The organism is Nocardia sp. NPDC049190 (assembly GCF_040648115.1).
Lineage (GTDB): Bacteria > Actinomycetota > Actinomycetes > Mycobacteriales > Mycobacteriaceae > Nocardia.
This window is the reverse complement of the sequence record NZ_JBEZDE010000010.1, coordinates 1-57,671: the sequence shown is the minus strand read 5'-3', so window position 1 is coordinate 57,671 and position 57,671 is coordinate 1. Positions and strand designations below refer to the sequence as shown.

The window sequence follows — 57,671 nt, the reverse complement described above, 5'->3', positions numbered from 1 at the left end:
ACCCTTCTTACCCGAGATACGTGCCCAGTCATCGGGATTCGTGGTGTTGGGCAAGTCCTCGTTCTCGGAGAACTCGTCCACGATCGAATCGTAGAGATGCTGGATGCGCAGACCGGGGTTGCCGGTGTCGAGCACCGCCTTGATCGCGTACTTCTTGGAGCGGTCCACGATGTTCTGGATCATGGCGCCGGAGTTGAAGTCCTTGAAGTACAGGACCTCCTTGTCGCCGTTGGCGTAGGTCACCTCCAAGAAGCGGTTGTCCTCGCTCTCGGCGTACATCCGGTCGACGACCCGTTCGATCATCGCGCGAATGCACACTGCCTTGTCGCCACCGAACTCGGCCAGATCGTCGTCGTGCAACGGCAGATACTCGGTGAGGTACTTGGAGAAGATGTCCTGCGCCGACTCCGCGTCCGGACGCTCGATCTTGATCTTCACATCGAGACGTCCTGGCCGCAGGATGGCCGGGTCGATCATGTCCTCGCGGTTGGACGCGCCGATCACGATGACGTTCTCCAAGCCCTCGACGCCATCGATCTCCGAGAGCAACTGCGGAACCACCGTGGTCTCCACATCCGACGAGACACCCGAACCACGGGTGCGGAAAATCGAGTCCATCTCGTCGAAGAACACGATCACCGGAGTGCCCTCGGACGCCTTCTCACGGGCCCGCTGGAAGATGATCCGGATGTGGCGCTCGGTCTCGCCCACGAACTTGTTCAGCAACTCGGGGCCCTTGATATTGAGGAAGTAGGACTTCGCTTCCTTGGCATCCTCACCCCGCGCTTCGGCGATCTTCTTGGCCAGCGAGTTGGCCACCGCCTTGGCGATGAGCGTCTTGCCACAGCCGGGGGGACCGTAGAGCAGCACACCCTTCGGCGGACGCAGCGCGTACTCGCGGAACAGATCCTTGTGCAGGAAAGGAAGCTCCACCGCGTCGCGAATCTGCTCGATCTGCCTACCGAGACCACCGATATCGCCGTAGTCGACGTCCGGCACCTCTTCCAGCACGAGATCTTCGACCTCGGCCTTGGGGATACGCTCGAACGCGAAGCCGGCCTTGGTGTCCACCAGGAGCGAGTCGCCGGGACGCAGCTTGCGGATCGGGGAATCGGGGTCGTCCAGATCATCGACCTCGGCGACCTTCGCGAGCGGACCCGCGAGCCATACCACACGTTCCTCGTCGGCATGGCCGACGACCAGGGCGCGGCGGCCGTCATCGAGAATCTCCCGCAAGGTGCCGATCTCGCCGACCGCGTCGTAGTATCCGGCCTCGACGACCGTGAGCGCTTCGTTCAGCCGTACGGTCTGTCCGTATTCGAGAGTGGAGGTCTCGATATTCGGCGAACACGTCAACCTCATCTTGCGACCCGACGTGAACACGTCGACCGTCTGATCGTCGTATACACCGATCAGAATGCCGTATCCACTCGGCGGCTGACCGAGCCGATCGACCTCCTCACGGAGCGCTACCAGTTGCTGGCGAGCCTCCTTGAGTGTGTCCATCAGCTTGGTATTGCGAATGGTCAGCGAATCGATGCGGGCTTCCAATTCCCGTGAGCGATCCGGCGAATCGGCCAGTTGCCTTCGGAGTGCAGCCGCCTCGGCGCGTACTGCCTCGAGCTCTCTCCAGGCCGCCGAATCCGAATTCTCGATGGGGCTCATGTGCTGCTCCTCCCAGTCCCGGTCTATCAACGCTACCGGTCGCGACCCATTCGCGCTTTCCGACATGGTTTCTTCGTGATCACATCTGGGCTGCGATCGGCGGCCGAGCAACCATGTTAGCCTCCCCTAACCCCCTGCGGCGAGTACCCTCGCCGACCAAGCCGAAAGGTTGCTGACGATGCTCCTTCCCGCCAGAACTCTCCGCGTTTCCGTGGCCGCCGTCACAGCGGCAGCAGCCGTGACCGTCGGACTGGCGGCCTGTGGCTCCGACGACTCCGCCGCGACGTCTCCCTCCGGCACGGCCGCTGCGTCGAGTACCCCCGCGCACGGCGACCATGCGGCGGGCACGCCGACCGCCGAGACGCTGCAGGGGGTGCTGGTCGAACTCGCCGACCCGAAGGTTGCCACCGCCGAGAAGACGAAGCTGATCGTCGACGGCGATAAGCGCGCCGCGAACATCGACCGGATGAACGCGGGACTGCAGAACTACCCACTGACTTTCGCGGTCGCCGACATCACCACCCAAGGCAACACGGCGAATGCCCAGGTGACCATCACCTCCCCGCACGGCGCCCCACCCCCGATTCCGATGTCCTGGGAGAACGTCGACGGTAGCTGGAAGCTCTCGGACGCGAGCGGCTGCCTGATGCTCGGCTTCGCGCAGGCACCCTGCGTCCCGGCCTGACCCACGCGGCCGCTCGGCAGGTGACCGCGGCACGGGAGCCGCAAATCGCCTGGCCCCGCGGCCTCAACCCTTCGACGGCCTACGCTGCGGTTTGGGGGTAACGGTGCCCTCGGCCAGCCTGCGGGCGCTGACGAGGAAGGCGGTGTGGCCTTGCATGCGATGTTCCGGACGCACCGCAAGTCCGACCACATGCCACGGCCGGACCAGCGACTCCCACGAGCGCGGCTCGGTCCAGCATTCCTGCTCGCGCAGCGCCTCCACGACCTTGGACAGTTGCGTGACGGTCGCGACGTAGACGATCAGCACGCCACCGGGCAGCAGCGCCTTCGACACCGCGGGCAGCGCGTCCCAGGGCGCGAGCATGTCCAGAACCGCCCGGTCGACCGGCTCTCCCGCGTAGTCGGCGACATCGCCGACGGTCAGCGACCAGTTAGCCGGACGTTCGCCAAAGAACGTATCCACGTTGCGGACGGCATGCTCGGCGTGGTCGGAGCGAATTTCGTAAGACACCACCTGCCCCTGCGGCCCGACCGCGCGCAGCAGCGAGCACGTGAGGGCACCGGAACCCGCGCCCGCCTCGAGCACCCGCGCACCCGGGAACATATCGCCCTCGTGCACGATCTGCGCGGCGTCCTTCGGATAGATCACCGCCGCGCCACGCGGCATGGACAGCACGTAGTCGATCAGCAGCGGGCGCAACGCCAGATACGGCGTTCCGTTGGTGGATTGCACCACGCTGCCCTCGTCGGCGCCGATCAGTTTGTCGTGTTTGATGCCGCCGCGATGGGTGTGGAACTCCTTGCCCGGCTCCAAGACCACCGTGTACAGGCGCCCTTTGGCATCGGTCAGCTGTACCCGGTCACCGATGGTGAATGGCCCGGTCCGTCTGGCCGTCATGAATCTCCGTTCCGCTGGTTCGAATCCGTGCTGTCGCGCACCGGCGTGTCGGTGCCGCCGGATAGCCTGCCAGGTATGTGCTCGCCCGTATCCACGCACCCTGCCGACAACGCGCCGGCGCCCGCGCCCGACGCCGGGGCAGGGCGGTCGCGGCCCGCGCTGTCGCCTTCGCGAGCAACGGATTTCAAACAGTGCCCGCTGAAATATCGGTTCCGGGCGATCGATCGGATCGCGGAGCCACCGTCGCGGCACGCCGTACGCGGCACGGTGGTACACGCGGTGTTGGAGGACCTCTATGGTCTGCCCTCGACCGACCGCCTGCCCGAGCGGGCCGACGGACTGGTGCCGATTGCCTGGGCGCGAGTGCGGGCCGAACGGCCGGAAGTGGACGAGTTGATCGCCGACGAGCAACTCGAACAGTTCCTCGACGAAGTGCGCGCGCTTGTGCGGCGCTACTACCGGCTGGAGGACCCGACCCGCTTCGACCCGGAGTCGCGAGAGGCCAAGGTGGAAGTCGAGCTCGACGACGGCGTGCTCTTGCGCGGGTTCATCGATCGGATCGACGCGGCGCCGACCGGAGCGCTCCGGGTGGTCGACTACAAGACCGGTCGCGCACCGGGACCGACGCAGGAAACCAGGGCGCTGTTCCAGCTGAAGTTCTATGCACTGGCGCTGCTGCGCACCCGCGGCATCGTGCCGGCCCAGCTACGGCTGGTCTACCTGGCCGACGAGCAGATCCTCACCTATGCCCCCGACGAGGAGGAATTGCTGCGCTTCGAGCGGACGCTCGGGGCGCTGTGGGCGGCCATCCTGGACGCGGGTCGGACCGGCGAGTTCCAGCCCAGTCCGAGCTGGTTGTGTTCTTACTGCGACTACAAGCATCTGTGCCCGGAGTTCGGCGGGACTCCGCCGCCCTACCCGGGCTGGCCGACCGGCGGTGCCGACGAGTCACCGGACGAGACCTTGTCCGACGCAGTATCCGACTGAGCGTCCACGCCTGGTCGCGGCCGCCGTGGGCCGAGTGGACTGCCGTGTGCTCCGATGATCGCGACCGCCGGGATCAGGACCGCCACACCGACCATCTCCCATGATGTCGAACAGGCACGCACCGGGACAAAGCCCCGTCCGCATCACGACCAGACCGTGAACTCGTCGCTCAGCGGAGTCGAAACCCGTGGCCGACAACCGGATTGGTCACGACGGCCGAGGCCGGACACCGTGCCCGGCCGTCAATCCGCGCGACCGTCTGCACCCCGGTGGTTTCGGAGATGTCCATCGCTGCCGCGATCAGCTACGCCGAGGTGTCCTGATGCCGCGTCCCGACGTACCGGCGCTTCGGGGTTCCGGCCTCGGTGACCCGATGCCTCGAATGTTCAGAATGCCCGGCAGGAGCGGATATCGGTGGCCAGGATCGCCTTGGCGCCGAGATCGGCGAGCTGGTCCATCACTTCGTTGCCCGACTTGCGCGGCACCAGCGCACGGACCGCTACCCACCCGGTGTCGGCCAACGGCGCCACGGTCGGCGACTCCAACCCCGGGGTGATCTCGACCGCGGCGTCGAGCAGTTCCTTGGGACAGTCGTAGTCCAGCATCAGGTACTGCTGGGCGAAGACGACGCCCTGGACACGGGCAACCAACTGATTGCGCGCGCGGTCGCGTTGATCGGCGCCACTGCGCTCGATCAGCACACCCTCGGAATCGCACAGCGTCTCGCCGAATGCGACCAGGTTGTGCTGGCGGAGGGTGCGACCCGAACCGACCACATCGGCGATGGCGTCGGCGACGCCGAGCTGGATGGAGATCTCGACCGCGCCGTCCAGACGGATCACCTCGGCCTCGATGCCGCGCCCGCGCAGATCGCTCGACACCAGGTTCGGGTACGAGGTCGCGATCCGCTTGTCGGAGAGGTCCTCGACCTTCCACTCCCGTCCCGCCGGGGCGGCGTAGCGGAAGGTGGAGCGGCCGAAGCCGAGCGCGAGTCGCTCCTGCACGGGTGCGGCGGAATCCAGCGCCAGATCCCGGCCGGTGATGCCGAGATCGAGTTCGCCGGAGCCGACATAGATCGCGATGTCCTTGGGCCGCAGAAAGAAGAACTCGACCTGGTTGGCCGGATCGAGGACGGTCAGATCACGCGAATCGGTGCGTTTGCGGTAGCCGGCCTCGGCAAGGATCGAGACCGCGGATTCGGAGAGGGCGCCTTTGTTGGGGACTGCGACGCGCAGCATGAGGTGGGAGTCCTTTCAGGAGGAGAAACGGGATCAGACGGCCGTCACAGATGTCGGTACACGTCTTCGAGCTTCAGCCCACGACCCACCATCAGCACCTGTACCCAGTACAGCAGCTGGGAGATCTCCTCGGCGAGCGACTCGTCGCTCTCGTGTTCGGCGGCCAGCCACACTTCCCCGGCCTCCTCGAGCACCTTCTTACCCTGGCTATGCACGCCGGCGTCCAGCGCGGCAACGGTTCCGGACCCCGCGGGGCGGTTGACCGCACGATCCTGCAGCTCGGCGAACAGGGTTTCGAAGTTCTTCACGATCAGCCATTGTTTCAGACCCGGGTGCGGACCTGTTGCTCCGGCCCGTCCCGGCCACCACCACGACTGCCCGGTCCCCGGAACCCGCCATCGCAACGATCGGGGCGCTGGAGACCGGGCGGCACCGGGCTAGGCGTCGGCCAGTAGCGCCTCCAGGTCCGCGACCGCCGTGCGAAGCTGGTCCGCGAACGCGTGCATCTGATCGGCGACCGGCTTCGGGGTAGCCAGGTAGAGGTTCCAGCGGTCCGGAAGCAGGACATAGGCGATCCCGATACACCGCGAGCTGGTCGAGCCGAACCCGAAGTATCGAATGTTGACCGACGGCGCCGAGCTGGTGCTCAAGTAGTCGTCGCGCATGATCGTCCAGCCCGGGCTGTCGTAGAGCGGAATCGGGGCCGTGACGCCCAACTCCGCGCCGCGGCGGCGCTGGATCCACTGCAGTTCCCACAGGTGCTGCTCGGGTGCGTCACCCGCCTGGCATTGCTTGGCCCGCTCGACATGCGCGGCAGCCGCGGTCCGCGCGGCGGCGAGTCTCGCCGCCGTGTCCGCGTCCCGGTTCTGCATCGTGTCTACGAAAGCGACCATCTCCGGCGTGACCACCCGCATCGCCTCGGTGCGGCCGTTGCGGTACTGCCTGGTAGCGATGGACTCGTAGGTGGCGCCGGTGAGCCCCTTGCTGCGGCGGTGCGCGAGCTGGTAACTCAGCTGCGCGAACGCGTCCGGCGAGATGCCGAGTTGTTTGGCGCGCCGGGTGCCGAAGTCCGGGAACGACACCGTCTCGGTCGCGTTCGCCACGGCATACTGTGCGAAGGCGGCGCCGGCCGCGGCGATGTCGCCGCGCTGCGCCGCGTCCAGCACGAACTCGATCGGTTCGATCGCGGGCAGGCCCTGGGCCTGCGCCCCGGACCGGACGGCGTGCTCGGACACGGGGGTTTCCAGCAGAGTATCGACGAAAGACAGAATGGTCGTGCCGTCCAGTCCGCAGTGTTCGATATTGATGCCGGCCTGACCGTCGCCGAAGACGATGAACGACACCGCCTTGTCGAACCATCGGTTCGCGCTGTCGCCGTGCAACAGCTGATCGCAGGCGTGCAACTCGTCGCGCGGAGTGAAGTCCTCGAGGCAGATCGCGAACAGCGCGGTCTCGATGGTATCCAGTGCCGCGGCGTTCGCCGGTTCGGCCAGCAATTTCTGTCTGCTGGCCGCCCACTCGGCCCGTGCCTTGGTCGTGAGGTGCCCGACTGCGGTATCGGTACGCGCTGGGCGGGCGCCCGCCTTCAATACCGCGCGCAACCCATCGGCGAGATCCTCCGGTGAGTACGGCGCACCGTCGGGACCGATCACTTCCATCCGGAACATGCTGCCGCGGAAGAACACCACGATGTGCCCGGCCTCCGAATGGCCCGGCCAGTCATCGCTGTAGGGCACCCGCACGGTGTCCTGCGCCACCCCGGGGATGCGGGTCTCGGAGAACAGATACTTGTTCTGCCACATCGACAGCGGCTGCCCGCGCTGGGTCGCCGGCGGGATGGCCTCCCGGTCGAGCGCCAGCTTGTAGGCGAGGGCGGCGGAGATGGTCCCGGCCGCGCGGTCCACCTGTGTCGCCGCGGTGGAGTCGCCCAGCGGGGTGTCGTCGCGGAACAGGAAGAAGAAGTTCGCATTCAACGCGATCCGATCCCGCCTGCCCAGATATCGCGAGGGCCAGAACAGATCCAGCCAGCTGCCCACGCCGGGGGTCGCGTCGTACTCCGCGAGTGCCGCGTGCAGCGTGCGCCCCGGGCCGTCGGCACGCAGCAGGTCCTCGACCGCGGCAGTGGTGGTGGCGAGTTCGTCAGCGGTGAGCAGCGGTGCGCACCACTGCAGGAACCGGCCGCAGCTGTCCTCCAGCGTCGGCAGGGGCACCCTGGGCAGGTGATCGTCGGCGGCGAAGGTGCGTTCGGTCAATGCGGATCCTCGGTGTCGGCGTGATATTTCGGCAACGGCCTGGACAGATACAGGGCGGCATAGAGCCAGCCGGCATCCTCGCGTCCGGTGGTATCGATCCCCCTGGCGGACAGGGTGTTCAGCACCTGGGTCCGTTCGGCGTCGGAGGCGAACCTGCGCTGCTCGTACAGCCCGGGCGCCTGTTCGGTGCGGTAGCCGAGCGCGGCGAGTTCCGCCGCGATCGGAGCGAAGTCGTACATGCGCAACACAAAGTGTGCCATCCAGGGCCGCCTGCGCGGATGCGCGGTGGCCACCCGGGCGAGCGTCTTCTCGGTGACGTAGCCGACGCAACCGGTGGAGACCACCAGGTCTGCGGTGGCCAGCACCGCACGCTGCTCGTCGGTCGGTTCGCCGGACTCCAGGTCGGCGTGCACCACCTCATGGAGCAGACCGGCCTCGTGCGCGTAGTCGAGCGCGGGGCGGGAGGCGTCCATGCCGAGGAAGCGGACGTCGGTCGGGCCGGTGTGCGCGTCCAGACGGGCTCGGTCGCGTCGGATGAGACCGGCGCGGTCGGAGTCAGCGTCGTAATGACCGACCAGCCCGCGCATCGTGGTGTCGAAGCGCAACAGCGCCGCGTTGATGCCGTAAGAACAGCCGATGTCCAGGACCGTCGGGGCGGTCACTCGGGCAGAGGCGCGGTACTGCCTGATCTGCTGTTGGAAGAATGGCTTCGCCAGTTCCGGAATGCGGTAGTCCAGATCGGACATGCGTGCGTAGTACGCGCGTGGATCGGGGCGGTCGTAGATGTCGTCGAAAGACGCTTTCCCAGTTGTGTGCAACGGCACCGGCACGGTCTGTCCTCTCGGGTCGAGCTCGGTCAGTCGAGCCGCTGGGCTCAGTCGAGTAGTCGGTCGCCCCGGACAGCGGCGGCCTCGGCGGCCAGGTGGTCGGGTAGCACGCGACCGAACAATTGCCGGGTTCGTTCCACTGTGCCGACCACCCCCGGCCGATCGGTGTAGGCGAAGATCGCCGAATGACGTTGGCGCGCACCGACAACAGGTGAGACGCGGTGCAACGCAAACCGGCCGCGGAACAATTGCAGGTCGCCTGGACGCAGCGCCAACCGTTTGACGAGACGGTCGCCCGAGCCGGTCAGCACAGCGCGTACGTCGTCGAGATGTTCCCCCTCGGGTGTGCGGATGTTGGGGCAATACTCGAAGACGCCACCGGACTCCGCGGACTGGGTCAGCATGGAAACGGTGAACTCGTTGGTGTCGAAATGCCAGGGATGCGACATTCCCGGCGCGACGACGTTGAGGCACAGTCCGGCGAGAGGATCGGCGAACTCGTGCACCTCGGGCAGATCGAAGCAGTCCGCGACGAAACGCTGAAACCGCTGGTCGGTGTAGAGCTGGTGGATCAGGGCGTCGGCCGGAATACGGTCGCGGGGCACGAAGGCGTTGCCGCGCTCGAGCACGATACGCCCCGGATGATCCTGTGGCAGTTCGGCATCCAGCGGAATGTTATAGACGTTGACCCGCTCGATCACATAGTGCGCATGGGGAGCGATCCGCTCACCCTGTACCCGTAGGGTCTCGGCCAGTTGCGTCCGAATGAATCCGCGGAGCACGGTGCAGCCGCTGTCCTCGAGATCGGCACGCGCACGGCGCACCGCCTCGTGCCGGCCTGGACTTTCCGAATCCGCGAGGGGATATCGACCGGTATCTACGATCTCGTCGAGTACGCCCAACGCTGCCATGGCGTCATTTTGATGCAGCACACGCCGACACGCCCGGGATTCGGAGAGATTGCCGGTGATCACGGTCACACTTACCAGCAGCATTCACTCCCGTTGCGGCACAGTAACTCTCAGTACACCGGGGTCGGGAGTGTCGGGCCGGGAGCGACTCGGCCGCGCACCAGCAGCGCGCTGTCGAGGTAGTCGACAGTCAGACCGACCAGCGAATCCCGGAAAACGCGACCCGGCGCATCCGGCACCGGAATCTCGCACGGAACGACCACCACCGTGCAGCCCGCAGCCTCGGCGGCGCTGGCGCCCGTCGGCGAATCCTCCACCGCCACACAGTGTCGCGGATCCAGACCGAGCAACTCGGCAGCGCGCAGGTAGACATCCGGCTTCGGCTTGCCGTGCGCCACTTCATCCCCACAGACCGACACGTCGAAAAAGTCGCGACCGAGAGTGTCGAGCCCGAACTCGGTGAGTGACCGTTTGGTGTTGGTGACCAGAGCACTGGGCAGACCTGCCGCGCGCACCATGGCAAGCGCGTCCTTCGCACCGGGTCGCCACGGGATGGGTCCGGTCATCAACTCGGCGACCCTCCGGTCCAGGAACATCCTCGCCGCCCGAAGCGCGTCGCCGGTGGGCTCGAGGCCGAGGCCGGTGAAGATGATTCGCAGCGCGTCCGGACCGGACGCGCCGATCAGCGCGTGCCGGAGCGCGTCGGTCATCTCACGGCCGTGTTCACGCGCCAGCTCGCGCAACGCGATATCCCACAGCTTCTCCGAATCGAGTAGCGTGCCGTCCATATCCCAGAGCACTCCGCCCAGTCGCGCTGTCACGTTCGGTGCGTCTCCTCGGTCTCGCCGCTAGGCGCCGGATGCGGCGATCTGCAGCCGGCCATTGTCCCCGACGACCTGGACCCATCGGTTTTCCGAGGTCGTCGAGCCATCTTTCAGGGTATAGGTCAGCGAAACAACCACTCGGTTCGCACCGCTCGGTGTGACCGCGGCCACGCTCACCGAACGAATCGTGCCCCAGAAGTTCACGTACGAGTCGTGGCCGGTCTGCGCCTGGTACGCGGACGACAACTGGGACCAGGCGCCGGACACGTTGCCTGGGAGCATTCCGTAGTAGCCCCGAACGAAGGCGGCGATCTGGTCGGCCGGCGGCGGACCGGTCGGCGTGGGGGTGCCGGTCGTGCTCGGCGCAGGCGTCGTACTGGGCGCCGGCGTGACGCTGGGCGTGGACGTGGCGCTCGACGTGGACGTGGCACTCGGCGTGGACGTGGCGCTCGGCGCAGGGGTGGCGCTTGCCGCAGGAGTCGCGCTCGACGCGGGCGTGGTGCTCGGCGTCGCCGAGATCGGACCAGGCACGGATGTCGACGGCGGCACGGGAGACCGAGGCGCGGGCGGCGCCGCGGGCTCCTGATGGACCGGTGCGACCGCGTCGACCGACGACGGTGGTGGGTTGTCACCGGGCGCCTGCGGAACGGAGACCGACGGCGTCGTGGCTACGGCATCGTCACCACCGCCACGCACCACCATCGCGACGATCCCCGCCATCACCAGTACCGCGACTAGCGCGGCGGCAGCGAGAACGGTCCCGACAGTGCGCTCGGAACCGCCGCCGCCGGGCCGAGTTGTGCCACCGCGCGGCGGGTTCGGGGGCTGGGAAGAAACCGATTGGGGCGCAGCGGAACCGGGCTGTGCGTCGGGCCCGAGCGCGGCGGCTTCCTCCGCCCCGGGCGGGACTGAACCTGGTTGCCGCACCATGGCCGTCGTGCCGTCCGCTCCGGGCAGGGGCAGCGCCGGGACCGAGACCGACGCCAGTCGCGGATCCCGGCCGGCGGCAACGGCTTCCAGCGCCTCCTTGGCCTCACGCATGGTGAGCCTCGCATCGATGGTCGGGGCGAGCAGACGCATCAGCACCGGCGTGAGCGCGCCCGCCGCGGCGGGTGGCTCGATGTGCGCCCTGGCCACTGCGTGTAGCAGAGCGAGCGGGTTGTCCCCCTCACCGAATGGCGGACTGCCCGTCACGGCCGCGTACAACGTCGAGCCGAGAGCGAAGACATCGGAGGCCGGTTCCGGATCCTCGCCGCGCGCCACCTCCGGCGCCAGATAGGCAGGCGTGCCCGCGAGGAACCCGGTGGCGGTGACCGTCACGTCACCGACGGCTCGGGAGATGCCGAAGTCGGTGATCTTCACCCTGCCGTCGTCGCCGACAAGCAGATTGGCCGGCTTCACATCCCGGTGCATGATCCCCGCGTCGTGCGCGGCGGCCAGCGCGGCCGCGACTTGGGCGCCGATCTCGGCGACCTCGGTGGGCGCCAGCGTGCCCGTGCCGGACAGCTTGGTCGCCAGGCTGGGCGCGTCCATGTACTCCATGACCAGCCACGGCTGGCCGTCCTCTTCGGCCACATCGAAGACGGTGATGGCGTTCGGATGGTGCAGCCGCGCGGCGATCCTGCCCTCCCGCATGGCGCGTCGCTTCGCCTCCAGCGCCGCCGATCGGGTCAGCCCGGGACCGAGCAGCAACTGCTTGACCGCGACGGTTCGCTGCAGCCGGACATCGGTGGCCCGCCAGACCACTCCCATGGCGCCGGTACCGATCTGATCCGTGAGCCGGTATCGTCCCGCGATCAATCGATCCGCCGTCATGGTGGTGTGCCTCTCCTGCTTACGCGCCTAGCCGTCCAGCACTCCGCACGTGACCGGAAACCTCCGAAATCGCACGCGCCGAGGTGCTTTGCACCCCGAGAGCAGCGACACGAACGCATCCGCCGACTGCCCCGGATGCAGTTGCAACGCTTCGACAATGGCACACCCACCCGACAGACATCCACCCTCCGATGCGGGCGCCCGTGATCGAGCGTATCGAGGCCGCGAGCCTATCCGCCGAATCGCGCGCCGCGGCGGGCGGATTTCCGCAAATCACGGCATATGTCCAGGTAGCCAAGGCCATGATCGCCGCCGAATCCCGCTACGCCACACGTGAACACCATCACACTGTCCGAACGGTTCGCGGAGCACCGTGGCTGCCTCAGATCCTCGGCGGCCCGATCCGAGTGCGATCGGATGCCACGTTTGCCCGCCGATCGCCTGCGCGGAAGATCGCGGTCGGTCGCGACCCGGCAGTAGCGTGGCACGCGGACCGATCCGGGACCGGTCAGGCGTTGAAGTACTTCGCTTCCGGGTGCAGCAGCACGAACGCGTCGGTGGACTGTTCGGGATGCAGCTGGAGCTCCTCGGACAGCACGACGCCGATGCGTTCGGCCTCGAGCAGGTCGACCAGCTTGGCGCGGTCCTCCAGATCGGGGCAGGCACCGTAGCCGAAGGAGTAGCGGGCGCCGCGGTAGCCGAGTTTGAAATAGTCCTGCACATCCGCAGGATCGGAATCGGCGACCGCGTGACCGTCGAGAACCAGCTCTTCCCGGATCCGACGGTGCCAGTACTCGGCCAGCGCTTCGGTGAGCTGGACGCCGATGCCGTGCACCTCGAGATAGTCGCGGTAGCTGTCGCCCGCGAACAGTTCGTTGGCGAAATCGGCGATCGGCTGGCCCATGGTGACCAGTTGGAACGGCAGCACGTCCACCTGACCGGTCGCTGTGGCGTATGACCGCGACCGGATGAAGTCGGCGATACACAGGAACCGGTCACGCTGCTGGCGCGGGAAAGTGAACCGATAATGTTCCGGCGCAGCGGGATCCGGCTCGGTGAGCACGACGACGTCGTCGCCCTCGGAGATCGCGGGGAAGTAGCCATACACTACCGCGGCATGCTGCAACACACCCTCGGTGCTCAACCGGTCCAGCCAGGCGCGTAACCGCGGCCTGCCCTCGGTCTGCACCAGTTCGTCGTAGCTCGGGCCGCCGCTGCGCTGTCCACGCAGCCCCCACTGGCCGAGGAACAGCGCCCGCTCGTCGAGCAGACCCGAGTACTCGTGCAGCGCCAGCCCTTTCACCACCCGGGCGCCCCAGAACGGCGGTACCGGCACCGGCAGGTCCGCGGCGACATCCGAGCGTTCCGGCACCACGACCGGCACCTCGACCGCCTTGCGCTCCGCGGCGATCCGCTTGGACCGTTCGTGGCGCGCCTTGCGCTCGGCGGCCCGCTCCCGCTCAGCGATGGCCTCCCGACTGTCCGGGTCAGGGCCGCCACCGCGCTTGCGGGTCATGATGTCGTCCATCAACCGCAGGCCCTCGAACGCGTCACGTGCGTAGTGCACGTCGCCTTCGTAGACGTCGGTGAGATCGTTCTCGACGTAGGCACGGGTGAGCGCCGCACCGCCGAGGAGCACGGGGAACTGCTCGGCGACGCCTTTGACGTTGAGCTCCTGCAGATTCTCCTTCATCACGACGGTCGACTTCACCAGGAGACCGGACATGCCGATGACGTCGGCCTTCTTGTCGACCGCGGCGTCGAGGATGGTCGCGATCGGTTGCTTGATACCGAGGTTGACCACTTCGTAGCCGTTGTTGGACAGGATGATGTCGACGAGGTTCTTGCCGATATCGTGCACATCGCCCTTGACGGTGGCCAACACGATGCGACCCTTGCCGCTGTCATCGGTGGTCTCCATATGCGGCTCGAGATAGGCCACGGCGGCCTTCATCACCTCGGCGGACTGCAAGACGAACGGCAGCTGCATCTGGCCGGACCCGAACAGCTCACCGACCGTCTTCATCCCCGACAGCAGGGTCTCGTTGATGATCCGCAGCGGTGGCACCTCGATCATGGCGGCGTCCAGATCGGACTCGATACCGTTGCGCTCACCGTCGACGATCCGCCGTTCCAGCCGCTCGAACAGCGGAAGCGCCGCAAGCTCCTCGGCGCGCGAGGCCTTCGACGACGCGGCGGACACCCCCTCGAACAACGCCATCAGCTTCTGCAGCGGGTCGTAGTCCGCGGCGCGGCGGTCGTACACCAGATCCAGCGCGGTCTGTCGCTGCTCGTCGGGGATCCGGCTGATAGGAAGGATCTTGGAGGCATGCACGATCGCGGAATCCAAACCGGCCTCGACACATTCGTGCATGAACACCGAGTTGAGCACCTGACGCGCCGCCGGATTGAGACCGAAGGAAATGTTCGACAGGCCGAGTGTGGTCTGGACGTCCGGATGCCGGCGCTTGAGTTCGCGAATGGCCTCGATGGTCTCGGCGCCGTCGCGACGTGACTCCTCCTGGCCGGTGCCGAGGGTGAAGGTGAGGGTGTCGATGATGATGTCGCTCGCCCGCAGACCCCAGGTGCCGGTGATGTCGGCGATCAGCCGCTCGGCGATCTCCACCTTCTTCGCCGCGGTCCGCGCCTGACCTTCCTCGTCGATGGTCAGCGCGACCACCGCCGCGCCGTGCTCGGCGACCAGCCGCATGGTCTGCTGGAAACGTGAGTCCGGGCCGTCGCCGTCCTCGTAGTTCACCGAGTTCACCGCGCAGCGGCCGCCCAGGTGTTCCAGACCGGCCCGCAAGACCGGGACCTCGGTGGAGTCGAGCATGATCGGCAGTGTCGAGGCGGTGGCCAGCCTTGCCGCCAGTGCCGCCATGTCCGTGGCGCCGTCGCGGCCGACGTAGTCGACGCACAAGTCGAGCATGTGCGCGCCATCCCGGGTCTGGTCCTTGGCGATGTCCAGGCACTTCTGCCAGTCCTCGGCAAGCATGGCCTCGCGGAAGGCCTTGGAGCCGTTGGCGTTCGTCCGCTCGCCGATCATCAGGACCGAGGCGTCCTGTTCGAACGGCACCGCGGTGTACATGCTGGACACACTCGGCTCATGCGCCGGCGTGCGGCGCTCGGCGATCGGCGCAAGAGTCCGCTCCACCTCGCGCACCGCAGCGGTGAGCTGGCGGATGTGTTCCGGCGTCGTGCCACAGCAACCGCCGACCATCGCGAGCCCGAATTCGGAGAGGAAACCGCGCAGCGCGACCGCCAGTTCCTCGGGGGTGAGCGGATACACCGCGCCGTCGGCGCCCAGTACCGGCAGACCGGCATTCGGCATCACCGAGACCGGCACCCGCGCGTGCCGGGACAGGTGCCGCAGATGTTCGCTCATCTCGGCCGGCCCGGTCGCGCAGTTCAGACCGATCATGTCGATGCCGAGCGGCTCCAGGGCGGTCAGCGCCGCGCCGATCTCGCTGCCGACCAGCATGGTGCCGGTGGTCTCCACCGTGACATGCGTGATGATCGGGACTCGGCGGCCCAGCGTCGTCATCGCTCGCTGGCTGCCGATCACGGCCGCCTTCACCTGCAGCAGGTCCTGGCAGGTCTCGATCAGGATGGCGTCGGCGCCGCCATCGAGCATGCCGAGGGCTGACTCGGTGTAGGCGTCGCGCAGCGCGGAGAACGGGGCGTGGCCCAAGGTGGGCAGCTTGGTGCCCGGACCCATCGAGCCGAGCACGTATCGTGGCGTACCGTCCGCCGACGGGCCCATCTCGTCGGCTACCTCCTTGGCCAACCGGGTCCCACGCTCGGAAAGGTCACGGATCCGATCGGCAAGGTCGTAGTCGGCGAGGTTCGGCAGGTTGCAGCCGAAAGTGTTGGTCTCGACCGCGTCGGCGCCCGCCTCGAAATAGGCGCGGTGGATACCCTTGAGTACATCCGGACGGGTGTCGTTCAGGATCTCGTTGCAGCCCTCCAGCCCACGGAAATCGTCCAAGGTCAGGTCAGCGGTCTGCAGCATCGTGCCCATCGCCCCGTCACCGACGACGACACGGCGGCGAAGCGTGTCGAGCAGCGTCGTGTCGAACTCGGCGGGGCGGGGCGCAGACATGCAATCCAGCGTAGTGGGCACGGCGGACGATCCAGGCCACGAGAGTAGGCCTCGGTGTCCTGTACCACACTCGAGGTAGGCGACAACCGGGCAAACACGCCGACCCGTCGGGCGGTCATAGGACACGCCATAACCGCTCACACCGTAGGCTGACCGAGTGAACGCCAGTGAAACTCCCGATCCGGAACTGCCAACGTTGCGGGATCCGGTACTGGTCGCTGCCTTCGAAGGCTGGAACGATGCCGGTGACGCGGCCAGCGGCGCGGTCGAGCATCTGGAACTGATCTGGGACGCCGAACCGCTGGCCGAACTCGACTCCGAGGATTATTACGACTATCAGGTGAACCGGCCGACGGTACGCCAAGTAGACGGCGTGACCAGGGAGATCCAGTGGCCCTCGACGATGCTGTCGGTCTGTTCGCCACCGGGCAGCGACCGCGACGTGGTGTTGCTGCGCGGCATCGAACCGAACATGCGCTGGCGCAGTTTCTGCGGTGATCTGCTGGAGTTCATCGAACAGCTCGGGGTACAGACCGTCGTCATCCTCGGCGCGCTGCTGGCCGATACCCCGCACACCAGGCCGGTTCCGGTGACCGGCTCCGCCTACAGCAAGGAGGCGGCCGAGCGGTTCAGTCTGGAGCAGACCCGCTACGAGGGACCGACCGGCATCACCGGCGTACTGCAGGACCAGTGTGTGAAGGCGGGCGTGCCCGCGGTGTCGTTCTGGGCCGCGGTGCCACACTACGTCTCCCAACCGCCGAACCCGAAGGCGACCATCGCCCTGCTCCACCGAGTCGAGGATGTGCTCGACATCGAGGTGCCGCTCGGCGAGCTGCCCACCCAAGCCGAGGACTGGGAGACCGCGGTCAATGAGATGACCGTCGGCGACGACGAGATCAGCGAGTATGTGCGCTCGCTGGAGGAGCGCGGCGACGCCGCGGTCGATGTGAACGAAGCGATGGCGAAGATCGACGGCGACGCCATCGCCGCCGAATTCGAGAAGTACCTGCGCAGGCGGGGACCGGGCAGCTTCGGACTCTGAACTCGTTGCGCCGCGGCGGCTTCGGTTCCCGCGGCGGTTCGCGGCAGTGCGCCGGAGAGTCCCGTTCAGGCCGCGACCTGAGCTCAGCGGGTTGTGCTCAGCGATTCCTGTCGCCGACCGAAATGCTGCTGCTCGACAAGGTTCTCGGCGACATACGGCTTCGCCACCGGGCGCCGCTGCTTCCTCGCGGTAGTCGTCTGTTTCCCGGTCGCGGCCACGTCACTGCTCCGAATCTCGGTGGATGGACCGACTGGAGCCGCGCACTATCGGGTCGTGACTACGAAGGCCACATCAACCGTCGAGTTCCGATACCGGGCCATCGTCCGATACCCACCGAGGAATGCGCCGTCGGGTACCGCTGGAGTGTGGTTGTCGGCTCGGATGGACCGTGGCGACGACGGTTGGTGATCGGTTGGGCTGTACTGACCACGATGCCAGGGTCTTCGGCTGTCCAGATCGACCTCGGTTGACCATGGCGGGCCTGCTGGCATCGGCGCGACTTCCCACGATCCCCGAGCTCGCGCTCTGCGCCGACGGCACGGTAGCGCCGATCGATGGCTCGATGTTCGTCGATTCGCTGGACCGGCAGGTGTATCCACTGTCGGGCAACACCATCGCGCAACGTTGTTCGTGTGCCGCGCGGTCGTTATGGTTGCGACCACGGTGGTGACGAGACCGCGGGAAGTGGGATCGGCCGGCGGCCGAACGATCATGTCGATGCGCTCAACTCTCGATGGTCCAGATCCGCGCCGCGGCGTCCTGGGCCAGTTTCGCGAGCAGGATGTCTCGTGGAATCGTCTGGCCGGCAAAGTGATCGAGCGAGGGAACCACCACGTGGTGTGCGTCGGCGCGCTTGAGCTCCCGGGTCAGCTCGGCTAAGGCCGTGCCGTCACCCCCTGTCGATTCATGGAACGTCGCGGCGAAACAGAGCCCTTCCTCACGAGCGAGACTGCTCATGGCGTCCTCGAGCTCTTCGCTTTGGCCATCGGCCAGATCGTCACGCAAGTATCCATAGATCAACGCTTCCACCCGAACCTCCGTTGGATTGGCATCGCTGTTCTTTTGTGTGGATCCACCCGTTCTACGGGGTTATTGCGCTTCATGCAAGGGCAGATGTACTTGCAACTGCTCTTACACTGCGGGCGGGCTAACTCCCCGCTTCTCTCTTCAGCATGCACAAAGCCGCAGTGCGGATATAGATGTCAACGGGGGGACAACTCCCTGCCCTAATGCGGCCGCCAAACGTTAGCTGGTGCGATACTACAGACGTGACTGCTGGCGACGATCGACCCCTCTGGGCTGTCCGAATGCGTTCCGAGCGCGATGCGAGGAGGTGGTCCCAAGCTGATGCTGTCCGCGTAATGCGCACCAAGTCAACACATAACCTGCCGACCGACAGCACCCTGCTACGAAACTGGCGCCGCTGGGAATCGGGCGAATCGCGCCCGGATGATTTCTACGCCCCCCTCATCGCCGCCGCGTTCGACACCGTGACCGCGGCGTTCTTCCCGAAGGCACGGCCGAATCGGGATGACGAGTTGCTCTCCGCCACCGGGATGGACACCCTGGAGTTCATCGGCCGGTTGCGCATGTCCGACGTGTCTTCGGTGACGCTGGAAGCCATTCGGATCACCGCCGAGCGCCTGTGCTGCGAGTATTCCGACACCGACCCGCATTACCTGCACGCCGAAGGTACTGCGTGGCTGCGCAGAATCACCTCGTTGCTGGACGGACGCCTGACCCTGTCGCAGCACCGCGAGATCCTGGTTCTCGCAGGCTGGGTCGCGCTATTGGTCGGGTGCGTCGACTTCGACCTGGGCAGACGAACGGCCGCCGAGGCGACCCGCCGTGCCGCGCATTCGCTGGGGCGGGAGGCCGAGAACACCGAGATCACTGCCTGGGCCGCGGAACTGGCAGCGTGGTTCGCCCTCACCCAGGGGAACTATCACGGCGTCATCGAAGCGGTAGGCCCGGCACTGGAGGTCAGCGGAAACCTGGGCGTCGGCATTCAACTCGCGGCACAGCGCGCCAAAGCATGGGCCAGGCTCGGCGATCGGCGCGAGGCGGAAGCCGCACTGGCGGACGGCCGAGCAATCCTCGAGCGACTCGATTTTCCGGCGAATCTGGACAACCACTTCGTCATCGACGCACGAAAATTCGACTTCTACGCAATGGACTGCTGCCGAGTGGCGGGCGAAGATCGGCTCGCGGAATCCTACGCGCGCGAGGTGATCCGGAACTCGACCTGCGCCGACGGTTCGCTGCGCAACCCGATGCGGGTATCGGAGGCACACTTGACCCTGGCCATGGTCGCGGTCCGCAATCGTGATCTCGAACTGGCGCTGGATGAAGGCATGCGCGCGCTCACAGGCGAACGCCGCTCGCTGCCTTCGCTGCTGTGGATCGCGGGCGAGGCCGCGCGCGAGATCATCGAGCGCTTTCCCGACGACCCGCGCACCCAGCAGTATCTGGACCAGTTGCGTGCACTGTCGGTCTAGTGACCACCTCTGCGCGACAGCACCAGCGAACAACGCCGAACCCAGCTCTGACACGGCGAATTCCGGAACACTGTGCATACGGCGATCTGCCCGCTACTACCCTGTTGCCGGTGACCGACTCTGTCGACGGCTCCGGCTCCGTCCGCTGGGACGACCGGCTGCGGCTGTTCTCCTTCGCCACCGCCGAGCGACGCGCCGACTACCTCTGGGTACTGCGCGCGTTCGACAGCGCTCGGGCGGCATACGTCGTGTTGCTGCACGCCGACGACGTGGCCGAGTGGATCGAGCGCGCAGGAGGCGCGCCACGCACTCCCGGTTTCCACGAGGGGAGTCAACCGATCTCGACTGCCGAAGCCGCGACCGACGCCACCGAGCGCCGAACGGCAGGCGATCCGGTCGTGGCCACGCCAGACCGACCAGCAGTCCGATCGCAGGTCTGGAGCCAGGTCGGCACACCCGACAGGTCAGATGTCGTCGCGTCGAGCGATCCCTGCGCCATCAGGGATGCGCTATACGCCGACACCCCGACCGAATCACCAACCGCCATATCCGATAGACGACATCACGACACGCCGGGCGAACCGCGCGGCGCCGTGCCGGGCGAGTCGGAGACCGCCGCACCGAAGCACTGCCTCGGCTCCGAGGAACTGCCCAGTACCCCGCGGCTGACCGCCGCGGAGATCGGCCCACTGCTGGACCAGCTGCATCAATGGGGTGTGCTGCAGCGCAGTTACGACGGAACTCGCGCCGCCACCCTGGCCGAGTACCGCAACCGGCACTACGTGTATCAGTTCTCCCAGGCGGGTTTCCAGGCCTATCGCGCGGTGGCCGGGGTGCTGGACGCCCGCCTCGACGAGGCCGCACTCTCCCGCCTCGTGCTTCCCGAGCTGCTGGCCGACCTGCACACTCTGGCCGCGGCGAATCGGGCCGATGACGCCGAGCGCGTCTACCGCACACTGCGCCGCCTCGATGCAGCGCTGTCGGACATGGCCGCCCGCGCCGCGCACTTCTACCTCGGGCTCGGCGACCTGGTTCGCACCACCGAGATCACCCCGGAATCGTTTCTCACGCACAAAGACGCGCTGCTGGCGCACATGCGGGAATTCAGCCTCGACCTTGCCCGGTTCACCCCGCGCTTGGCGGCCGCGATCAGGGAGATCGAGGAGACCGGCGTCGAGGAGCTCATCGCCCGCGCGGCCGACTGTGACGAGCGGGTGCTGTTGAGTCGCACTCAACGCCAGGCCGATTGGCGGGCCAGGTGGGACGGATTGCGTACCTGGTTCGTCGCGTCCAGCGGCGAAGCCGCGGGCAGTACCGAGGCCGAGCGGCTGCGCGAGGCCACGATGAGCGCCATCGCCGCGGTGCTGTCGCTGCTGCGCCGGGTCACCGAGACTCGGCGTGGCGGCGTGAGCCGGGAGTCGGCGCTGCGGCATCTGGCGAGCTGGTTCACCGCGGCGCCGACAGTCGACAGCGCCCATGCACTATTCGACGCGGTCTTCGGACTGGGCAGGCCGCGACACCTGGCGATGGAGCACCCGGACGCCGACCTTGTTCCGGCGATCCGCTCCTGGTGGGACGCACCGCCATTGGAGATCTCGCGCACCCTCGCCGAAACCGGTCGCCCACCGTCGGCTGGTGCGCCCGCGCGCATCCACCGCAACGACGCGAGCATCCGTCGCCTGCGCGAGGCACAGCTCGAGGCGCAGCGCGCCCGCGCCGCGGCCGCCCGGTCGCTGGCCGCGGCCGATGTATACGACCGAGTGCTCGATGAGCGGGAAACCGAAGTGCTGTTACACCTGCTGGACGCGGCGTCCACCGCTTGGGTCCCGGTGCGCGGCCGGGTGGCGGGCACCACCGGATCTGACAGCGGCGTCACCCTGACCGTGTCCGAGCACGAGGGGAGCACCGTCGTGCGGACCGCGCGCGGACTCCTCCATCTGAACAACCGGATGTTGAAGGTCGAGCAGACGGCGACGAAACGACCACGCCACGAGGAACGGTCGTATCGAGGAGACCGTTCCTGATGCACGGTCGCACGATCGACGCGCTCGCTCTGGACAACTATCAACGCGCCGCCCGGGTCATCCTGGCCCATCATCTGGTCACCCGGACCTATCCGGACCGGATCGCGCTGCCCTTGATCCGACGCTGGGCCACCGAGCTGCGCGAAGATCTGGCCGCGCTGTTCGGTTACCGGCTCGAGGTGACCGAGACGACGGCACGGGTGTTCCCGGTACTCGACCGCCTCGACGCGAGCAGACCCGCACGCACACAGGCCGACCGGGTCTTCGATCGTCGCCGCTATGCCTACCTCGCACTGGCGGTCGCCGCGCTGGGACGGGCGGGTGACCAGATCACGTTGTCGGAGTTGGCCGATCAAGTCGCCGCCTACACCAACCGGGTGGACGGGCTCGAACTGTCCACGGACCGAACCGCGGATCGCGACGCGTTCGTCGACGCGGTGGGCTGGCTCACCCATCGCGGCGCGATCGCTCTCGCCGACGGCGACGCGAGCGGCTGGGCGAACGACCCGGAGGCCGGCGAGGCACTCTACGACATCGACCGGCCGGTGGTCGTCGCATTGTTCCGACCGCCGCGCGCGCTGCAACACCTGCACAGCGTGCGCGGACTGCTCACCGAGGAGGCCATGGCCACCAGTGCTGCCGCGTCCGCACCGACCGCCGCCGAGACCGCGCGGCGGGTCCGCCGGGCGCTCGTCGAACGGCCCGTGGTGTACGCCGATGATCTCGCTTTACCGGACCGACCGGTCCTCGCACAAGAGCGGATCGTCGCGGAGGTGGAGCTGTTCACCGGCCTGCATGCCGAGCGGCGCGCCGAGGGTGTCGCGCTGATCGATACCTCGGGGCGACTGTCCGACATCCGGTTTCCCGGCACCGGCACCCTCGCCCAGGTCGCACTGCTGCTGGCGGGCGAGATCGCCGACCTGGTACTCGACATCGACAACCCACTGCCCCGACGCTCGGGCGCGCCGGACCGGGGCGAAGCGCTCGCGGCGCAACTCGACGACACGATCCCCGAATCCACGGTGTTCGCGCCACTTGCCGCGCTGCGGTCGCTGGATCCGCCCGGAAGAGTCCCCGACTCGCCTGAGCCAGATCAGGGGCAGACGGCAGCGCGACCGGTCGAGGCGACATATCCGCTCGTAGACGCGACATGGGTGCGCGAGACGGTGCAGGCACTCGCCGACCGCTACGGCGCCACCTTTGCCGCGCAGTGGCAAGCCGACATCCCCGGCCTCGCAACAGAGGTGGTGTCCTTGCTGGAGCGGCTACGGCTGATCCGGACGGTCGACGATGGCCTGCTCGTGTTGCCCGCCCTCGCGCGCTACCGCGGCGCGGTCGTGACGGTCCGCACGAAGCGCGCCGCCGAGCTGTTCGTCACCGCAGCCGACACCTACTCACCCGACAGCACCGGCACGGAAGGGAACTGACCGATGTCGCTCATTCATGGCGGAGTGCGCTTCACCCCGACCCGCGCCGGGATCGTCAACCTGTGGGATTACCGCGACCAGGAATTCTGTTTCGCCGACGGTCGGCTGGTGCTGCGCGGACCGAACGGATCAGGCAAGACCAAGGCCCTGGAGGTGCTGTTTCCGTTCGTGCTGGACGGGCGGATCGAGCCGCGTAGGCTCAACCCGTTCGCGGGCGAGGAACGCACGATGAAGTCGAACTTGCTCTATCGCAAGCAGGACTCGGCCTATTCCTACATCTGGATGGAGTTCGCGCGCGGACGTTGGGACTCCCCCGAAGCGGTCACCGTCGGGATCGGCATGCGCGCCACCCGTTCCTCGGACAAGGTGACCCGCTGGTACTTCGTCGCCGATGGCCGCGTCGGCATCGACTTCTCGCTGATCGGCCCGGACGACCGCCCGTTCACCCGCAAGCAACTGGCCGAGCAGATCGGTACCGACTCGATCGTGGACCGGCCGGTGGACTACCGAAACGCCATCGACGCGCGCATGTTCGGGCTCGGCACACAGCGCTACGACCAGCTGATCAACCTGATCCTGACGCTGCGCAGGCCACAATTGGCGAAGAACCTCGACCCGCGTGGCCTGTCCCAGGCACTCACCGATGGCCTGCGCCCGCTCGACGAGCAGCTGATCCTGGACGCCGCCCGCTCCTTCAGCGACATGGAGGAGGTCGGCCGCACCCTGGAGGGTTTGGTGCACGCCGACACGGCGACCAGGGCGTTCGTCGAGGTCTACCGGAAATACCTGACAGTCCAGGCGAAGACGGACGTCGACCAAGTGCGTGCCCGCCTGGATGCGGTCACGCACGCGAGCACAGCGCTGTTCGCCGCCAGCGCGCTGCGCGAGCGCAGGGAAGCCGAGCGCACTGTCGCCGAGACCCACGCCGAGGCCGCCGACCGCGCCTACGAGCAGACCCTCGCCGACCGCGAGAATTTACAGCGATCCAGCGCTTACGAGGGAAAACAGCAGCTCGACGACCTGGCCGATGCCGTACGTCGCCTGGAGATCTCGGCCGGCGTGCACGGTGACAAAGCGCTCAAAGCGCGCCAGACCCTGGACCAGCGTGCCGACGAAGCCGAGCGCGCGCGCACCGCGGCACACACCGCCGCGGCGGCGCTCGCCCGCGGCGAGGACGAATTGCGTACTGCCGCCGAGGAAGCCGGGATCGAGTGGACGCCGCTGCCGGAGAAGGCCCGCGCCGAACAATTCACCGCCGCCGTTCGCGGACATGCCGAGGAACGCGATGCCGACGTGCGCGCGGTGCGGAAGGCGTTGGGCGTTCTCGACACTGCGGTCGCCGAACGCGCCAGGGCCGAGCGGCTCGCGGAACGGGCACGCGAGTCGGGTGCCGCGGCTGCCGCGGAGGTGGCACACGCCGAGGCAACGGTCGCGCTCGTCCGTACCGAAGCCGCGGCTGCCCTGCGGGCCTGGTGGGACGAGCACCGCGAGGTGTACTCCCCCGTCCGCAACGGCCTGTTCGACGCCCTGGACACCGCTGTGGCCCAGACAGGTTCGGACGAAGCCACCGTCACCGAGGTGCTGGCCGAGCGAGCCGAACCCTTGCTCGACGAGATCCGCGCCCGCCGGCAGGAGGCTCGTTCCCGCGCGGCCTCGAGGGCCGCGCAGATTGCTGAACTCACCGCCGAACGCGACCGGGTCACGGCCCAGCGCGACGACGGGCCACCGGTCCGCTCGGCGCGCGCCGGCCGAACCGGCGCTCGGCCCGGCGCTCCGCTGTGGCGTCTGGTCCGTTTCGCCGACAACGTGTCCCCCGCGGATGCCGCGGGCATCGAGGCCGCGCTGCACGCGGCCGATCTGCTCGACGGCTGGATCTGCCCGAGCGACGCGCCGCCCCCGGACTATGAGTCGGATCAGTTCCTGGTTCCGCTGCCCGCGGCAGATCGGCCGGTCGGGGCACGGACACTCGCTGATGTTCTTGTCGTGGAAGATGATTCGGATGCCTGTCCGGTGCCGCGGCAGACCGTGGCCGATGTGCTCGCCTCGATCGCCCTGTACGACGGCGCGGACAACCCGAGCGGTGTGATCGCGATCGGCAGCGCCGGCCGCTTCCGCCAGGGCGTGCAGGTCGGCAGACACCGCAAGGACCATGCGGAGTTCATCGGAGCCACGGCACGGGCCAGGCGGCGCGAGACGCGTTCGGCCGAGCTTGCCGCTGCCCTCGGCGCGGCGAGCGAAGCCCGCCGCGCCGCCGAACAGGACGAGGCGGCCGCGACCGCAGAACTCGCCCGGATCTCGGCCGCCGCCAAGGCGCTTGCGCGTCCGACTGCGGTCACTGCTGCCTTGCGCGCGGTGTCGGAGACCGCGGGCATGATGCGATCCCGCGCCGAAGCCGCGGCCCAGGCCGAGCGTGACCTCGACCAGACGGTCGCGGACGTGTCGGCCATGGAGAAGAAGTTGCGCGCCGCCGCGGTGACACACCGGACGCCACGCAAGGCCGACGAGCTGGACGCACTCGCTGCCGCCGTCCGGCATTTCGAGAACACCGGCACCGGACTGCTGCGCTTGCGCACCGAGTACGAGCGGGGGCGCGAGCGCGAGCGCGAGGCCGAAGACCGCTTGGCCGAGGCCACGGACCTGGCCGAGGCGTTCACCGAAGAAGCGGAAGCCGCGAAAGCCGGTTACCAGGAACAGTTGCGCAAACTGGACACACTGCGTGAGGCACTCGGCGCGGGCGCCGCCGACATCGATCGCGAGCTCGAGCTGGCCAGGCAGCGGATCGAGGCGACCAAGGCTCAGCAGAAGGCCGCCCGGAAGACCGCCAACGAGGCCATCGAGGCGGTCGGCGACGCCGAGGCCGCCTACCGCACCGCATACAATGCCCTCGCCACCGCGCTCACCGAGGTACTCGCAGAGGTCAAAGCCCTCGCCCCCTACGCCACGCCTGATCTGCTCGCCCTGCTCGGGGCGCCCGTCGACGGCCGCTGGCCGAGCAGCGACGCCGCATGGTCGACACCTGAGCAGCTGTTGTACCGGATCGCGGCGGCGGGACCGGAGACCGAATCGCGGATACTGCCCGACGAGGTCGCCGAGTTGTTCGACAGCCTCGCCACTGCCACCGCCGAGGTCCGCGCGAGCGAGGCGACTCGCAAATCCACCCGCAGCGCGGTAACTGCCGCACTACAGGAGTTCGACGCCACGCTTGCCGGTTCCGGTCGCGACTACCGGCTGCAGTGGGACGCGGCCGACGGCCTCACTGTGGTCCAGGTGCAGGACGAGTACGGCGCTTCGGCACTCGCCGATTTCGCCACCCGCATCGATACCGCGCGCAAGGACCAGGAGTTGCTGCTCACCGATGCCGAGCGGCGCATCCTGGAGGACGCGCTCCTGACCGGCCTCGCCCAGCAGATCCACGAACGCACCAGCGACGCTCGCGATCTCATCGCCAGGATGGGCACGGAGATGAAACAACGGCGCATGTCGTCGGGCAACACCATCGGCGTGCACTGGGTGCTCGCCGACAGCCTGTCCGACGCGGCGCGGGCCATGTGCAAGTTACTCGACCGCGACGCCTCGACGCTGTCAGTACAGGATCTGGCAGCGATCCGGGCGCATTTCGCGACCGAGATCCGGGCCGCGCGGGCCGCACACCCGGAACGCTCCTACCCTGAGATCCTTGCGGCCACCCTGGATTACCGGACCTGGCGGGTGTTCTCGTTCACACTGATCTCCGCCGACGGCAGCGAGGACAAACTGACCGTGGCCCGCCACGGTGCGCTCTCGGGCGGCGAGCAGTCGGTGTCACTGCACCTGCCGCTGTTCGCCGCCGCGCACGTCATGCTCGATTCGGCCGATCCCCAGGCTCCCCGCCTGCTCGCGCTGGACGAGGCGTTCGCGGGCGTGGACGACAACGGGCGCAGCGAATTGCTCGGCCTGAGTGTGCAATTCGACCTCGATCTGTTCATGACCGGCTACGACCTGTGGATCACCTACCCGCACGTTCCTGGCTGCGCGCACTATGACCTGGCGCATGCGGCGGCCGAGAACACCGTCAGCGCCACACTGCTGGTGTGGGACAGCGGCGAACTACTCGCCGAGCACGACGGCACCGACCTGACTGCCGCGCTCGGCTCGCCCGATCGCCGGCGGGTCCCGAACACGATCGAGGGTGGACTCGAGCTGACTCCGGTGACCTAGGCGCATCCTCCCCCGACCATGCGATTAACCAGAAAGTTGCCGTCGCTGAATTCGCCGCGGTGGACACCGCTCGAGCGCCATAGACCCGACAAGGTCACGAAGAAGGATTTCCGATTCAGCCTCGGAGCGAGAGCGGCATGAGCGAATCGTCGCGCGCTCGACCTTCCCGTCCGCGCCGAGTGCTCATCAATCCGACGACCGGGCACGCGTGCCATCCGCGCGTCGTTCTATCACACCATCGCGTCGTGGTACGCAATTCGGGTCCTCGAGAACTCGCCCGGCAACGCCCATGCGATAGCCGCCCCGACCTGGGCTCCGACGCGCCTTCGTTGCCCATTTCTAAATAGTTGCGGCAATGTTGCTGACAGCGGTTGGTGCGTGGGATAAGAATGAGTCGAGTCCAAGAGTCTGTCCACTCAACACACTCGGAGGGAAGTTCACATGGCACAGGAAACGATGGGCGACACCAAGCGCGGCGAGGCCCAGGAGATGGACATCGAGATGCTGCGGCTCGGTGTCGATGAGGCGCGGCACGAAGCGCAGAGCGCTCGTCAGTACGCCCAGCAGGCGCAGAACCTGGCCCGCCAGGCGCAGCAGCAGACGCGCCAGGTCCAGCACCAGGCGCAGATCGCGCAGCACGAAGCCAACCAGGCCAACCAGCAGGCCCAACAGGCCCGCAACCAGGCCATGCAGGCACAGAACCAGGCGCAGCAGGCACAGGGCGAGGCCGACCGTGCGCAGAACCAGGCCCAGCAGGCACAGGGCGAGGCCAACCAGTCCAACCAGCGGGCTCAGACGGCGCAGGACCAGGCCGACCAGGCCGGCCAGCTGGCCCAGCAGGCCGAGGATCAGGCCACTCGCGCCCAGGATCGACTGATGCAGTCGGAAATGCAGCTGCATCACCTGCGCCAGCAGGCGAGGATGCAGAGCCGCTAGGCATCGTCTGCACGCAGTGAATCGTCCGTCGACGAAAGGGGCCACCGCCGAGTGCGCCCTTTTCGTCGACCGGTGAAAGGTGGCCGCGGATGAGCGAACCAACCCCGCCCCCGACCGACGTCGAAGTGATCGTGCCCGAGGCGATGAGCGCGGGCGCGTACGCCAATGGATTCACCTGCTGGTACAACCGCACCGACTTCACCCTCGACTTCCTCGTCTACTTGCCGACCGAGAACGGTGTCGACGATGCCGGTCAGCCGGTGGTGCACCAACCAACCCAGGTGGTGTCCCGGGTGAAGTTCCCACCCGCGTTGATCTTCCGGCTGATGCAGATCTTGAACGACAGCATGAGCAACTATGAACATCAGTTCGGTGCGATCGTTCACCTCGGTGACTGACCGACCAGGAGCTACCCGATGCTCTTCTCCAGCCCCATCACGCTCCTCGCCAGCCGGCACGACCGGGCAGTCGTGACCGACGCCGCCATCCACTACCGCCCCGACCGAATCGCCGGCCACCGGTACCGCGTCACCGCCGAAACCCCGCAGCCGACAGACAAACCGCAATCGACCAGCCGCTGAGCGATTCGATGCGTAGGTCATGTCCGGCACCGGGATGGCCGGCGGACACCGCCTGCTCGGTGCGATCTAACGCACGCTCGCGTCCGGCCGCGTCGGCGGGCAGGCACCGCCCGGGATCGTGGCCAGTTCGAAGTGCCACCACTCGTTGTCGAACATCCGGCACAATCCCCAGCGGTTACCGTTCGCCTCGAGCCATGCTGCCCCCTGCTGCGGACCGACGTCGATCGCTCGCCCCGAGACGTGGGTGGACTCCTCGGGCGGCAACACCCACCGCCGCGCGGAATCGGGGGTGCCGTAGGTCGCTACGCCGTCATCCCACAACACCTGCTGCTGCGCGGGCGTCCGATATCCGGAGGTGATCGACAGCGGCACCCCCTGGGCGTGCGCTTCGTCGGCCGCGAGCGTGTACGCCAGGGCCAGTCGTGGTTCCAGCCCCTCGGTCCCGGTCGCCGACCCCGCGGTCTCCCGCTGATCGGTCGCGACACCTGGATCCGACTGGGCCTGCCCCGCCATCGCCCCGGTGGCGACCAGCGCGGACAGCACCGCTACCGGCAGGCCGAACAGCATTCGATTCAGTCCCGCACCGCGCGCCACCATCATGCGGCGAATGGTATCGCCTGCGCGCGCCGAGGCCCGGTAGCCCACGGTCATGGACGAGCGGGCCAGGTGCCATCCAGTTCTGCCAGCGCGTCCTCGGGCAGGGCGAGGTGCGCGGCGGCGAGGTTCTCGCGTAGGTGGGTGACGGTGGAGGTGCCCGGGATGACGAGAATGTTCGGCGCCTGGTGGAGCAGCCAGGCGATCGCCACCGCCTTCGGCGTGGCGCCGAGGCGCCGCGCGACGCTGTCGAGGGTTCCGGACTGCAGCGGGCTGAAGCCGCCGAGCGGCCAGAAAGCGGTGTAGGAGACGCCCTGCTCGGCCAGGAATGCAATCAGGGGCTCGTCACCGCGGTGGGCGACGTTGTACCAGTTCTGCACGGTCACGATCGGGGCGATCGATTGCGCTTCGGTGACCTGGTCGGCATCCACGACAGAGATGCCGAGCTGCTTGATCAACCCTTCCGCGCGCATATCCGCCAACGCGCCGAAGGGTTCGGCGATGGAACCGGGCACCGGAGAGTGCCCATCGTCGCCCCCGCCGACGCGAAGGTTCACCACGTCGAGGGCCTCCATTCCGAGGGTGCGCAGGTTCGACTCGACCTGCTCGCGCAGCTGCTCCGGTGAGCGGGCGTGTGGCCAGCCGCCGTTCTCGTCGCGAACCGCCCCCACCTTCGTGACGACATGCACGCCGCGGTAAGGGGCCAAGGCCTCGCGGATGATCTCGTTGGTCACATGCGGGCCGTAGAAGTCGGCGGTGTCGATGTGGTTCACGCCCGCCTCGACGGCGGCGCGCAGTACCCGGATCGCCTCGTCACGGTCGGCGGGCGGACCCCACACGCGGGGTCCCGCCAGTTGCATCGCCCCGTAGCCCATCCGGGTCAGTGTCAGACCGGCCGCCGTCGTGAACGTGCTCTCGGCGGTGTGCGCAGTGTGCATATCGGTGTTCCTTCCATAGGTCAGGGTCAGTTCAGATGCGGTCGCTCGGTCGTGCTCTCAGGTAGCGGGGACCAGCAGGGGGTTGGGCCACTGAGCTGGAGTTGGGGTTCCCACCGCGGCGGGCCATGTCACCAGGCGAGTTCGCCGGCGGTCTCACGGAATGTGCCGGTCGGACCGTCCTGGCCGATGGTGGCCATGCGAACGATGACATCGGCGCTCTCCTCGACGGGGCGGCCGCCACCGAAGCCCGCGGTGAGGTCGGTGGCGGTGTACCCGGGCTCGACGGCGTTGAACTTGATGTCCGGCGCAGCTTTGGCGTACTGGACGGTCAGCATCGAGACGGCGGCTTTGCTGGCCCCGTAGACGACGAGGCAGGTGTGCGATTCATGACGGTCGGGGTTGGTGACTGCCCAGAATGAGCCGAGGCCGCTGGAGATGTTCACCACGACCGGGTTCGCGGACTTGCGCAGCAGTGGCAAGGCGGCCTGGGTGACGCGGACGACGCCGACGACGTTGGTGTCGAACGTCGTCAGCGCGGCCGGGCCGTTGACGCTGTCGATCCCGAGGCGGCTGTCCCCGATGCCGGCGTTGTTCACCAGAACGTCCAGGCGTCCCTCTGCGTCGCTGATCGTCCGGATGGCGTCGGCGACGGAGGCATCGTCGGTGACGTCGAGTTGCACGAAGCGGGTGCCCAACTCGGTCGCCGCTTTCTGCCCGCGCTCGATGTCGCGGGCGCCGATGTAGACGGTGTGTCCTTCGTCGATCAGGCGGCGGGCGGTCTCGTAGCCGAGTCCTTTGTTGGCCCCGGTGATCAGTGTGATGGTCATGGTGTCCTTTCGCGATCTGCCGACTGCACCCGTCGTCGACAAGCCTTCGGCTCTGGTCCGGCCGCAGCCAGTGCTCCCGCGTTCCTGGGGGTGACAGGACCAGGAAGGCGCGCGCTTCCCGGATTACCGTGGAGACATGAGCGACGAGCCGAATCCGCTGGGCGAGTACCTCCGTGCCCGCCGCGAACTCGTCACTCCTGAGCAGGTCGGGATTCCCGTGCTCGGCCTGCGGCGGGTGCCGGGGTTGCGCCGGGAAGAGGTCGCCATGCTCGCCGGGATCAGCGCCGACTACTACTTGCGCTTGGAGCAGGGCCGCGACCGTAACCCCTCCGTGCAGGTTCTCGAGTCACTGGCCCGTGTGCTTCACCTCGACGACGACGCGACGGCCTATCTACTCGGCCTCGGACCCGGCAAGCCCCGGCGATCACGGCGTCGCACCAGGAAGGAGAGCATCCCGACCGGGATCGCGAAACTGGTCGCTACAATCCCGCTACCCGCGTTCGTGGAGAGCCGTTACTTCGATGTCCTCGCCGCCAACACTTTGGCGACCGCACTCTCGCCGCGGCTGGTGGCGGGAGCCAACCGGCTGCGGGATGTGTTCCTCGACCTCGCCGAGCAAGAGCTGTACCCGGACTGGTCCGAGGACACCGAACGTTTGGTCGCCGGCTTCCGCGAGTCCGTCGGTACCGACGCCGATGACCCCCGCTGCATCGAACTCGTCGGTGAGCTCTCTCTGGCCAGTGCGCGCTTCCGACAACTCTGGGGGCGTCACGATGTCCGAGCACGCGAGGGGGCGTCTACGCACATCGACCATCCGCAGGTCGGCGACCTTCGCTTGAATCGCGAGAAGCTCCTCATCGGCGGCAGCGCGGGACAGATGCTCGTCATCTACCACCCCGACGCGGGGACCGACAACGCCGACAAGCTCGCGCTGCTGGCCTCGGCGACGTTGACAGCGACCCCGATTCCGTTCGCAACCGACCTCGGCGGGCAATCCCTCGGCCCAGGAATACTCAGCGGGAGTGCGTGGCGGGCGCCATAATCGGTGCCCACCCGGACCGGTAACGAGTGACCTGGAGATGCCGACTCGACGTCGGCGAGCACCTCGCCCATGACCGCCCGGTGAACGAGGTCGTCGATGCTGCGCAGCAAGGTCGACGACCGCCTGGTGCGCCGAGCTGATCGAGCTACACCAGCCAGCCTGTGGATAACAGGTAGCAAATTCACCGCAACTCAGCATCATTCCGACATTCGAACCAATTTACTCCACGTCAAGGCCATGAGGCACGGTCTGACATCCGTCAAATATCCTGACGCGGCAAATACTTCGCTCACATGGAAATCTTGTTGTCCACAAATCTATTCCAGTGCTGTGGATCACATCGAGCCTTCGCTTGCTATCAATATTTGGGGTAGCGAATGCACCACATCCACCCGGAAGCGCAACCGTGCCGCCATGAAACCCTGTGCCCCACAAGCACCGATCGCGTTGCACGCGCCACGGCGGACCCGGCCCAGCGGCTCGACGGCCGTTCGCGGATGACAGCCCCGAGAGCGGGTTTTCACATTCGCTCCCCAGCGATGTGAAGAGCGAATACACCGGACAATCCGCCCGAATCAGCTGTGCACAGGACCGTCCAGCGCTCCCGGCCGTGCCACGGCCGCCGCCCGACTCACCCGTGCGCGGTGAAACGCCTCCGCCGCTTGACGATTGCGCATGATTCGATCAAGGATCTCGGGGCCGTGCGCTCGCGCATAGGCGACGGCAACCCGGATCCGGCCGGCGTTCAGGTCCGATTTCGCACTGAGGACGGCAATGCGGCGCTCCACCGGCCCGTCCAATTCCCGCAGGCGCGCAACAACTTCCCAGACAGCCGGACCTGCCGCGAGCACGGCACGACGGTTGTTCATCGGACCACGAAAAACGATCCCCGGATGGTCGAGTTGATCGACGCCTTCCTGGATCAGACGCTCGACCAGTGCGGTGCAACTCGTCCCCTCGCGAGCGGCGCGCTCAGCCACTCGCCGAGTGGCCACCTCAGAGATACCTAACGACGCGGGTACTGCCCTCGATGTCCTCATTGCTCTCCTCGACCTGAGTCGGTAGCCGGAATCAACGACGTACTCCGCTAAGCGTGCCCGGTCGACGGTGCCATCACCCCGGCGATCACGCTGACATCGCAGTGTCCGCGCACTGCCGCTTTACAGGTCGAAGGAACCGGATCAGACGCGCTCTTTGGACCGGGTGCGCACGCGTAGCGCAATCGGTTTCTGGGTCTCGGCGAAGAAGTCGTTGCCCTTGTCGTCCACGACGATGAACGCGGGAAAGTCTTCGACCTCGATCTTCCACACGGCTTCCATGCCCAGTTCGGCGTACTCCAGGACCTCGACCGACTTGATGCAGTCCAGCGCCAGCCGCGCGGCCGGACCACCGATGGAGCCGAGGTAGAAGCCGCCGTGCTCCTTACACGCCTTGGTCACCTGCGCCGACCGATTGCCCTTGGCGAGCATCACCAACGAGCCGCCCGCGGCCTGGAACTGGTCGACGTAGGAGTCCATCCGGCCCGCGGTGGTCGGACCGAACGAGCCGGAGGCGTAGCCCTCGGGCGTCTTGGCCGGGCCGGCGTAGTAGACGGCCATGTCACGCAAGTAGTTCGGCATCGGCTCGCCCGCGTCGAGCCGCTCCTTGATCTTGGCGTGCGCGATGTCGCGCGCGACCACCAGCGGACCGGTCAGCGAAAGCCGGGTCTTGACCGGGTATTTCGACAGCTCGGCGCGGATCTCGTCCATCGGTCGGTTCAGATCGATCTGCACGACGTCACCGCCGAGGATCGCGTCGGTCTGCTCCGGGAGGTACTGCGCGGGCTCGCGCTCGAGCTGCTCCAGGAACACGCCCTCGGCGGTGATCTTGGCCAGTGCCTGCCGGTCTGCCGAGCAGGACACCGCGATGGCCACCGGGCAGCTGGCGCCGTGCCGCGGCAGCCGGACTACCCGCACGTCGTGACAGAAGTACTTGCCGCCGAATTGCGCGCCGATGCCGAAGGACTGGGTCAACTTGAAGACCTCCTCCTCCAACTCCAGGTCGCGGAACGCGTGCGCGGACAGCGAGCCCTCGGTAGGGAGGTTGTCCAGATAATGCGCGGAGGCGTACTTCGCCGTCTTCAGCGCGAATTCCGCGCTGGTGCCGCCGATGACGACCGCGAGGTGGTACGGCGGGCACGCCGCGGTGCCGAGCGAGCGGATCTTCTCGTCCAGGAACTCCAGCATCCGCGTGGGGTTCAGAATGGCCTTGGTCTCCTGGTACAGGAATGACTTGTTCGCCGATCCGCCGCCCTTGGCCATGAACAAGAACTTGTATGCCGGATGCGCGCGATCGCCTGCCGTGGAGTACAGCTCGATCTGAGCGGGCAGGTTGGATCCGGTGTTCTTCTCGTCCCACATCGTGATCGGCGCCAGCTGGGAGTACCGCAGGTTCAGCTTGGTATAGGCATCGAAGACACCGCGGCTGATCCATTCGGCATCGTCCGCGCCGGTGAGCACGCCCTCGGACTTCTTGCCCATGACAATCGCGGTGCCGGTGTCCTGGCACATCGGCAGGACACCGCCCGCGGAGATGTTCACGTTCTTCAGCAGATCCAGCGCGACGAAGCGGTCGTTACCGCTGGACTCCGGGTCGTCGATGATCTTGCGCAGCTGGCCGAGGTGCGCGGGGCGCAGGTAGTGGCTGATGTCGTGCATCGCCGTTTCGGTGAGCAGTCGCAGTGCCTCCGGCTCGACCTGCAGGAACGAGCGGCCGTTGTGCTCGAAGGTGCTGACGCCCTCCCTGGTGAGCAACCGATAGGGGGTGTCGTCCGCGCCGATCGGCAGCAGGTCTGAATAGCGAAAGTCCGGCGCGGTCACCAGTCGCACTCCTTTGGGTGGGCCCGAAAGCTGACGAACAGCCGGGCTGATCACGAGCACAGCGAGCCTAGCCAGCGCATCTCAGCCCATCGATAGTTAGGCAACCCTAATCTATGAGAAGTCGGCCGAAAAGGTTGCACGTTCAACCCCGGTGGTGCTACCTCTCATCTTTGAGAAAGCGCTCGGGCGGCCGATCGTCCGGCCGCGCGCAGACTGTTCGCGCGCCGCGCCAAGCGACGCGGATCGTTTGAGAAGTGATACGTCAGAGTTTGGAGCGCTATCGTGACCGACCCCCATTGGCTCGATGATGTCGAGATGCGCGCCTGGATAGGCTTCGTGCGCACCCGCGACCTCGTCGCCGCGGCGGTCGGGCGGGACTCCACCAGGGAGTCCAACCTCACCTATGTCGAATACTCGGTGCTCGCCTTCTTGGCGGAGACCGCCGACCACCGGCTCACCTTCGCCACGCTGGCCGCCAAACTCGAATGGTCGCAGAGCAGACTCTCCCATCAGATCACCCGGATGGAGAAACGCGGACTGGTGGTGCGCGAACCGATCCCGGACGACGCCCGTCGCACCGCGGCGCGGCTCACCCCGCGCGGCGCCGAGGTACTGACCTGCGCCGCGCCCGCGCACGTGCAGAGTGTGCGCAGGCACATGATCGACATCCTCGATCGACAGCAATTGGCCGCGCTCGCCGACATCTACGACACCCTGCTCACCCACCATCGAAGTTCCGCGGCCGAGAGCTGACGCTCAGGTGGACGTGGTCGACTCCGCCGCCGATCGCAGCTCGTCCGCCGCCGATGCGGGTGCCGCACCGGATGATTCGGGCACGCCCAGCGCCCGCCCGAACCCGGCCGGCACCACCAGATCCGAGCGGTCCAACTCGGCGACGCTGGTCTTGCGCAGGCCGAGCAACGCCGAATCGATGCCGCCGCGCAAGATATCCAACACGTTCTCCACGCCACCCTGCCCGTTCGCGGCCAGCCCCCACAGGTAGGCACGGCCGATCATCACCGCTCTCGCCCCCAGCGCCACCGCCTTGACCACGTCGCTACCGCGCCGGATCCCACCGTCGAGCACCACCTCGACCTGCGATCCCACCGCGTCCGCGATCACTGGAAGCGCCCGCAGCGCGGCCGGGGTGCCGTCGAGGTTGTTGCCGCCGTGGTTGGACACCGAGATCGCCGCGACACCGGCGTCGACCGCGTGAAGCGCATCGTCGACTCGCATCACACCCTTGAGCATGACCGGACCGTCCCACTGTTCGCAGATCCACCGCACGTCCGCCCAGTCCGGCGCCGGCGTGTTCATCCATTCGCCGTAGGCGCCGAAGAAGCCGGGAGCGGGGCCGTCGCCGACGGCCATGTTCGGCGCGGTCAGATCCGGCAGGTGGCCCGACCGCAGGTAGGCGCCCAGCCAGCGGGGCCGCGCGAGAGTCTGCGGTGCGAATTTCAGCATGGTGCGTAGGTCCAGTCGCTCCGGAATCACCGGGCTGCCCCAGTCGCGGCCGTGCGAGAACGACCAGTCCAGGGTCAGGATCAAACCGACGGCGCCAGCAGCACTCGCCCGATTCATTCGCTGCAGAATCTCGTCCTTGCCCCCGCACCAGTACAACTGGAAGAACGTGGCCGGGTTGGCCGCGATCACCGCTTCGATCGGTTTGCCGGCGAACGAACTCAAGCCCATCGCGATACCGCGCGCGGCCGCGGCGCGGGCGACCGCGACCTCACCGTCCGGGTGCACCGCCTGCACTCCGGTCGGGGAGATCAGCACCGGCATCGACAGTTGTCGACCGAGTACGGTCGTGGACTGGTCACGCACGCCGATCGGCCCGGCGACGTGCGGCGCGAACCCCAGTTCGGTGAACGCCTTCTGGTTGTCCTCGATGGTCTGACCGCGCTCGGATCCGGCGACCAGCGCGCCGTATACCGACTTCGGGAGCCGCTTCTTCGCGCGGCGCTGCGCTTCGGCGACGGTCTCGAACCACGGGTTCATGTTCCGGTCCTTTCCGGGGCGACATCCGGCCACCAGCGCCGGGTTCGGTCGATCAGATCCGCGCCGACGCGGTCGAGCAGGGCGGCACCTTCCGCGGCGGTCGCGCCCGCAGGGTCGCCGAGCACGCCGTTGGCGCTCACCGCACGTACTCCGCCGGCGCGCAGCAGCGGGAGCAGTTCGGACAGCGGACGGGTGTCCCCCGCCGCGGCCAGGTCGCCGCGCACCCGGTCGGGCGCCAGCGCCAGCTGCAGAGCTGTCTCCGCCCGCCCGGCATGCGGATCTCCGTCGAAGCGCGGTAGATAGACCCGCACGTCACGCGACTCCGAACGCAGCAGGCCTTCGGCCCTGCGCAACGGTTCGATATTGCCGCCATGCCAGTTGACCAGCAGAATCCGGTCGAAGGTCGCGGTCGCCGAGCGACACAGTTCGACAACCAGCAACTCCAGCGCCGCCTGCCCGATCGACAGCGTGCCGGCGAAACCCGCGTGCTCGCCGCTGGCGCCGTACGGAATCGCCGGGCCGACCAGCACGTCCGGCCGCACGGCGACGAGCCGTGCGCACAATTCCGCAGCCACGTCGGTGTCGGTGGACAACGGAAGGTGCGGCCCGTGTTGCTCGGTCGCGCCGACCGCTACGGCGAGGATCGCACCCGCGGCTGCCCGCGCGCCCGCCTCGGGCCAGGTGAGATCCGCCAACATGCCGAGAGATTATCGTCAGTCAATGACATAATCAAGGGCCGTGACGGCCGAGCAGAATCAGACGATGCGGGAGAACCGGGCCACACGTGGCCGCCCACGGGGCACCAGCAAGCGCGAACTCGAACTGATCGCCATGCGCCTGTTCACCGAACAGGGCTTCGACAACACCACCGTCGAGCAGATCGCCACCGCCGCCGGCATCAGCGGGCGCACCTTCTTCCGATACTTCCCCACCAAGGCGGAGGTGCTCTGGCACCAGTTCGACGACGAAGTCTCGGCACTGCGCGCGGCCTTCGCCACGGTCCCCGACGATGTTCCGATGATGACCGCCGTCCGCCGAGTCGTGGTGAACGCCAATCGATATCGCGCCGAGGACGTCCCCGAACTGCGCACCCGAATGCAGCTCGTCGCCACCATCCCGGCGCTGGCCGCCACCGCGGGCGCGCATTACGACGCCTGGGAACGCGCGGTGAGCACATTCGCCGCGGGGCGGCTCGGCGAGCCGGCGGACGGCCTGATCCCGCTCGCCGTAGGCCGGACCACGCTCGCGGCCGCCCGCGCCGCGTTCGACGCCTGGCTCGCGCGAGCCGACACGGACCTGACCGTCTACTTGGACGAGGCGCTCGCGGCGCTGGAACGCGGATTCGCTACGGTGCCATGACGTCCCCGCCACCCGAACCGAAGGCGGACAACCGGTAGGTTTCGCCGGCGATCCGGGTGGGGTATGACTAGGCTCGGAATCGGCGCGCAGCCGAACACACGAAGATCCCGACTCAACCGTCGAAAGGGGCAGGAGTTTCATGTCCGAGGTGTCCATGAGCCTTTCGGCGGATTCGCTGACCGCGGGGCCGGTCGACAACCTGCTCCCGCAACTGGTCGAGCATCTGCGCCAGAACCGCACCGCGCTCCGCGAGGAATGGGCCCGGCGCATCACCGACGCGCAGCTGTTGACCGCGATGACCCCCGAGGAGATCTTCTCCGAGGCGACCTCGGTCTACGACAATTACGTCGAGGTGCTCGAGACCGGCAGCGTCGAGGCGCTGCAGGCATACGCGCGCGACCTGTCCGAACGCATCATCCCCAGAGGCGTCGAGACCGACGAGGTGCTCGGTATCGTCCTGCTACTGCGCGACGTGCTGGCCCGGTCGCTGTTCGAGAAATATCAGGCCGACTTCGAACTGCTCAACGCGGTACTCGACGCGTACGAACCGGCTGCCAACCGCATTGCCAACACCGTGGGCGTCTCCTTCGTCCAGGAGCGTGAGCGCGTCATCCGCCAGCAGCAGGAGGCCATCCGCGAGCTGTCCACGCCGGTTCTCCAGGTCCGCGAACAGCTGCTGATCCTGCCGATCATCGGCGTGCTGGACAGCCAGCGCGCCCGCCAGCTCACCGAGCAACTGCTGCGGGCGATCCGGGCCAACCGCGCCAAGGTGGTCGTCATCGACATCACCGGTGTGCCCGCGATCGACTCCACGGTGGCCAACCATCTGGTGCAGACCGTCGACGCTTCCGGCCTGATGGGCGCGAACGTGATCATTACCGGCCTGTCCTCGGAGATCGCACTCACGCTGGTCACCATCGGTCTGGACCTGTCGAAGATGAACGCGGTCGGCGACCTGCAGGGCGGTATCGAGGAAGCCGAACGCCTACTGGGCTATGAGGTTTCCCGCGTCTCCGAACGCGATGGCCGCTGATCAGGCGGATTGATGCCGGTACCGATTCTCAAACAGGGTACGTATCTCATTGCGTCGGTTCAGTCCGCGCTGACCGACGCCGACACCGAGCGTCTGCAGGACGACCTGATGAAACAGGTCAGCAAATATCGGGCACACGGAATTATCGTGGACGTCACCGCGATCGATGTGATGGATTCGTTCGCCGCCAGATCGTTGCGTACCATCGCGCACATGACGCAGCTGCGCGGCGCCGAAACGGTGATCGTCGGACTGCAACCGGAAGTCGCGTTCGCCATGGTGCAACTCGGGCTCACGTTCGAAGACATGCACACCGCCCTCGATCTCGAAGAGGGACTCGCCTGGTTGGACCGCAAGACTCCAGCCCGTCGCCAGCGAGACGGTCGTGACAGTGGCCGCTGAGAACGTGGTGATCGCGGTCCGGGTGTCGGGTGACATCGTGACCGCGCGTCAGGCCGGACACGAACTCGCAGCAAAGCTCGGATTCACCCTCACCGACCGCACCATGATCTCCACGGCGATCTCCGAGATCGCCCGCAACATCACCAGTTACGCGGGCAGCGGCGAGATACGTTTGCTGGTCGATGACCGCGAGGGGCGTCAGGCGCTGGTAGTCCAGGCCGAGGATCAAGGACCGGGCATCAACGACATTCCGCGCGCGCTGGAGGACGGTTACTCCACCGGACGGGGTCTCGGGCTGGGCCTTCCTGGCGCGCGACGATTGATGGACCGGCTCACCGTCGACTCGGCGCCGGGGCGCGGCACGCTGGTGGAGATGTGGAAGTGGGTACCCAACGGTGCATGAGGACGGCTACATCGGCCGGATCGAGTGGGCGGTGGCCGGTCGCGCGCTACCCGGTCAGGATGTCTCCGGTGATCGTGGAGTCGTCCTCGACACCGGTGGCGGTACAGTGCTGTTCGCCGTCCTGGACGGGCTCGGGCACGGCGCGGCCGCAGCCGACGCCGCCGACCGTGCGGCGCGCGTGCTGGCCGAGAACCGCGCCGAACCCTTGGATGTGTTGATGGTGCTGTGTCACCGCGCATTGACCGACACTCGCGGGGCAGCGATCTCGCTCGCCCTGTTCGAGGAGAGCGACACCGTGCACTGGCTCGGCGTCGGCAATGTCGAATCCCGGGTGCTCACCGCGGGTCCCGCCGGTCTGACCGTACGCGCCACCGTGCTGCTCACCGCGGGAATCGTCGGCTATCGGCTACCGGCGAACCTCCAACCGCAGTCCATCGCGGTCCGCCCGGGGGATCTGCTGCTGATGTCCACCGACGGCATCGTCCCCGAAGCTGCCGACGAGGTCGACCTGGCCAAATCCACTGCCGATATCACCTCCGACATTCTGGCCAAGCACGCCAAGGACACCGACGACGCTCTCGTGCTGGCCGCCCGACACCGCGGCGCGGCAGGTCCGACGGCATGAGCGAGCGTAGCGACCGAACCATCGACGCAGCCGCGAACACGGTCGTGCCGAATCCTGGCGTCAGTGAGGCGCAGCCATGAGCGAACTGGCCGAGTTCCTCAGCGCCTACGCGGACGCGCTACGGCGCCACGTGGATTCGCCCACCCAGGCCGGCCTCTCCGACGGCTACGAACTCGGCCGGCGCGCCCTGGTGGAGGGCATCAGCCTGCTCGATCTCACCGAGAACCACTTCCGGGTGGTCCAGGACGCCGAACAGCGGCGGCCCGAGCAGGACCAATCCGACAGCCGCCTGCCCGAGATCGCGCTCGAGTTCCTGTTGCAGACACTTGTTCCGCTGGATATCGCCACGCGGGGTTATCTTGACGGCACCCGCCGCTACGAGCAACAGCGTACGCGCGCTGACGATCTCGCCGGACGGGACGCGTTCCGCACCGCGCTGGTGGAATCGCTGCAAGACGGCTTCTTCGTCGCCGATGCGCAAGGCACCATCATCGAGGTCAACACCGCCTTCGGCGCGCTGACCGGCTACGGCGCCGCCGAAATCCCCTACCCGCTTCCGCATCCGTGGTCTGCTCCGGAGGGTCCGCGCTATCCCGATCTCGGTACCGAGGCACAACGTTTCGTCATCCCGATCCGGCACCGGGACGGGCGCAACGTGTGGCTCGCGGTGAGCACCAGCGCGCTGATCAAGCCGGAGGGCAACGAGCGGATATTTGTCGGCACGATCCGGGACGTCACCGCCGAGCACGACGCGCAGGCCCGCGACCAGGCCGCCTCCCGCCTGGCCACCGCGGTCGGCGCGGCGACCAGCGTGGTCGAAGTACTCGCCGTGGGACTCGACGAGCTGCGGCGCACGGTGGGCGCGGAGACCGCGGTGGTGGCGGTGTGGCCGAGCCGCAACGCCGCACCCGAGGTATACGTCTCCGGCGCCGGCGCGGACCGCACCTCGCACAACGGTGACGCCGCGCTCGACGACCGTTCGCGGGCGCTGCTCGAACGGGCCCGACGCAGGCCGGCCCGCAGTCTGTTGGCCATCCCCGAGGGCGCCGACAGTTCCGAGGGCATTGTCACCCCGCTCGGTGAGACCGGAGACGCGGCGATGTGGTTGCGCTTCGCCGCGCCGCGGGCGATCAGCGCCGCGGACTGGACACTGTTCTCCCTACTGATCGGTCATCTCAGCCTCGCGGTACAGCGAGCGCGTAACTTCGACCAAGCGCGCGCCACCTCGCTGACCCTGCAGCGCGCCATGCTCGGCCCGATCGAGCTGCCACCACGATTCTCGGTACATTACGAACCCGCGCTGCCACCGCTGGAGATCGGTGGCGACTGGTACGACGTGGTGCCGTTGCGCGATGGAACCATCGGCGTCGTGGTGGGCGACTGTGTGGGACGAGGACTGTCCGCCGCTGTCGTGATGGGCCAGTTGCGGACCGCCGCGCGGGCATTGCTCCTACGCGGTGCAGGACCGGCACAGCTGCTGGCCGAACTCGACACCGTCGCCGCACGCATCCCGGGCGCCATGTGCACCACGGTGTGCGCCGCCGTGCTCGACCCCGTGCGCGGGCTGGTCCGCTACAGCAGCGCCGGCCACATGCCGCCGATTCTCGCCGATGTCGACGCAACCGGCAGGCTGCTCGAGGGCGGCCGTTCGGTACCGCTGGCCACCTTCGACCCACCGCGGCGCCCCGAGGCCACCACGGCGCTGACGCCCGGTTCGACTTTGGTGCTGTTCACCGACGGGTTGGTCGAACAGCGCGGCGTCGACATCGACGACGGGTTCGCCAAGATCGCCTCGGTGCTCGCCGACACGTCGGCGCGGCTACCGCGTGAGGTGGCCGACGCAGTGCTGTCCCGGTTGCGGCCCGCGGCAGGGTACGACGATGACGTCGCCATGGTGGTCTATCGCCAGCCACCCGAGCCACTACGCCTGGACGTCCCCGCGCTGGCCGACGAGTTGGCGGTGATGCGCCGCACCCTGAAGGCATGGCTGGCCGCCGCGGCGGTACCGCATGACTTGGCCTCGGATCTGGTCGCCGCGGCCAACGAGGCGTGCAGCAACAGCATCGAACACGCTTATCGCAACGGCGACGGCGGGCGGGTCCAGCTGTCGGCCACGTGCGATATCGACATGGTGGTCATCGTGATCACCGACACCGGCAACTGGAAGCCACGCGCCTCCGATCCCGGCTATCGAGGCCGTGGCATCGAGATGATGCGCGCGCTGACCGAAGAACTCGACATCGACCACTCCGGACCAGGCACGACGGTCCGGATGTCGGTGACACTGCCCGCGATCGCCTTCCCGGTGGCCAACCCGTTGCGCGGCACCAACCGCCGAATTTCCGGGTGACGATGCGACAGATCGAACGCGACCGCTATCCCCGACAGCACGGAATGTCCGTGCGGTAGTAGATATGTGGGCGCAACCGTGCTTGCTGAGCTGGCATGGACATCCCGCCGACCTGTTCGCTCCTGCGTCGAAGTGGGTTTCGCCTACCTGCGCTGGGCTCGGAGGACATCGGAGAGGGCCCGACGATCGAGTTTTCCGCGTGGTGTGCGCGGCAGGCTGTCGACGGTCAGGACCCGTACCGGCATGCTCGGACTCGGCAGTGTCGCACGCAGATGCCGCCAGATGACGTCGGAACTCGGTGCGGCGCCGCGCACTACGATAGCGGCTGCGGGCGCCTCCCCCATTCGTCCGTCCGGCACGCCGATACAGGCGGCCTCCGTGACACCGGGTATCGCGATGAGCGCCGCTTCGACCGCGGCGGGTTCCACGTTGAGCCCCGCACGGATCAGCATGTCGCTGTCACGGCCGAGCAACTGTAGGCGGTTGCCGACCACCCTGCCTCGGTCACCCACCGACATCCAGCCCTCGACCGGGCCGCCCACCACACCGTCCTCGGTGAGGTAACCGTCGAACAGCATGTCGCTGCGCACGAACACCAGACCCTCACGGACCTCCGCCTCGACACCATCGAACAATTCGCCCGCCGAATGCTCGTCAGCGGCCCCGAGTCCTCGATCGAAAGACACGAAACTCAACTCGGATGCGCCGTAGAAGTGCACCAACGAGGCATTCGGCACGATCTCCTGCAATGCTCCACGCGCCGAGCGCGGCCAGCGGGCGGCCGAAGAGAGCACTTCGCGAACGCTCGCGACCGGACCCACTCCGGACCGCACCACATCCCAGGCGATCGTCGGCACCGAATACAGGTGCGTCGCACCGTCGTCCAGCGATTGTTCGACCGGACGCAGATCCACCGTCGCACCCCGGGTGAGGGCATGCAGCGCGCCGTACAAGAAGTGCGTGTGATCGAGGACGCCCGGCACCGAGACACGATCCCGGCGGCCGATGTCGAAGGTGGCGTCGGAGCGATCGAGAGTCGCTGCCCACGATCGCTGATTGCGCACGAACAACTTCGGTTCACCGGTGGTGCCGGAGGTGATGCCGACCAGCAGTTCGGTGTCGGGGTGCGCACGGGAGGACGAGCCGTCGGATTCCAGCGCGACAGCGGTCTGCACGATCCCGTCGAATCCCAGTCGGCGCAATCGCCGGTGCTGGTGCGGCGCTGCTACGACAGCGCCGGGCCGCGCCAACTCGAGCACCCTGGTCAGCTGATTCGGCAGCAGGTGCCGGTGCAGCAGAACGACCCCGACACCGGCGTGCATGGCCGCCGCCACGACGACGAGAGATCCGATATCCGATGTGGGCAGCACGGCGACCCGGTTCATGCCGCCGAGCCCTGCGGCAGTGCGAGTTACTCGCGACCAGAACTCGCGATAGTCGACGCTGGCCCGCGCGGCGACGACAGCTGTGGTGTCCGGGTGCTCGGCAGCCTGTCGGCAGAGGCGCTCGGCCAGCAGCTCAGTGATCGTCCACTCCTCTCGCGGCAAGGGCGTCGCCCATCGCGTCCGCGGTCCGCAGCGCTCGTACCAACACCGGCGTAGCCAACGCGGTCATCGACCATTGCAGCCCGCGGGCGCGGCGCGCCTGTGCGACGTCGTGCACGATCCCGGCCAGCAGCGGAACACATCGGATGGCCAGCGCCAACAACAACCCGATCCGCTCGGGATCGACCCTGATCCTCCGCAGCGGCCCGAGTCCGGAGGTCACCGCGTCGAGCATGTCGGTGACGCGCGTAGTGAGTGTGACCACTGCCGCGAGCGCCACCGAGATCAACAGGACGCCGCACACGACGACAGCCCGTGCGGGCGAGGTGGCCAGCACCTGGAATACGGCAATGACCAGCAGCATCCACACCGTCGGACGCAGTTGCGCCAGAGCGACCCGCACCGGAATCCCGGCGACCGCGAACAGTCCCACCACCACCACACCGGCAATGCCGGTCTGCAGCGGGCTGCGCACCAACACCGTGGCAGCCACGATCGACGCGATCAGCAGCGACAGTTTCGCTCCCGCGGGCATCCGGTGCAGCAGCGAATGTCCCGGGCGGTATTGGCCGATCATTCGACCAACTCCCGATAGGCGGGGACGGCGTCGCCCGGAGTCCCGTCGAACGCCACACCGCCGTCGTCGATCACGATGACGCGGTCGAAGCCGGCCAGCAGCGACAGTTGATGCGTGACGACGATCACCTGCTGGTCCACCGAGTCGAGTGCCTCGGCGACCACACGGGCATTGCGCAGGTCCAGCAGGGTGGTCGGCTCATCGGCGACGATCACCTCCGGCCTGCGGATGAGGACGGCGCCGAGGGCGAGCAACTGTTTCTGACCGCCGGACAACAGGTGCGAGGGATGCTCGGCGTGCTCCTCGAGCCCGAACCGAACCAGCATCTCTCGGACGCGAGTCGCGATCTCCGGCTTGGTCAGACCGGTCCGCCGTAACGAGAAGGCCAGATCCTCGGCGACCGTCGGCATGACGATCTGGGTGTCGGGGTCGGTGAAGACGAACCCGACCTTGCGCCGCACCTGCGCGCCCTTCCTGGCCGCATCGATCCCGTCGACCGTGACCCTGCCGGAGGTCGGTGTCAGCAACCCGTTGATCATGCGTGCTGCCGTCGACTTGCCGGAGCCATTGGCTCCGATGATGCCGACGCGGCGCTCGCTGAGACACAAGTCGATATCGCGCAAGACTTTTCGATCACCGTAGCGGTGACTCACCGAATCGAAGACGATCTCGCTCACGACACACGCTCCACAAGCATGGCGATACCCTGCCCACCGCCGATGGCACATGCCGCCAGCCCGAGCGCAGGACCACCCTCGCGCAGCATCTGGCTTGCCAAGCGCACCAACAGAATCGCGCCGGATGCCCCCCACGGATGTCCGATCGCGATGGCGCCACCCTGCGGACAGATCTTGGATTCGTCCAAGCCCAGGTCGTCCGACACCGCCAACACCACTGACGCGAAGGCCTCGGTGATCTCGATGACACCTAGATCATCCGGGTCGAATCCGGTTCGCCGCAGCAGTTTCCGTATCGCGGGTACCGGCCCCAGACCGGGGAACGCCGGGTCGGAACCCGTTACCGCGGTCCCGAGTATCCGCAGCGCGGGCAACCCCGCAGCAAGTGACTCGGTGGTGACCGCCACCACCGCGGCGCCATCGGAGATGCCACACGAGTTGCCCGCTGTGGCGGTTCCGTCGCCGCCGAAACTGGGGCGCAGCCGGGCGAGCCGGGCCTCGGTCATGCCCGCGCGGACGCGCTCGTCGCGATGAACAGCACCGATCGGGACGATTTCCGAGGAGAAGTCGGCCGCCGCGGCGAGCGTGTGCGAGCGTACGGCATAGGCGTCCTGTCGCTGGCGGGTGATGCCGCGTACCCGCGCGAGATCGTCGGCGGCCACCCCCATCTCGGGATCGGGAAAGCCCTCCGGCGCAAAGGGAGCGCGGGTGTATCGCACGGGGTCCGCGCCCGCGACCGGTGGCCAGAACCGCCACGGCGCCGTACTCGCCGATTCGACCCCGCCGGCCAGAATGAGCTCGTCCGCACCGCTACGGACCCGCACCGCCGCCTGCATCACCGCGTCCAGGCCGGATCCGCACTGGCGGTCGACCGTGACGCCGGGAACGTGCGCGCCCATCCCGGCTCGCAATGCCGCGAGCCGTGCCGGATCGCCGCCCGGCCCGAGGCAGTTGCCGAGGACGACATCGTCCACCTCGGCGGCTATCCCGGCGCCGCGCACCGACGACAGCACAGCGCGCAGCACAGGCGCGGCCAGATCGGTCGTGGTCAGATCGGCGAATCCGTGCCCGGCGTTGCCGATCGGCGTCCGGCGCGGCGCGATGAGCACAGGGACCTGATTCATATCAGCAGGTCCCTCAGCCGACCCCGGGCGACCTTGCCGTTGGCGGTCCGCGGCACGGCGGCGACCGATACCCACCGACGAGGCATCGCCTCCCTCGTCAGTACCCGGCGTGCACACGACCGCACCTCGTCGATCCCGACGCCGCTGTCGAGCTGTACCGCAGCCAGGACGGTTTCGCCGAACACGGCGTGCGGCGATCCGACGACAGCCGCTGCGGCGACCCCGTCGAGTGTCTCGAGGATGCGCTCGACATCTTCGGCGACCACGATGGTGCCGCCGACATTGATCGCGCACTCGCCCCTGCCCCGGACCGTCAGCTCGCGATTCTCCCCGAACTCGGCGAGGTCGCCGACGCCGAACCACTCGGGTGTTCCGATCACGCGGTACGGGGACCGGACGTACAGCAACCCGTCACGAACTTCGGCATCTACGCCCTCCAGCAATCGAAGCGGCTCGGGAACCCGCCGCGCCGCGACCAGGGAGACTTCCGCGGATCCGTAGTATTCGATGAGCTCGATACCGTCCGCCGCGCGCCGCGCGCCGTCGTCCAATGCGACGCCCGCGACAATCGCCGTACGCAGTCTCGGGGCGGTGCGCAGTACGTCGCGCAGGACAGCGGGCACCGCGTGCACCACGGTGGCTTTCGCCGGGTTGTCGGTGACACACGCACCTCGCCACAGCGCATGGAGCGCGCCGAATAAATGCATCGTCGCGTGCAGCGGACCGGTGATCAACACACAGTCCGTCGCGTCGACGCCGGTGATCGTGGTGAACGCGGGGAAACTGTCGACCCAGGACGCCGCCGTTCTGGCGAGCGGCCGTGGACGACCGGTCGAGCCCGATGTCGCCACCAGTAAAAAGGCCGACGGCGGAACGCTCGGGCGGAGCGGACGCGCATCGGGATTCTCGACGACCACCGCGATACCCCGCCGCGCCGCGGCGCAGACGCAGATCAAAGCGTCCGCAACCGCGAGTGTCGACGCGTCGTAGACGCGTGCGTGCGGCGCCTGCTGGCCGATCCACTCCTGGATCGCCTCATCGAGTTGCCCGTACGTGTAGGTGCGGCCGTCGAAGTCGATAGCGGGATGATCGCCCGCGCCGCCGAGTTCGAAGCTACACACGGATCACACCGGGATACGCACGATGCACTCCCTTGGCGACCACAGTCGCCACGACTACTTTCGCCAGGTCGCCCGGAATGAATGCGACGTTGGTGCCGATGGCGGAACCCACCCCCAGATCGGTGCGGAGCAGGAGCCCGATCGTGCCGAACAGGTAGATGATCACGATCCCGCCCAGCGCGTTGATCAGCAGACCGAGCGCGATCGGGTACCTGGGCACGATCCGAACGGTCAGCACGCCGATGAACGCGGCGGCGGGAACCCAACCGATGAGATAACCGGCACTCGGTCCCGCCAGCGCCGTCAATCCGGTGCGTCCACCGGACAGCAGCGGCAGACCGATCATCGTCAGCGCGAGGAAGACCACCACCGCGGCCGTGCCCTTACGCGCTCCGAGCACCGCGCCGGCCAGGACGACCCCCAGGGTCTGCACGGTGATCGGCACGCCACTGAATCCGACGGTGATGGCGCCAGGCAGGCCGAACGCGGCGATCAGCGCGGCGAACACGGCGATCTGCGCCATGTCTCGAGCGGAAACACCGACTCTCGATTCCCGAGAGGTCTCGACATCCTCCACGACGACATCCTTCGCTGCTATCTTGAACGCTGTTCAAGATAGCAGGACGACCAGAGCGTCGGCCGACCCGTTCCCACCACTATCGCCGAACGAGGCAGCCGCACGTCATCCGACGGCCCGGCCCGGTTCGCCGCAGCCTCACGTGATGGGACTAGAGCACCTGCCCGGCCACACCGCCGCGTGCTGCCTGTTGCGAGTATCAGCCAGCGCTCGGCGGCAATACGTCGGCAAGGTGGCCAGTCATTGTTGCGCAACGCTACTCTTGCCAGACCAGTTGACGGAACTCGCTGGGAAGTTGGGACATGGCGTGATCGAAGGTGTTGCCGATATTCGCGTCCCGCAGCACGGTGAGAACCGCGGACACACCGCGGGAGGTCTCATCGGCGTTGAGGCCGGTGCGCCCACTGATTCGGCGCAAGAACTCATCGAGCCCGAATTTGTCCAGTGTCCGTCGCGACCGGGACAGCGACTCGTCCAGCGGAGCGGGCAGCCGCAGCCGCAATTCGCGGATCTCGCCACGGCTGAGCCGGTCGGCGACGGTGAGCAGCACAGCCCGGGTCAGATCCGCGGCCTCCTCCCGCGAGAGGCTGGCACGGTCCGCCACGGTTCGGAAGATCTCCTCGGCTTCCAACGGATCAACCTCCTCGATGCCGACACCATCGATAATGCCGATTTTCGGCCTTCACGTGACGCACTACCCAGGCGCAGCGGGACTGAACATCAACCGATCCCGATCGCCGTAGGCGGACTACAGGTCGACCGATACGGCCGACTCCGTCGTCTGCCCGCGCGTCCAGAGCTGTTCGGGACGGACGGTGAGCAGGTCGGCTACCGCGCAGATCACGGCCGGGCGTTTGTCGACGTGGTCGAGGTCCGGGGTGATGACCAGGACGCTGGGCTGCGGCCGACCTTTCGCGGCCGCGGCGGCCCGCAAGGTATCGATGGCATCCAGCAGTCGCCCGAGTGGGCGGTCCATGCGTGGCCCGATCACGATGGTGCGCACCAAGTGCACGTCGTGCTTGCGGGCCAGGGAGCGAATGCGCTGCTCGGCGTGACGCTGCCGGATGGGTTCGGCGTGGGCGAGCATGTAGCCGACCGCGACCCGGCGGTTCACGGCGCACTCCGACCGGATACGTCGGTGCGGGCGGCGCACCAGCCGACAACGCCCCCGAGTAAGACGCCGAGAGCGAACACGAGCAGTAGATCCAGCATGGCCATTACGCTCCTTCCGTCGACGAGCGGCGACCCACGCCGGGCTGTCACCAGATATGCACGCCTGTCCGCCCTCGTGGACGGACGCCGTGCCTGGCGGCAACCGGCCCGAGCTGCCTGGAGGACCGTACGAGGCATAGCGCACGAGGAACCAGTCGAGTGCGTGAAAGTGCGCGAACTGATGACATCGGCACCGGTCGAAGTCACCATGAGGCCGTATCCATGCACACCACGCGCTACTAGGAGCACTCATCATGCAGGTTCGATTTCTCGGCGGTCCGTCCGGCGGTCAGGGCTCGCCGCGGCTGTACGCCACCGACCGCGACACCTTCGCCGTCCAAGGCTGGAAGACCGACCACCCGGAGCAGGTCGAGATCCCGCACCGACTGCTCGCTCATACCGAGCCCGGCACGGCCGTGGCCGGGCTCGTCGATACCGGCCGCGGAACGTTCCTGCTGACCGGGATCCCGGTCGTCGACACCGAAGCCCTAGCGGTGATGAAGATTCCCGGACACGAGGCCGCCGTGGAGGTGCCGATCGCGCGGGAGGTGACACCGGATGATCCAGATCCCGCCCGGTGAGCGATTCGACGAGCTACTCGATCTAGCCGAGCACACCGCCTTCCACCTGGAGACGGCCGACAACTACCGTGCCGACATCGAAACCGACTCCCTGACTGCGTGGCGCGTCGATGAAGCCCGTGACCCAGGCGGGGACTGGTTCGGCCCCTGGACAAGGCAGGTCCAGCGAATGACCGAACGCGGAGTCGCGGTCACCCGGGCACGTATCGTGACCATTCCGCACAGCACTTACACCCGCTATTTGCTCGCCCTCACCCGCCACAACATCGCCGCTGGGGAAGAGGTCCGCTACCTACCCCGCAACCAAGCCGACCCGGAAGACGCTGTCGCCGAGGACTTCTGGCTACTCGACGAGCACACCCTCGCCTACAGCCTCTTCGACGACCGCGGCCGCTGGACCGGCGCGGCCGCCACCGTCGACCCACGCCAACTCCGCGCCGCGGCCGAGGTCCGCGACCGCGTATGGTCGGCTGCGATCCCATACCAGGACTATCTCTTCGGCAGGTCCCCATGACCGCGAACGGAGTCGACCGTGCGCGCCAAGCCCTCGGCGCCCGACTGCGTGAATTGCGCCGCACCGCGGGCCTGGACGGCCGCGAATTCTCCTCCGCCGCAGGCTGGCACTGGTCGAAGACCAGCAGGGTGGAACTCGGCAAGCAACGCCCGAGCCGTGACGACCTCGCCGTGTGGTGCCGGTTGTGCGACGCCGAACTGGCGCTGCCCGACCTGCTGGCCGCCCTACAGAACGTCGAAGCCCAATGGCAGGAATGGCGGCGGGTCACCGCGGGCGGGCACGCCCGCAGGCAACGTCGCGGCATCGAACTCGAAAGCCGCGCCCGATCGCTGCGCACCTACAGCACGATTCTCATCCCCGGCCTGCTCCAAACCGAGCCCTACGCCCGCGCCGTCCTGACCCAATGCATTCGTTTCCTCGGCACCCGCGACGACCTCGACGATGCCGTCACCGCGCGCTTGCACCGCCAGCGCATCCTGCACCGTGGCGACCACCGCCTCGTGCAGCTCATCGACCAGGCCGCCCTGCACACCCGCGTCGGCGGCCGAGCCGTCGTGGCCGGCCAGCTCCAGCACCTGCTGGATATCGGGTTCGGTAACCCGCGCCTGCTGCTCGGTGTAGTCCCCCTCGGCGCCGGATTCGTCTACACCACCACCTCGTTCGACCTGCTCGATCGCCGCACCGCCCTCGTCGAAACCCTCAGCGCCGAACTCACCATCACCACCCCGTCGGAACTCGCTCTCTACGAGAAAGCCTGGGCAGGACTCTACGAACAAGCTGTTTTCGGCGAGCATGCTCGCGCGCTCATCACCGCCGCTCAACACCACAGTTCAGGGCCAGCGAGTTATAGCGACACATCGTGTAATCGACCCCGGCCGGAGTCTGCGCGATGATCGGAATCGCTAGCCTTTTCGGCCGGTGAGTCGTTGCCGAATGTCGTGCACCGCCCGGAGTTGAGTGCGGGCGTCACCGTGGTTGCGCTCGATCTCGCTCAACAAACTCAGCAGTTCGTCGAGGTCTTCGCGCTTGACCCGACCTGGGCCCGGTGGAGCACCGAATTCGACGCGCAACACGTGGGCGATCTCGTCCGCGTTCTGCACTGGCACGACGGTGACCGGGGTGTCGGCGGTCGCGCCCCCCGTGAACGCCTGCTTCACGAAGAGCCTCAGTTCCCCCAACGACAGCGTTTCGCCTGGATTAGGCAGAGCAAGATCCAAACGCGAAGTCATGCCGTCAGGGTAGAGCCTCCGCCCCTTGATCGGAGGGGGTGCCACGCGGACCGACACGTGGTAGCCAACGGAGTGCCGCGGGCTCAGTCCGCCAGGCGGGCGGGAAACCCGCCGGTGGCGATGGGACCCCAGCGGTCGATGTGTATGCGGATCAAAGACTTGTCTTGACGCTTCATCGCGTCCCGATACTCGGACCAATCCGGGTGCTCACCGGAAATGCACCGGTAGTAGTCGACCAATCCATCCAGTGCCGCGGGCATATCGATCACCTCGGCATGTCCGTCGACCTGCACGTAGGGACCGTTCCAGTCATCGGACAGCACACAGATCGACACCTGCTCACGGCGGCGTATGTTGCGGGTCTTCGCGCGGTCCGGATAGGTCGACACCACGATCCGGCCGCCGGAGTCCACACCACAGGTCACCGGAGAAAGCTGCGGATCACCGGAGGTCCGGACCGTCGACAGCAGACCGCGGTGGCGGGGACGCAGAAACTCCAGGAGTTCGGGCAGTTCCACACGGCGTGTGGTGGCGATCGTCGGCATGGTCCATTCCTTGTCTGTATCGAGTCCTCAGGAGCGGCCCGGTCGACACGGACGAGGACCGGTCCGGTTTCGAAGCGAGTGCACACCGTCGGCGATTCGAGCCGATCGGGCAAGTTTCCGTCCGGCGGTCGGCGGCCGGCTCCTGCGCTCCGCCGCTACGGTCAGGACATCCAGGTCCTGTCAGCAGAGTAGAACATGGACCGGAGCAATACGAACGATGTCGATGCGGCCGTTCTCGTCGACGATGCGCCGGCCGACTGGTTGCGCAGAGTTAGCATGGAGGCATGCGCTCCTTGTGGCCGCACTTGTCGTACGAGCAGTGGCACCTGACCTGTGACACGATGCATGCACACACACAGGTTCTGGGCAAACTAGCGACCGAACTGGCTCCGGCCGAGCCGCAATTACAGCACGCAGCACTGCGCCTGACCGCGCGCGGCTGGGAGACCGCCGCGCTACCCGCGCCGGACGGATCGGGGTCATTGACGGTGCGACTCGATTTGCGGTCACACGAGGCCGTGGTCGAGCACAGTACCGGTACGACCCGCCGAATCGCGTTGACTCCGAACCGATCTGTCGGCGCGGTGACACGGGATGTGGTGGCCGCGGTGTGCGCGCTCGGCGGCCCGGTGACGATCAATCCCACACCGCAGGAAGTATCGTGGACCGTACCGCTCGATGAGGACGATGAACACGCCACTTACGACCCTGAGCAGGTTGCCGACTATTTCGCCGCGGCCACCCAGGCCGCGCAAGTGTTGGCCGAATACCGCGCACCGTTCCGTGGTCGTTCCACCCCGGTCAACGCATGGTGGGGTTCGTTCGATCTCGCGGTCAGTCTGTTCTCCGGGGAGCCTGCCGCGCCGCCCTCGACCGACTTCATCATGCGCAATGCCATGGACGCCCAAGAGGTCGCTGTCGGCTGGTGGCCCGGCGACGAAAATTACGGCAAAGCATCGTTCTACGCATACGCCTACCCAGCGCCCGACGGCTTCGACGCACTCTCTCTCGCACCAGCCGCCGCGCATTGGGACAGCACCTTGGGCGAGTACATCCTCGACTGGGACGACATCCGGTCCAGTGACGATCCGCACGCACTGGCGTTGGAGTTCGCACGCTCGGCGTTCCAGTGCTCCTGCCGGATCGGCAAATGGGACAGCACGCTGGCCGAGAGCACCCAAGGACACCCGCCACCGGTGCACTGATCCTTGTCGGTCCGCCGGGATCGACTCCACGAGCGCGACTGTTCGGCAAGCGTCGACAATGGTGACGGCACGTTCGGCGGCCGGAATCTCGGGTGTCAGCGTGCGGTAGATCTGCTCGTTGCGGAAGTGGCGATCTCAGACGGGGAATTCGACTCCCGTCAGTTGCTCCGAGACCGCCCACAGACGCCGCTGGACGGCTGTGTCATGAGATTGCGCGCTCGATTCGACCAGCGTCGGGTGCCCTCTGCTCTCGAAGAATCTATCCGGGCCGTAGTACTGTCCGCCGACCACTCGAGGATCGGTGGCCGCACGCAGAGTCGGCAGCGCACCCATCGCCGGACTCTGTGTGAACAGCGGTGCTACGACGGGCACGAGCGCACGCAGCGGACTCGGCAGGTTTCGCATCAGATCGGTATTGGCGGCGCCCGGGTGAGCGGCGACCGCGATCGTAGTATTTCGGCTCGACAGCCTGCGTTGCAGCTCGTAGGTGAACATCAGGTTCGCGAGCTTGGATCGACTGTAGGCGGCTACTCGAGTGTAAGACCGTTCCGCGTGAAGGTCATCGAAGTCGATGCGGGACCGGTAACGATGGCCGATGCTGCTGACCGTGACCACTCGGGAGCCCGGTACCGGGAGCATCTTGTCGAGCAGCAGCCCGGTCAGCGCGAAATGGCCGAGGTGGTTGGTGCCGAACTGCAGCTCGAACCCATCGCGAGTCCTCTGTTTCGGAGTGTGCATCACGCCGGCGTTATTGATCAACAGATCGATGGTGGGGTGCGTGGACCGCAGTTCTTCCGCCGCGTCGCGCACGGAATCCAGCGAGGTGAGATCGAGTCGCTGAACCGTGATTCCTGCGTCCGCCACCGCCTCGGCGATACGGCGGGCCGCGAGACCGCCCTTGTGCACATCCCTGACTGCCAACACTATGGACGCACCCCGTGTGGCGAGCGCCTGGGCTATCTCGAAGCCGAGACCACTGTTGGCGCCGGTGACGACGGCAAGTCGGCCGTGTTGTCCAGGCATGTGACTACTCGCCCACCGCTGCTCCATACCTACTCCGATTCTTCCTTGCGGCAGTTACTCGGCAAGGATTTCAGGCGATCCGCGCGAGCAGCCTAGCGGTCAGCGCACCGCATCCGATAGAGCACCGACGAACCGATGGCGGCCCAGGCCGGCGGTGGAGGCCATAGCAATGCTGTGGGCCCGGTGCGGTTCCCGACCGACCTCCCTCGGAACTCTCACCTCCCGCACCGATCAAAGAGACTTCGCGTCCTCGGTGACCTTCGGCGTACCAGGCCCGGTGCATTTCACCCTTCTTCCCGCGATACACAGTACGGGCCAAACCATTCGCCGAGATCGCCCGAACGCGCCGGGGTCTCATGTTCTCGACCAGGACGCCGCAGTCATCTCGCGGTTGTCGCCAGGCGGAATGCCGGACCCGGCGTTATCTCCAATTCGGCCCCGGACTGCGGCTTGTGTCCACATTCGCAGACCATCTCCACATGGACACGGTGTCCGCAGCCTCGGTGGTTTACCTGGATGGCCGGGCCGGCGGGGTCGGCAAGGTACTCGTCGCCGAACTGCACTAAAGCCACCAGCACGGATATCAGGCGGTCACCTTTCGTGGTCAAGATGTATTGGCTGCGTGTGCGGTCACCGGGCTCCTTGTACGGTTCGACAGCAAAGATCCCCTGCGCGACCAGCATGTGCAGTCGCTCCGCCAACAGGTTGCGAGGGCATCGAAGTACCTCGAGGAAGTCCGCGAACCGAGTGACGCCATACATGGCCTCGCGCAGAATCAAAAATGTCCATTTCTCACCGACGATGTCCAACGTGCGGGCAATTGAGCAGTTACTGGTGTCATGGCTGGTGCGCTCGTGCATGAAATCGAGGGTAGCCGGTCGGTATGACCAGTTCGCCCAGTTCAACTGCCGCCGCACTGCACCTACCGGTCTATCTGAGTTTATTTTCTTATACTCAGCTGGTAGCGTCGCGGCTATCCGAGCAAACGGCGTAAGCCGTCAGCCTGACGAACGGAGAAGCTATGGCAAGCGAACAGTCGGACCAACTGGCCGAGTTGGCCGGAGCCACCCGGGAGCGGATGAGCAACCCGAACCTGGACCTGCACACGATTCGGGACATCTGTGACGCCCTGGCCGAGGCGGCGGGCAAGGAACCCGAGGGGGTCAGCTACTGCGAAGTCGACGCCGGCGGCGTACCCGCCCTGTGGTGTATACCGGCGGGCTGTGATGACCAGAGCGTCGTGTTGTTCAACCATGCTGGCGGCACAGTGGTTTTCTCGATGGCCAGCGACCGGAAGGCCGCGGGACACCTGGCCAAGGCCGCGGGCATCCGCGCGCTGGTGCTGGGCTTCCGGCGCTCACCGGAGAACAAGTTCCCCGCCCAGCAGGACGACGTCGAAACGGCGTACCGCTGGCTGCTCTCCCAGGGCTACCACCCCGACAAGATCGCGAGCGCCGGCCACTCGGTCGGCGGTAATCTCGCGGTCAGCCTGGCCATCCGGCTGCGGGATCGGGGACTGCCACTGCCGGCAGCGATCCTGTCGGTGTCAGGCTGGTATGACACCGAACTGAAGAACCCGACATATCAGACCAACGCCGAGACGGACAAGATTCTGTCGATGCCGCTGGCGCAATTCTTCCGTGACAGTTGGCTGGGCGGCACCGACATCGCGCATAACGATCCCCGCGTGAATCTCCTGTACGCCGACCTGGCCGGATTACCCCCGATCAACATCTATTACGGCGCCCACGAGGTGCTCGTCGGCGAAATCCACGAGTTCGCGGACCGGGCAAAAACAGCCGGTCTCGACACAAGCCTCCATGGCGTGGCCGACGGTCAACATATCTTCCTGCTGGGTGCCGGCCGGGTACCAGAAACAGACGCGGCGATTACCGAAATGGGTCAGTGGCTGCGCTCGAAACTCGCGGTCAACATCTCGAGACGTCCCGCGTATCCTGCCTAGCGGCTGATATCCGGCTCAATGGTCTGGGCACGCGGACAGGTGAACCAAGCCATCGGGCAGGGTGGGCCGATTTACTTACAACCAGCGCTCGACGCTCATCGGGTCGCGAAAGCGGCCGGAGCGATACGGATTCCCACTATCTGCGAGCTCGTAGATCTCGCCGACGAGCATTTTATGGGCGCCGTAATTATCGAAGGGATCTTCATGCTTACCGGAATTTACGCAACTGTCGCCTATCCGTGCAGACGGCGTTTTGCCGCCAGCCTGCCGAACGGAAAACTATGGTAAGCGAGCAGTCGGACCAACTGGCCGAGTTGGCCGGATCGTCATCGGAGCCGCCGGTCCGGCCCCCGCGCCATGCCAAGACGATCATCATCGGCAGTGGATTCGCGGGTCTGGGCCTTGCCATCCGGCTGACCGAGCAGGGCCGCCACGACTA

The 57,671-nt window shown here is 67.1% G+C and carries 53 protein-coding genes (1 of these 53 running past the window's edge); 23 read left to right on the top strand and 30 right to left on the bottom strand.

Annotation, left to right across the window (positions count from 1 at the left end; all coding sequences use genetic code 11):
• A protein-coding gene (arc, locus tag AB0B25_RS11425) for a proteasome ATPase (RefSeq protein WP_357177136.1) crosses the window boundary here: on the bottom strand, positions 1-1,665 show its 5' portion. It extends 96 nt beyond the left edge of the window; 1,665 of the gene's 1,761 nt are visible here — the first part of the coding sequence; its start codon is at positions 1,663-1,665; the stop codon falls past the left edge of the window.
• Between the two features lie 178 nt (positions 1,666-1,843).
• Here arc and AB0B25_RS11420 point away from each other — a divergent pair, with 178 nt between their 5' ends.
• The gene (locus tag AB0B25_RS11420; RefSeq protein ID WP_357177135.1) at positions 1,844-2,350 is read left to right on the top strand and encodes a hypothetical protein; all 507 of its coding nucleotides are present in this window, start codon (positions 1,844-1,846) and stop codon (positions 2,348-2,350) included.
• A gap of 63 nt (positions 2,351-2,413) precedes the next feature.
• On the opposite strand, the gene AB0B25_RS11415 is transcribed toward AB0B25_RS11420, so the two are convergent.
• Entirely contained in the window at positions 2,414-3,247 is an 834-nt protein-coding gene (locus AB0B25_RS11415) for a tRNA (adenine-N1)-methyltransferase (protein ID WP_357177134.1), read from the bottom strand.
• A gap of 75 nt (positions 3,248-3,322) precedes the next feature.
• Here AB0B25_RS11415 and AB0B25_RS11410 point away from each other — a divergent pair, with 75 nt between their 5' ends.
• Entirely contained in the window at positions 3,323-4,234 is a 912-nt protein-coding gene (locus tag AB0B25_RS11410) for a RecB family exonuclease (RefSeq protein WP_357177133.1), read from the top strand.
• A gap of 386 nt (positions 4,235-4,620) precedes the next feature.
• Here AB0B25_RS11410 and hisG read toward each other — a convergent pair whose 3' ends face one another.
• The 8 genes from hisG to metH all read right to left on the bottom strand — a co-directional run bounded on the left by hisG (position 4,621) and on the right by metH (position 16,203).
• Positions 4,621-5,472: an ATP phosphoribosyltransferase gene (gene hisG, locus AB0B25_RS11405; RefSeq protein ID WP_357177132.1), complete on the bottom strand. Its 852-nt coding sequence runs from the start codon at positions 5,470-5,472 to the stop codon at positions 4,621-4,623.
• Between the two features lie 44 nt (positions 5,473-5,516).
• Positions 5,517-5,798: a phosphoribosyl-ATP diphosphatase gene (locus AB0B25_RS11400; RefSeq protein WP_327120982.1), complete on the bottom strand. Its 282-nt coding sequence runs from the start codon at positions 5,796-5,798 to the stop codon at positions 5,517-5,519.
• Positions 5,799-5,909: 111 nt separating this feature from the next.
• Positions 5,910-7,724, bottom strand: a complete 1,815-nt coding sequence (locus AB0B25_RS11395; RefSeq protein ID WP_357177131.1) for a choline/carnitine O-acyltransferase — start codon at positions 7,722-7,724, stop codon at positions 5,910-5,912.
• Positions 7,721-8,554 carry a class I SAM-dependent methyltransferase gene (locus AB0B25_RS11390; protein ID WP_357177130.1) on the bottom strand — a complete coding sequence of 278 codons (834 nt, stop codon included), beginning with the start codon at positions 8,552-8,554 and terminating at the stop codon, positions 7,721-7,723. Before AB0B25_RS11390 ends, AB0B25_RS11395 begins: the two co-directional genes overlap by 4 nt.
• Positions 8,555-8,598: 44 nt before the next feature.
• Complete coding sequence (locus AB0B25_RS11385) at positions 8,599-9,462, bottom strand: arpA protein (RefSeq protein ID WP_357177129.1); 864 nt, start codon at positions 9,460-9,462, stop codon at positions 8,599-8,601.
• A 110-nt stretch (positions 9,463-9,572) separates the two neighbouring features.
• A complete protein-coding gene (locus AB0B25_RS11380) occupies positions 9,573-10,283 on the bottom strand; it encodes an HAD family phosphatase (protein ID WP_357177128.1) in 711 nt (236 codons plus the stop codon).
• Between the two features lie 27 nt (positions 10,284-10,310).
• Positions 10,311-12,101, bottom strand: coding sequence for a protein kinase (locus tag AB0B25_RS11375; protein ID WP_357177127.1), 1,791 nt, complete (start codon positions 12,099-12,101; stop codon positions 10,311-10,313).
• Positions 12,102-12,609: 508 nt separating this feature from the next.
• Positions 12,610-16,203, bottom strand: coding sequence for a methionine synthase (gene metH / locus AB0B25_RS11370; RefSeq protein WP_357177126.1), 3,594 nt, complete (start codon positions 16,201-16,203; stop codon positions 12,610-12,612).
• A gap of 157 nt (positions 16,204-16,360) precedes the next feature.
• Between metH and AB0B25_RS11365 the strand changes: the two genes are divergently transcribed.
• Positions 16,361-17,245 carry a PAC2 family protein gene (locus AB0B25_RS11365; protein ID WP_357177125.1) on the top strand — a complete coding sequence of 295 codons (885 nt, stop codon included), beginning with the start codon at positions 16,361-16,363 and terminating at the stop codon, positions 17,243-17,245.
• Positions 17,246-17,968: 723 nt separating this feature from the next.
• On the opposite strand, the gene AB0B25_RS11360 is transcribed toward AB0B25_RS11365, so the two are convergent.
• Positions 17,969-18,274: a hypothetical protein gene (locus tag AB0B25_RS11360; RefSeq protein WP_357177124.1), complete on the bottom strand. Its 306-nt coding sequence runs from the start codon at positions 18,272-18,274 to the stop codon at positions 17,969-17,971.
• 332 nt (positions 18,275-18,606) lie between these two features.
• On the opposite strand from AB0B25_RS11360, the gene AB0B25_RS11355 reads away from it, so the two are divergent.
• From AB0B25_RS11355 to AB0B25_RS11325, 7 genes are all read left to right on the top strand, one after another.
• Positions 18,607-19,743: an XRE family transcriptional regulator gene (locus tag AB0B25_RS11355; protein WP_357177123.1), complete on the top strand. Its 1,137-nt coding sequence runs from the start codon at positions 18,607-18,609 to the stop codon at positions 19,741-19,743.
• Positions 19,744-19,853: 110 nt separating this feature from the next.
• A complete protein-coding gene (locus AB0B25_RS11350; protein WP_357177122.1) occupies positions 19,854-21,767 on the top strand; it encodes a TIGR02677 family protein in 1,914 nt (637 codons plus the stop codon).
• Positions 21,767-23,194 (top strand): DUF2398 family protein, encoded by a 1,428-nt coding sequence (locus AB0B25_RS11345; protein ID WP_357177121.1) that lies wholly within the window; start codon positions 21,767-21,769, stop codon positions 23,192-23,194. Before AB0B25_RS11350 ends, AB0B25_RS11345 begins: the two co-directional genes overlap by 1 nt.
• Before the next feature lie 3 nt (positions 23,195-23,197).
• Positions 23,198-27,391, top strand: a complete 4,194-nt coding sequence (locus AB0B25_RS11340) for a TIGR02680 family protein (protein ID WP_357177120.1) — start codon at positions 23,198-23,200, stop codon at positions 27,389-27,391.
• 441 nt (positions 27,392-27,832) lie between these two features.
• Positions 27,833-28,327 carry a hypothetical protein gene (locus AB0B25_RS11335; RefSeq protein WP_357177119.1) on the top strand — a complete coding sequence of 165 codons (495 nt, stop codon included), beginning with the start codon at positions 27,833-27,835 and terminating at the stop codon, positions 28,325-28,327.
• An 89-nt stretch (positions 28,328-28,416) separates the two neighbouring features.
• Positions 28,417-28,725, top strand: a complete 309-nt coding sequence (locus AB0B25_RS11330; protein WP_357177118.1) for a DUF3467 domain-containing protein — start codon at positions 28,417-28,419, stop codon at positions 28,723-28,725.
• Between the two features lie 18 nt (positions 28,726-28,743).
• Complete coding sequence (locus tag AB0B25_RS11325) at positions 28,744-28,908, top strand: hypothetical protein (protein WP_357177117.1); 165 nt, start codon at positions 28,744-28,746, stop codon at positions 28,906-28,908.
• A 66-nt stretch (positions 28,909-28,974) separates the two neighbouring features.
• On the opposite strand, the gene AB0B25_RS11320 is transcribed toward AB0B25_RS11325, so the two are convergent.
• The 3 genes from AB0B25_RS11320 to AB0B25_RS11310 form a co-directional block, all read right to left on the bottom strand.
• Positions 28,975-29,505: a M15 family metallopeptidase gene (locus tag AB0B25_RS11320; RefSeq protein ID WP_357177358.1), complete on the bottom strand. Its 531-nt coding sequence runs from the start codon at positions 29,503-29,505 to the stop codon at positions 28,975-28,977.
• 50 nt (positions 29,506-29,555) lie between these two features.
• Positions 29,556-30,440 carry an oxidoreductase gene (locus tag AB0B25_RS11315; RefSeq protein ID WP_357177116.1) on the bottom strand — a complete coding sequence of 295 codons (885 nt, stop codon included), beginning with the start codon at positions 30,438-30,440 and terminating at the stop codon, positions 29,556-29,558.
• 128 nt (positions 30,441-30,568) lie between these two features.
• Positions 30,569-31,267, bottom strand: coding sequence for an SDR family NAD(P)-dependent oxidoreductase (locus AB0B25_RS11310; protein WP_357177115.1), 699 nt, complete (start codon positions 31,265-31,267; stop codon positions 30,569-30,571).
• A gap of 136 nt (positions 31,268-31,403) precedes the next feature.
• Between AB0B25_RS11310 and AB0B25_RS11305 the strand changes: the two genes are divergently transcribed.
• A complete protein-coding gene (locus tag AB0B25_RS11305; protein WP_357177114.1) occupies positions 31,404-32,309 on the top strand; it encodes a helix-turn-helix transcriptional regulator in 906 nt (301 codons plus the stop codon).
• A 575-nt stretch (positions 32,310-32,884) separates the two neighbouring features.
• Here the strand turns inward: AB0B25_RS11305 and AB0B25_RS11300 are convergent.
• Entirely contained in the window at positions 32,885-33,289 is a 405-nt protein-coding gene (locus AB0B25_RS11300; protein ID WP_357177113.1) for a hypothetical protein, read from the bottom strand.
• A gap of 201 nt (positions 33,290-33,490) precedes the next feature.
• The gene (locus AB0B25_RS11295; RefSeq protein WP_357177112.1) at positions 33,491-35,167 is read right to left on the bottom strand and encodes a fumarate hydratase; all 1,677 of its coding nucleotides are present in this window, start codon (positions 35,165-35,167) and stop codon (positions 33,491-33,493) included.
• Positions 35,168-35,449: 282 nt separating this feature from the next.
• Here AB0B25_RS11295 and AB0B25_RS11290 point away from each other — a divergent pair, with 282 nt between their 5' ends.
• The gene (locus AB0B25_RS11290) at positions 35,450-35,920 is read left to right on the top strand and encodes a MarR family winged helix-turn-helix transcriptional regulator (RefSeq protein WP_357068049.1); all 471 of its coding nucleotides are present in this window, start codon (positions 35,450-35,452) and stop codon (positions 35,918-35,920) included.
• Positions 35,921-35,923: 3 nt separating this feature from the next.
• Here AB0B25_RS11290 and mftD read toward each other — a convergent pair whose 3' ends face one another.
• Together mftD and mftE are read right to left on the bottom strand one after the other, a co-directional pair.
• Positions 35,924-37,168 (bottom strand): pre-mycofactocin synthase MftD, encoded by a 1,245-nt coding sequence (mftD, locus tag AB0B25_RS11285; RefSeq protein WP_357177111.1) that lies wholly within the window; start codon positions 37,166-37,168, stop codon positions 35,924-35,926.
• Positions 37,165-37,866 (bottom strand): mycofactocin biosynthesis peptidyl-dipeptidase MftE, encoded by a 702-nt coding sequence (gene mftE, locus AB0B25_RS11280; protein ID WP_357177110.1) that lies wholly within the window; start codon positions 37,864-37,866, stop codon positions 37,165-37,167. The genes mftD and mftE overlap by 4 nt, the downstream gene beginning before the upstream one ends.
• Positions 37,867-37,906: 40 nt before the next feature.
• Here mftE and mftR point away from each other — a divergent pair, with 40 nt between their 5' ends.
• The 6 genes from mftR to AB0B25_RS11250 all read left to right on the top strand — a co-directional run bounded on the left by mftR (position 37,907) and on the right by AB0B25_RS11250 (position 43,340).
• Entirely contained in the window at positions 37,907-38,527 is a 621-nt protein-coding gene (mftR, locus tag AB0B25_RS11275) for a mycofactocin system transcriptional regulator (RefSeq protein ID WP_357177109.1), read from the top strand.
• A gap of 139 nt (positions 38,528-38,666) precedes the next feature.
• Positions 38,667-39,560: an STAS domain-containing protein gene (locus tag AB0B25_RS11270; RefSeq protein WP_327118405.1), complete on the top strand. Its 894-nt coding sequence runs from the start codon at positions 38,667-38,669 to the stop codon at positions 39,558-39,560.
• A 12-nt stretch (positions 39,561-39,572) separates the two neighbouring features.
• Positions 39,573-39,962, top strand: coding sequence for an STAS domain-containing protein (locus tag AB0B25_RS11265; protein WP_040779629.1), 390 nt, complete (start codon positions 39,573-39,575; stop codon positions 39,960-39,962).
• Entirely contained in the window at positions 39,952-40,365 is a 414-nt protein-coding gene (locus AB0B25_RS11260) for an ATP-binding protein (protein ID WP_357177357.1), read from the top strand. Before AB0B25_RS11265 ends, AB0B25_RS11260 begins: the two co-directional genes overlap by 11 nt.
• Positions 40,358-40,990, top strand: coding sequence for a SpoIIE family protein phosphatase (locus AB0B25_RS11255; RefSeq protein ID WP_357177108.1), 633 nt, complete (start codon positions 40,358-40,360; stop codon positions 40,988-40,990). The genes AB0B25_RS11260 and AB0B25_RS11255 overlap by 8 nt, the downstream gene beginning before the upstream one ends.
• A gap of 76 nt (positions 40,991-41,066) precedes the next feature.
• The gene (locus AB0B25_RS11250; protein ID WP_357177107.1) at positions 41,067-43,340 is read left to right on the top strand and encodes a SpoIIE family protein phosphatase; all 2,274 of its coding nucleotides are present in this window, start codon (positions 41,067-41,069) and stop codon (positions 43,338-43,340) included.
• A 143-nt stretch (positions 43,341-43,483) separates the two neighbouring features.
• Here the strand turns inward: AB0B25_RS11250 and AB0B25_RS11245 are convergent, their stop codons facing one another.
• The 8 genes from AB0B25_RS11245 to AB0B25_RS11210 all read right to left on the bottom strand — a co-directional run bounded on the left by AB0B25_RS11245 (position 43,484) and on the right by AB0B25_RS11210 (position 50,074).
• Positions 43,484-44,866 (bottom strand): AMP-binding protein, encoded by a 1,383-nt coding sequence (locus AB0B25_RS11245; protein WP_357177355.1) that lies wholly within the window; start codon positions 44,864-44,866, stop codon positions 43,484-43,486.
• The gene (locus AB0B25_RS11240; RefSeq protein WP_357177106.1) at positions 44,859-45,461 is read right to left on the bottom strand and encodes an energy-coupling factor transporter transmembrane protein EcfT; all 603 of its coding nucleotides are present in this window, start codon (positions 45,459-45,461) and stop codon (positions 44,859-44,861) included. The genes AB0B25_RS11245 and AB0B25_RS11240 overlap by 8 nt, the downstream gene beginning before the upstream one ends.
• Positions 45,458-46,138 (bottom strand): ABC transporter ATP-binding protein, encoded by a 681-nt coding sequence (locus tag AB0B25_RS11235; RefSeq protein ID WP_357177105.1) that lies wholly within the window; start codon positions 46,136-46,138, stop codon positions 45,458-45,460. Before AB0B25_RS11235 ends, AB0B25_RS11240 begins: the two co-directional genes overlap by 4 nt.
• Complete coding sequence (locus AB0B25_RS11230; protein ID WP_357177104.1) at positions 46,135-47,262, bottom strand: thiolase family protein; 1,128 nt, start codon at positions 47,260-47,262, stop codon at positions 46,135-46,137. The genes AB0B25_RS11235 and AB0B25_RS11230 overlap by 4 nt, the downstream gene beginning before the upstream one ends.
• Positions 47,259-48,383 carry an AMP-binding protein gene (locus tag AB0B25_RS11225; protein WP_357177103.1) on the bottom strand — a complete coding sequence of 375 codons (1,125 nt, stop codon included), beginning with the start codon at positions 48,381-48,383 and terminating at the stop codon, positions 47,259-47,261. The genes AB0B25_RS11230 and AB0B25_RS11225 overlap by 4 nt, the downstream gene beginning before the upstream one ends.
• Positions 48,376-48,960 carry a biotin transporter BioY gene (locus tag AB0B25_RS11220; RefSeq protein WP_357177102.1) on the bottom strand — a complete coding sequence of 195 codons (585 nt, stop codon included), beginning with the start codon at positions 48,958-48,960 and terminating at the stop codon, positions 48,376-48,378. The genes AB0B25_RS11225 and AB0B25_RS11220 overlap by 8 nt, the downstream gene beginning before the upstream one ends.
• 256 nt (positions 48,961-49,216) lie before the next feature.
• Positions 49,217-49,591 carry a DUF2267 domain-containing protein gene (locus AB0B25_RS11215; protein WP_357177101.1) on the bottom strand — a complete coding sequence of 125 codons (375 nt, stop codon included), beginning with the start codon at positions 49,589-49,591 and terminating at the stop codon, positions 49,217-49,219.
• A gap of 117 nt (positions 49,592-49,708) precedes the next feature.
• Positions 49,709-50,074, bottom strand: coding sequence for a hypothetical protein (locus AB0B25_RS11210; RefSeq protein WP_357177100.1), 366 nt, complete (start codon positions 50,072-50,074; stop codon positions 49,709-49,711).
• A gap of 352 nt (positions 50,075-50,426) precedes the next feature.
• Here AB0B25_RS11210 and AB0B25_RS11205 point away from each other — a divergent pair, with 352 nt between their 5' ends.
• Genes AB0B25_RS11205 through AB0B25_RS11195 form a run of 3 tightly spaced genes read left to right on the top strand, consistent with a single transcriptional unit; the run spans position 50,427 to position 52,160 of the window.
• Positions 50,427-50,753 carry a hypothetical protein gene (locus tag AB0B25_RS11205; protein WP_357177099.1) on the top strand — a complete coding sequence of 109 codons (327 nt, stop codon included), beginning with the start codon at positions 50,427-50,429 and terminating at the stop codon, positions 50,751-50,753.
• Positions 50,731-51,267, top strand: a complete 537-nt coding sequence (locus tag AB0B25_RS11200; protein ID WP_357177098.1) for a DUF6879 family protein — start codon at positions 50,731-50,733, stop codon at positions 51,265-51,267. The genes AB0B25_RS11205 and AB0B25_RS11200 overlap by 23 nt, the downstream gene beginning before the upstream one ends.
• On the top strand, positions 51,264-52,160 hold the full coding sequence (locus tag AB0B25_RS11195; protein WP_357177097.1) for a helix-turn-helix transcriptional regulator: 897 nt from the start codon (positions 51,264-51,266) through the stop codon (positions 52,158-52,160). Before AB0B25_RS11200 ends, AB0B25_RS11195 begins: the two co-directional genes overlap by 4 nt.
• A 9-nt stretch (positions 52,161-52,169) precedes the next feature.
• On the opposite strand, the gene AB0B25_RS11190 is transcribed toward AB0B25_RS11195, so the two are convergent.
• Both AB0B25_RS11190 and AB0B25_RS11185 read right to left on the bottom strand, forming a co-directional pair.
• Positions 52,170-52,496: a hypothetical protein gene (locus tag AB0B25_RS11190; protein WP_357177096.1), complete on the bottom strand. Its 327-nt coding sequence runs from the start codon at positions 52,494-52,496 to the stop codon at positions 52,170-52,172.
• A gap of 83 nt (positions 52,497-52,579) precedes the next feature.
• A complete protein-coding gene (locus tag AB0B25_RS11185) occupies positions 52,580-53,041 on the bottom strand; it encodes a PPOX class F420-dependent oxidoreductase (RefSeq protein WP_357177095.1) in 462 nt (153 codons plus the stop codon).
• Between the two features lie 284 nt (positions 53,042-53,325).
• On the opposite strand from AB0B25_RS11185, the gene AB0B25_RS11180 reads away from it, so the two are divergent.
• The gene (locus AB0B25_RS11180) at positions 53,326-54,246 is read left to right on the top strand and encodes a DUF5996 family protein (RefSeq protein ID WP_357177094.1); all 921 of its coding nucleotides are present in this window, start codon (positions 53,326-53,328) and stop codon (positions 54,244-54,246) included.
• Positions 54,247-54,381: 135 nt separating this feature from the next.
• Here AB0B25_RS11180 and AB0B25_RS11175 read toward each other — a convergent pair whose 3' ends face one another.
• Positions 54,382-55,296 carry an SDR family NAD(P)-dependent oxidoreductase gene (locus AB0B25_RS11175; RefSeq protein WP_357177093.1) on the bottom strand — a complete coding sequence of 305 codons (915 nt, stop codon included), beginning with the start codon at positions 55,294-55,296 and terminating at the stop codon, positions 54,382-54,384.
• Between the two features lie 353 nt (positions 55,297-55,649).
• Complete coding sequence (locus tag AB0B25_RS11170; RefSeq protein WP_357177092.1) at positions 55,650-56,129, bottom strand: helix-turn-helix domain-containing protein; 480 nt, start codon at positions 56,127-56,129, stop codon at positions 55,650-55,652.
• A gap of 161 nt (positions 56,130-56,290) precedes the next feature.
• On the opposite strand from AB0B25_RS11170, the gene AB0B25_RS11165 reads away from it, so the two are divergent.
• Entirely contained in the window at positions 56,291-57,232 is a 942-nt protein-coding gene (locus AB0B25_RS11165; protein ID WP_357177091.1) for an alpha/beta hydrolase fold domain-containing protein, read from the top strand.
• Positions 57,233-57,671: the final 439 nt, after the last annotated feature.

Bases quoted from the DNA above. Each gene is read 5' to 3' on its own strand.
- AB0B25_RS11420 (WP_357177135.1), top strand. From the start codon at position 1,844: ATGCTCCTTCCCGCCAGAACTCTCCGCGTTTCCGTGGCCGCCGTCACA.
- AB0B25_RS11415 (WP_357177134.1), bottom strand. From the start codon at position 3,247: ATGACGGCCAGACGGACCGGGCCATTCACCATCGGTGACCGGGTACAG.
- AB0B25_RS11410 (WP_357177133.1), top strand. From the start codon at position 3,323: ATGTGCTCGCCCGTATCCACGCACCCTGCCGACAACGCGCCGGCGCCC.
- hisG (WP_357177132.1), bottom strand. From the start codon at position 5,472: ATGCTGCGCGTCGCAGTCCCCAACAAAGGCGCCCTCTCCGAATCCGCG.
- AB0B25_RS11385 (WP_357177129.1), bottom strand. From the start codon at position 9,462: ATGGCAGCGTTGGGCGTACTCGACGAGATCGTAGATACCGGTCGATAT.
- AB0B25_RS11375 (WP_357177127.1), bottom strand. From the start codon at position 12,101: ATGACGGCGGATCGATTGATCGCGGGACGATACCGGCTCACGGATCAG.
- metH (WP_357177126.1), bottom strand. From the start codon at position 16,203: ATGTCTGCGCCCCGCCCCGCCGAGTTCGACACGACGCTGCTCGACACG.
- AB0B25_RS11355 (WP_357177123.1), top strand. From the start codon at position 18,607: ATGCGCACCAAGTCAACACATAACCTGCCGACCGACAGCACCCTGCTA.
- AB0B25_RS11345 (WP_357177121.1), top strand. From the start codon at position 21,767: ATGCACGGTCGCACGATCGACGCGCTCGCTCTGGACAACTATCAACGC.
- AB0B25_RS11340 (WP_357177120.1), top strand. From the start codon at position 23,198: ATGTCGCTCATTCATGGCGGAGTGCGCTTCACCCCGACCCGCGCCGGG.
- AB0B25_RS11335 (WP_357177119.1), top strand. From the start codon at position 27,833: ATGGCACAGGAAACGATGGGCGACACCAAGCGCGGCGAGGCCCAGGAG.
- AB0B25_RS11330 (WP_357177118.1), top strand. From the start codon at position 28,417: ATGAGCGAACCAACCCCGCCCCCGACCGACGTCGAAGTGATCGTGCCC.
- AB0B25_RS11325 (WP_357177117.1), top strand. From the start codon at position 28,744: ATGCTCTTCTCCAGCCCCATCACGCTCCTCGCCAGCCGGCACGACCGG.
- AB0B25_RS11320 (WP_357177358.1), bottom strand. From the start codon at position 29,505: ATGGTGGCGCGCGGTGCGGGACTGAATCGAATGCTGTTCGGCCTGCCG.
- AB0B25_RS11315 (WP_357177116.1), bottom strand. From the start codon at position 30,440: ATGCACACTGCGCACACCGCCGAGAGCACGTTCACGACGGCGGCCGGT.
- AB0B25_RS11310 (WP_357177115.1), bottom strand. From the start codon at position 31,267: ATGACCATCACACTGATCACCGGGGCCAACAAAGGACTCGGCTACGAG.
- AB0B25_RS11305 (WP_357177114.1), top strand. From the start codon at position 31,404: ATGAGCGACGAGCCGAATCCGCTGGGCGAGTACCTCCGTGCCCGCCGC.
- mftD (WP_357177111.1), bottom strand. From the start codon at position 37,168: ATGAACCCGTGGTTCGAGACCGTCGCCGAAGCGCAGCGCCGCGCGAAG.
- mftE (WP_357177110.1), bottom strand. From the start codon at position 37,866: ATGTTGGCGGATCTCACCTGGCCCGAGGCGGGCGCGCGGGCAGCCGCG.
- AB0B25_RS11270 (WP_327118405.1), top strand. From the start codon at position 38,667: ATGTCCGAGGTGTCCATGAGCCTTTCGGCGGATTCGCTGACCGCGGGG.
- AB0B25_RS11265 (WP_040779629.1), top strand. From the start codon at position 39,573: ATGCCGGTACCGATTCTCAAACAGGGTACGTATCTCATTGCGTCGGTT.
- AB0B25_RS11250 (WP_357177107.1), top strand. From the start codon at position 41,067: ATGAGCGAACTGGCCGAGTTCCTCAGCGCCTACGCGGACGCGCTACGG.
- AB0B25_RS11240 (WP_357177106.1), bottom strand. From the start codon at position 45,461: ATGATCGGCCAATACCGCCCGGGACATTCGCTGCTGCACCGGATGCCC.
- AB0B25_RS11230 (WP_357177104.1), bottom strand. From the start codon at position 47,262: ATGAATCAGGTCCCTGTGCTCATCGCGCCGCGCCGGACGCCGATCGGC.
- AB0B25_RS11205 (WP_357177099.1), top strand. From the start codon at position 50,427: ATGCAGGTTCGATTTCTCGGCGGTCCGTCCGGCGGTCAGGGCTCGCCG.
- AB0B25_RS11200 (WP_357177098.1), top strand. From the start codon at position 50,731: ATGATCCAGATCCCGCCCGGTGAGCGATTCGACGAGCTACTCGATCTA.
- AB0B25_RS11195 (WP_357177097.1), top strand. From the start codon at position 51,264: ATGACCGCGAACGGAGTCGACCGTGCGCGCCAAGCCCTCGGCGCCCGA.
- AB0B25_RS11190 (WP_357177096.1), bottom strand. From the start codon at position 52,496: ATGACTTCGCGTTTGGATCTTGCTCTGCCTAATCCAGGCGAAACGCTG.
- AB0B25_RS11185 (WP_357177095.1), bottom strand. From the start codon at position 53,041: ATGCCGACGATCGCCACCACACGCCGTGTGGAACTGCCCGAACTCCTG.
- AB0B25_RS11180 (WP_357177094.1), top strand. From the start codon at position 53,326: ATGCGCTCCTTGTGGCCGCACTTGTCGTACGAGCAGTGGCACCTGACC.
- AB0B25_RS11175 (WP_357177093.1), bottom strand. From the start codon at position 55,296: ATGGAGCAGCGGTGGGCGAGTAGTCACATGCCTGGACAACACGGCCGA.
- AB0B25_RS11170 (WP_357177092.1), bottom strand. From the start codon at position 56,129: ATGCACGAGCGCACCAGCCATGACACCAGTAACTGCTCAATTGCCCGC.
- AB0B25_RS11165 (WP_357177091.1), top strand. From the start codon at position 56,291: ATGGCAAGCGAACAGTCGGACCAACTGGCCGAGTTGGCCGGAGCCACC.